A 57671-nucleotide genomic window follows, 5' to 3' on the forward strand; every position below is an offset into this window, starting at 1 on the left:
GGGAGTCGCGTTGCAGTCCGGTGGCAGTGGTGGACATTCGGCCGGTCGGGGAGTCGCGTTGCAGTCCGGTGGCAGTGGTGGACATTCGGCCGGTCGGGGAGTCGCGTTGCAGTCCGGTGGCAGTGGCGGACATTCGGCCGGTCGCGGAGTTGCGCTGCATCCCGGCTCTGGCAGTGGGCAGTCGACCAGTCGCGGGTTGGTCTTGCACGTGTCCGTCGGTGGTGGGCAGCCGCGTGATTGTGGATCGAACTTGCACTTGTCTGGCGCAGGACAATCCGACGGCCGCGGTTTGGTGCTGCAATGCGGCAGTTGAGGTGGTGGAGCAGGCGCCTCGGTGGTGAAGGTATTTCCAGCCATTGCGGGAATTGTCCAGCCCAACATACTCACCGCGCTGGGATCAAAGCTGATCATCTTCTCGTCCCCGCGCAGGCGGTCAATCTGACGGATGTTCAGCAATTTCCATTGATTCGGGTCCTTATGCTGTCCGTTCTCGATCACTTCAAAATGAAGGTGGCATCCGGTAGATGATCCTGTGGTTCCGACTTTGGCAACAACCTCCCCGACCCTGATCTTGCTGCCTTTTTCGGCACCCAACTTCAGCAGGTGGTTATAGGTCGTGATCAGGCCATTGCCGTGGTCAATCTCCAATCTGTTGCCGCCTCCCCAGGGGTGCCAGCCTGCGGCGCGGACGACGCCGGCGTCGGCAGCATAGACCCTCGTTCCGCAGGGTGCAGCGAAATCTTGCCCATAGTGGAACTCGCCCAATAGACCAGTGAGTGGACTCCTACGCGAACCAAACGGAGAAGTCCTGACCAGGACTTCGAGCGGAGCCATGAGGGACCCTTTGGGAGGCCTCTTTAGCAGTGCCGACGCAACACCGAGCGTCGTTGCTCCCTTGATGTCAGAATTTGAAATCACCGGACGAAAAGGAATCTTCACCCGTGGGGTGTCGCTCGGATCAAGGAGCGGTGCGTCTTCGCTCCCGGTCGGAGCCATCGGCAACATGACCTCATCAGCAGAATGTTGACCCAACTTGCTTGGGCCTTGACCGAAGGCGAACACGGCAAAACTAAGGATCAGAGCTGCCGCGAGAGTTCGCAGAGTCAGCCTGCCAACGATATTCCTTTTGGCTAAGCCACGATTCTTGGTTGCAAGTCGCCTACTTTGAGCTGCCACAGAATGCTCCCGAGGTTGACCCGCCGAACTGGGCACACGGCAGGCATGGACCTCATTGTGGCTTCACACCAATGACAGGGAAACCGGCGGTCCCTGCTCCTGTATCCCGGATTTGCCCTTTAGACCCGTGTTGAGTGATGGGATAGGGACAATTTCCCAAGTGAGCGCGGGGATAACGGAAGCAGGGGGTACACGGGGCTCAGATCGGCTGCCCGATTGGGCACTCAATTGTGCCCAGACCGTGCGACTTAGCAGGCTGCTGGTCCGTTGGCGCGGAGGAACGCGGCTACCGGCGCGGCCAGCGAGGCGCCGATGTCCTCGGCGGTGCGCTTGTTTCCAGCCACCGCGAACGAGTGGTCGCCGCCCTCGCACCACTGCAGCGTGGCGGTCCGCCCGATCCGGGAAACCACACCTTCCAGCAGCTCGCGGGTGGCGAACGTGTCGCGCGTTCCCTGGAGGAACAGCATGGGGGTTTCCAGCTCGTAGAGGTGCTCGTCGCGCAGCTTCTCTGGCTTGCCGGGCGGGTGCAGCGGGTAGCCGAGGTAAACCAGGCCGGCGGCAGGCATGCCTTCGGCAACCGCCATGGAGGCCATCCGGCCGCCGAACGACTTCCCGGCCGCCCACAACGGCTCGGCACCACCTTCGGCCTCCGACCGGGACGCCGCTTCGGCCATCGCTGCCCGCCAGGTGGCGATAGCCGCCGGCGGACGGTCGGGGAATTTCCGGCCTGCCTCGCGGTAGGGGAAGTTGAAGCGCAAAGTGGCCACGCCGTCGTCGTTCAATGCGCCCGTGAACCCGCGCATGAACGGATGCTCCATGCCCGCGCCGGCGCCATGGGCCAACACCAGGGTTGCGAAGGGACTGGCGGGCCGCGCGTAGGCGCCGGAGACGTGACCGTCGCCGACGGCGATGGTGATGGGGGTGTCAGCGGTGGGCATGACTCCATCATGCCCGATCCGCAGGCGCTGGTCGGGACGCCCGCCAGGGACTCCAATTTGACGCACAGGCCAGGCACAGATGCACGAAAGTCTCCAGCCAGCTCTGCGCCGGACACTTGACGGCGGCGAAAGTTCTCAGGAAGCCGGGACAACCCTGAGCCAGGCGTAGTCCTGCGGCCGCAGCACCAGTCCCTCGTCGATCCGGACCGGCTCGTCGGAAAACAGGTCCAAGGCTTCTGCCGCGAACCCGGACAGGGTGTCCGCGGAAACCACCTGCGGCCCGTCACTGAAGTTGGCCAGGGCCAGGACCGCCGTTCCCTCGCCGGGCCGCTGATACCCGAGCACTGCGGTGTTGTTCGTCGAGAACGGCACCAAACGGGTGCCGGCCAGCTCGGGAGTCGCCGCGCGGATCTCCGCCAGCCGCCGCAGTCCTGCAAACACTGCCCCCTCAGGAGTAGCCGGGTCCAGCCGCTTCGCATATTTTTCAGCGGGGAACTGTGGCCGGTGCACCCACCGGCTGTCCGCGTCGTGGCCGTCCTCCTGCGCATAGCCGTAGTCATTGAGTTGCCCCACCTCGTCGCCCAGGTAGAGCAGCGGGATGCCGCCGGTGCTGAAGGCTACCGAGTGGGTCAGCAGGACGCGGCGGATGGCCTCCGCTGAACCGCCTTCCAGGCCGCACAGCGACGCCGTCGTGCCGGAGATCCGGCAGTCGCCCGTGCGCGGGTTGTCCTGGAACGGCACGCCGTGGGCGAAGCTGCCCGGGAACCGGTTGACGTAGAACGAGTTCAGGAACCGGCGGTGGTCGAAGCCGTTGATGCCGAAGTCGGCAGCGTCTTCGTCGGCAAACGTCCAGCCAATGTCGTCGTGGCTCCGCACGTAGTTCACCCAGGAGGTTCCTGCCGCAATATTGTGCCGCCGCTCAAGGGCCTGGGCCAGCAGCGACACGTTCCGCGTTGCCAGCGCCTCCCAGGTCAGGGCCATCTGCAGCGGGTTGTAGGAGAGCTGGCACTCTGCGGGATCGATGTACAGGGCCACCTCGTCCGGGTGGACAATCGCCTCGGACTTGAACAGCAGCGACGGCGCCGCCAGCCGGCAGACCGCGTTGAAGGCCTGCAGCAGGGTGTGCGCCTCGGGCAGGCTCTCGCACGGCGTCCCCAGCTGCTTCCAGATGAACGCCACGGCGTCCATCCGCAGGATGTCCACGCCCAAATTGGCCAGGAACAGCATTTCTCCCGCCATTGCCCGGAAGACCTCGGGGTTGGAGTAGTTCAGGTCCCACTGGAACGTGTGGAACGTGGCCCATACCCACCGGCCGTCAGGCAGCTGCACGAAGGAGCCAGGGTGGTCTTCCGGGAAGATCTCGCGCACGGTCTGTTCGAACGCGTCAGGCATGGCACGGTCCGGGAAGATCCAGTAGTAGTCGCTGTACCGCGGGTCGCCCGCGGCGGCCCGCTGCGCCCACTCGTGCTCGTTGGAGGTGTGGTTGAAGATGAAGTCGAGCACCAGACTGATGCCGTTGGCCCGCAGCTCGGCGGCGAGCGCGCGCAGCTGGTCCATGGTGCCGAGCTTCGGGTTGACCTCGCGGTAGCTGGACACGGCGTAGCCGCCGTCGGACAGGGGCTCCGGGGCCAGGAACAGCGGCATCAGGTGCAGGTAGGTAAGGCCGAGTTCCTTGAAATAGGGGATGCGGGCGCGGACACCTTCAAGGTCGGCCGCATACCGGTCCACGTAACAGACACCGCCGAGCATGCGGTTGGACTGGAACCAGTCGCTGTTGCCTTCTCGGCCGGCGTCGAGCCTTTTCAGGTCTGCCGGCCGCTCCTTCCAGGAGCGGGAGATCTCCAGCGCGAGCGCCGCCAGCTGCTCCTCGATGTCAGGCCGTGTGCCATACAGCGAACGGAACAGCCTCGCCAGATCGGGGAAATGCCGGTCGAAACGCTGCTCCAGTGCGTCCCGGTCAGCGCTGCCCGGCTTTAGGCCGGCCTCCCCAGCTGCCGTGCTGAACAGCTGGCGGGTGCCCGCCTGGAATGCCCCGGAAGGCTGTGACCCACCGGACTCCTCGGCAGCGGATGGTCCTTGGCTAGCGTCCAGACTCGGGGATTCAACCATGGAACGGGTCTCCTTCGCGGATGCTCTGCGCCTGGCGGCGGCCGGTGTGTTTCATCCTTACAGATGGCCCCGCCGCTGCCCAGTGAGCGGGCAGATGTTTCTCGGTGTCCGACGGTGGGACTCAGCTTGGCGGGGTCGGTCCGCCATTGGTCGTAGCAGGAATCTCGACGGGCGCACTGCTGACGCGGCCGTCCGCGCGGGGTAGGTTGTCCCCATGGCCAGTGAACAGACCACCATCAGTGTCGACGGGCCCGGCGGCCCCCGGGAAATGCGCGTCTCCAGTCCAAGCCGGGTGTTGTGGCCCGAACTAGGACTGACCAAGCTGGACCTGGCGCGCTACTTCGTGGATGTGGGGGAGGCGTTCATCCGGGCCAACGGTGACCGGCCGGTGGCGCTGCAGCGGTTCTCGGACACCGTGGACGGCGAGCAGTTCTTTTCCAAGAACCCACCGAAGGGAACGCCGGACTTCATTCGCACGGTCAAGGTCACCTTTCCCAGCGCGCGCTCGCATCCTATGCTGGTTCTGGACGAGCCGGCCGCCGCTGTCTGGGCCGCACAGATGAACACGGTGGTCTTTCACCCGTGGCCGTCGCGTGCGGACAACTCGGACAATCCCGACCAGCTGCGGATCGACCTGGACCCGCAGCCGGGCACGGACTACGACGACGCCATCCCTGCCGCCCTGGAACTGCGGAAGGTGCTTGCGGAGGCGGGGCTGGACGCGTTCCTGAAAACCTCCGGCAACCGTGGCCTGCACATTTATGCCCCCATTGAACCGACCCGCGAGTTCCTTGATGTCCGCCATGCCGTGATCGCTGCCGCGAGGGAGCTCGAGCGGCGCATGCCGGACAAGGTCACCACGAACTGGTGGAAGGAGGAACGGGGCGAGCGCATCTTCGTCGACTTCAACCAGGCCAACCGGGACCGCACCATCGCCGGCGCCTACAGCCCGCGTGCCCTCCCGCATGCATCCGTGTCCTGCCCGATCACGTGGGACGAGCTGACGGACGTCAGGCCCAAGGACTTCACCATCCTCACCGTGCCGGACAGGCTGAAAACGGTGGGGGACCCGTGGGCGGACATGCATGCGAAGCCCGGCACCATCGACACGCTGCTGGAATGGTGGGAGCGCGACGTCAAGAACGGGCTGGGTGAACTGCCGTTCCCGCCGGACTACCCCAAGATGCCGGGCGAGCCGCCGCGCGTCCAGCCCAGCCGGGCGAAGAAGACGGAGTAGCCGCGGGCACATTGGTTACGAGGCGATAATGCTGCCTCGATAACTGCCCCATTGGGCACGGATGCCCGGGATAAGCGACGCACGATGGATGCCAACCGGCTGCGGCGTGACGAAAGGACCGTCGCACTAGACGCCGACTGGCTGGCTTCGGTCTGAGCGGAGTGTGCGCGGATGAGTCGTTACGGAAAACGCTGGCGTATCGCGCTGGTTCTGCTCGTGCTGCTTGCGCTTGCTGCCTGCGGTCCGCGCGTGCCCGGCCTGATTTCCAGTGCAGGGCCGGTTGGGACCGGTCAGCCTGTTCCTGAGCCTAAGCCGCCTGATCCTGGTGAGCCTAAGCCGCCGGAGCCTAAGCCTGATCCCGGTGAGCCTAAGCCGCCGGAGCCTAAGCCTGATCCCGGTGAGCCTAAGCCGCCGGAGCCTAAGCCTGATCCCGGTGAGCCTAAGCCGCCGGAGCCTAAGCCTGATCCCGGTGAGCCCAAGCCGCCCAATCCTGGGCCCAAGCCCGATCCAATCGTGTGCCAGCCCTATGCTCCTTCGTCGACCCAACCACAGGAGAGCACCCCACAGCAGACGCAGACGCCGACGGACGCCCCACAGGTAAAGCCGGACCTTACCGTTGCGGTCCCACAATCGTGCACCGTGGCCCGGGCGAATCCGCACGAAACTAGTGCATGCCTTTTCCTCGCTGTGGATTTGCGCAACCAAGGGCAGGGGGTCCAATCGGTTGGAGTGCTCATTGAAAGTACGTCATTGGCGGCAAATGCTGGGCTGAACGAGAAAAAAACTCTGGATGCTCTCCCAGAACCGAAGCCTACGGAGATACGCGTCAATATCCAGCCCGCTGACTTCGGGCAAACTCACGAAGTGAGGTTCACTGCTGACCCGCAGCATGCCATCGAAGAAGTCAACGAAGAGAATAACTCCGTGGCTGTGAAGCTGGCCCTGCCCGCCATCGACACCCTGCCCGCTTCGGCAGTCTGCCCCCCGGAAACAACGGACGGCACAGACGACCCCTCCTCGCCTGCTGTGGAGGGAGGCCAGGTTCCGGAGGGCGGCGGCTCGGATGGTTCCTCCTCGCCGGCGGGGTCGGCCGAAACGTCCCCCGCCGCCGGGGGACAATGAGGCAACCTGGCAGGGACGCCAATCCAACGGACTTACCCCCCGATGATCACCGTCGGACACCCGGGTCCAGGCGCCACGGGAGTGCCGTGAAGGCTCAGGTCACCCACCCGGGCGGCCGGAAAGCCACCTATGAGCACCGTCACGCTGCCCGTTGCGATCCCGTTTGGCGCCGGAGAAACACACACAATCCCGCCGGGAAGGGCGTTCGCCACTGCGGCAGGCATCCCGCCAATCAACACTGTTGGTACCCCGGCGGCGGGCGTGACGGGCCCGCCCGCATGGGGTTTGGGACCGTCAGAAAGTGGACACAACGCCGTATCTCCCACCCGGAGTGCGGGACCTGTCGGCATCACTGAGTCCCGTACGGCAGGACGCTCAGGGCAGTCCCCTGCGGCGCGCCCGGCTTCGAGGGATCGCTCACCCTGACAGATTCGACCGAGAAGTGCCACGCCACCGTCAGCGCCGCCGCCAGCAGCAGGAGAAAAAGCACCGCCTTGATTGTTCTCCACGGCAGTGCAGGGTCCTGAACGTGGCTCCCGTCGAGCCGAAGCGGAGGCCCGTCCTCCGGCGTCGCCGTCACGGAAAAAATGAGTGTGGCGGGCGTGCCGCTCCAAATCTTCTCTGCGGGACGGACACGCACTGCTGTGAACTGAACGGTGCCTGGTTCGATTGTCAGTTCCGGGGGCTGCAGCTCGAATTCCAGCAGGTCGCCGGGGTCGGACCCGGCCAGTTCCACCGTGACGGGGACATTTCCCCAGTTGTCGAGGGCCACATGGTGCCTGGCCCCGCGCTTGCCCCGGGACATTAGTGGCATGAGTTCACCCGTGGTCTCAAGGAACGGGAGTACCTCAACCACGCCTTCGGGCAGCACGGCGTCTTCAGGATGCTCAGTGGGCAGTACCTGGATTCCAAATATGAAGTCACCCGCGGGTACGGAGGCGGACCGGGGTGGGTGGAATGTGATTGCAGCTGTGGTGTCCTGCCCGGGATAGAGCGAAACGCGGTCTGGCAGGATTTCGGCCCAGGACTCTGCCGGGCCCACAACCCGAAGCGCGTACTCCTCGACTACGTCGCTGTCGTTGCGGAGAGTCAGATGAACAGACCCCTCGGTACCGGCCTCCAGGCTGAGGCGGGGCGTACCAAGCGATGCAGTGGTGCTCATAGCCTCTCCTCCGGAGCCGAGCGCATGGGCAAATACGCCCGCAGTTCTCAGAGGCTACGGCGCCGGACATGACGGGCAGCATGACGCCCGGCCGGACTTCTGGGCACGGCGGCTGCCCGTTGAGCCCTTGTTGACTGCACGAAGAGAACTATCCGCTAAATTCAGGGCAGCGGATTGCCAAAATCGGGTACGTGAAGCTGGTGGGGGCTACCGGTCTGGTCCGCGGCCGTTACAGGTAGCAGGGGAGGATTCATGGAACCGATAACTGTGAAAGTCCATGCGCGCGATCCGATTTCCGAAGCCGGAGTCGCCAGCGAGTTGCGGGCACGTCCCGAAGTCCGCGTGGTGCGGGCACCGAACGCCGAGGCGAGGGTCGTCGTCGTGGTGGCAGATTCAGTCGACGAAGACGCACTGACCCTGCTTCGCATTGTGCAGCGGCAGGGCGCCGCCCGGGCAGTCCTTGTGGCGGGCCGCCTGGACGACGGCGACCTAGTAAAGGCGGTGGAAACAGGGGTGGTGGGGATAGTGCGTCGCAGCGAAGCGACGCCGGACCGCCTCATCTCTGTCATCCTGGCCGCCGCTGCAGGGGAGGGCAGTGTGCCGCCCGATCTGCTGGGCCGCCTGCTTGATCAGGTCGGGAAGCTGCAGCGCCACGTCCTTGGTCCCCGCGGGATCATGTTCACCGGTCTAGCTCCGCGAGAGGTGGAGGTTTTGCGTCTGCTGGCGGACGGACTGGATACGTGTGAGATCGCGCGGAAGCTCGCATATTCGGAACGCACAGTGAAAAACGTGGTGCACGACGTGACCACGCGTCTCCAGTTGCGCAACCGGTCCCATGCCGTGGCCTACGCGCTCCGCGAGGGGCTGATCTAAGCCCTTGCCCGAAGGGGTATGAGGTGCTTCCCGGACGCCTGCCCCGCTCCGGGTACCGGCCGTTCGCCGTGTCGATCACCGTGGACATACGGTCCGCCTCGTGGCGGACCGTATGTCCGGCAAACGGGGGAGTCATCAGTTGTCCCGACCAAGACCAGCAGTTGCGATTACGACGGCGGGTCGCGCCTTTGGGGCGCGGCCGCAACTGCCGTGCGCCAGGCCGACGGCGGTGATCGCGTGATTGCCCAAGTGGATGATGCGCTGCGAACACTCATCCGAAATGACGCTCTCAGCGGTTCGGAAGTCGACGTCGTCTTTGACGCGCCGACGAAGGACTGGGCGGCGAGGCGCAATGCGCCGACGGTCAATCTGTACCTATACGACATCCGCGAGGACGTCCGCCGTCGGGAGCGGGGCCTGTCCGAGCAGCGCGGCGACGACGGCCGTGTCCGGACCCGCCGTCCGGCGCCCCGGTATTACAAGCTGTCCTACCTCGTCACCGCCTGGACCCAACGGCCGGAGGACGAACACCGGCTCCTTGACCAGCTGCTTCGCTGCTTCCTCAGATACGAGGCCCTGCCTGACGAGCTCGTGGTTGGCCAGCTGGCGGAACCCGGACTCGTGGTGCCGCTGACCGTGGGGCTGCCCCCGCCGGAGGATCGTGCCTTCGCTGATGTGTGGTCCGCGCTGGGCGGCGAGCTGAAGCCATCGCTCGACATCGTGGTCATCGCACCCGTTGAGACCGGCATCGTCTACCAGGCGGGCCCGCCGGCATCCCAAGGCACACACTTGGACATGTCGGACCTTCAGGACGGTGGAGCCGACGTCAACCGTCACCGGCACACGCCACCGCCCCCGTCCGTCAGTGGCAACGGCAAGCGGCAGGAGCGGTGATTCCTGGATGGCGGAGAATCCGAGCCTTGCCCACCTCCTCGGCCGGGTTGGCGCGGTCGAGGAGCGTATCCGCCTCCTGGTGGCGATGCGGCGCGCCGAGGATCCGCAGCCTGATGACCCTTTCCGGGGGCTCTACCTCAGCGACGAGGCGGTGGACCGGCTGCTCGGGGGAGAGCAGCCGAGCCTTCGCGGCGGCAGTAACGCGGGCGTCTCCGATGACTCAGCACGGCAAAGAGAATGCGAGCAGCTGGCGGACGCGGCCCAGGAAGCGGGCCACCGGCTCCGGCTCCGGGAACTCGCCGGTACTTTCGGGCTGTCGCCCCTGGACGTCGACCTGCTGCTGGTGGCGCTCGCAGCGGACCTAGATCCGCGTTTCGAACAGTTTTTCGGCTACCTGAACGACGACGTCACGCGGCGCCGGCCGTCGGTTGCTGTTGCGCTGGCGCTTTGTGGCGAACCGCTCTCGGCCGCCGACGCCCGAGCCCGGCTGTTGTCCGGCCCGCTCATTTCCGGCGGCCTGCTGGCAGTCGAGGATCCCGAGCGCCCGTTGCCGGGAAGGTCCCTGCGCGTGCCGGACCGCGTTGTCGGGCACCTGCTGGGCGACGACGCTCCCGAACCTGGCATCGCTGCGGTCCTGGCGGCCCCGCCGTCGGTCACGTGGGGAGAACCGGGACCGCTTGCCAAAGCCCTCAAGGCGGGCATCCGCCTGGCCTACCTGCGCGAGCCCGCAACCGGGTCGGGGCGTGTTCTGGCCGCCGAGGCGCTCCGGTCCGGAGGCTATGCGGCGATTTTCCTCGACCTGATGCGTCTTGCCGCCGAGCGTGACCCGCTGCCGCTCGTTGAGGCCGCCGTGCGCGAAGCGAGGCTTCGGCGCGCGGGTCTGGTGGCGGCCCCCCTCGCCGCAATTGCTGGACACCCCGCCGTGATGGAGGCCCTGCACGCGGAACCCCAGCCCGTGCTGCTGGTCGGCCACGCCGCCTGGGACCCTGCCTGGACCACCCGGCCGCCGCTGCTGGTGGACGTTCCTGCCAGCACGTCGGCCGAAAGAACAGAGCTTTGGCGGGCAGCACTCGGCCCGCTCAATGGGCTGGACGTGGAGGCCGCGACCTCGGCGTTCAGGCTGCGGCCGGAGCAGGTTGTCCGCGCCGCCGGCTCCGCACGCGTGCAGGCAACCCTTGCCGCGGACGGAAGGGCCACCGGGGCGCATCTCCGGGCGGGTGCGAGGGCGGAAAACGGTTCTGCCCTGGACCGGCTGGCCCGGCGGGTGGAACCGGTGGTTGGCTGGGCCGACCTGGTCCTGCCTGATGCCGTGCTGCTTGCGCTGCAGGAGGTGGCATTGCGGGCCAAGCACAGGGAGAAAGTCCTTGGCGACTGGTCGATGCGTCCCGGGGCCGGCCGCGGGCACGGGGTGGCGGCGCTCTTCGCCGGCGACTCGGGAACCGGCAAGACGATGTCCGCCGAGGTGGTGGCCCGCGAGCTGGGCCTGGACCTCTACGTCGTGGACCTGGCCACCGTCGTCGACAAGTACGTGGGGGAGACGGAGAAGAACCTGGAGCGCATTTTCACGGCCGCGGCCGGCGTCAACGGCGTGCTGCTCTTCGACGAGGCCGACGCCGTCTTCGGGCGCCGCTCCGAGGTCAAGGACGCCCACGACCGCTACGCCAACATCGAAAGCGCCTACCTGTTGCAGCGGATGGAGACATTCGACGGCCTGGCGATCCTGGCAACGAACCTGCGTGCCAACATCGACGAAGCGTTCACCCGCCGCCTGGACGTGCTGGTGGACTTCCCGCTGCCGGACGCGGCACACCGCAGCGTGCTGTGGGAGCGCTGCCTCAAGACGCTGAAACGCTCGGCCGACATTGATTTCGCCTTCCTGGGGAAAGCCTTCGAACTCGCGGGCGGGGCCATCCGTTCCGCCGCCGTCACCGCCGCGTATCTCGCAGCGGACGACGGCGGAACGGTCACCATGAGGCACCTGGTCACCGCGGTGCAGCGCGAGTACCGCAAGCTGGGGCGACTGACGCTGGAGAGCGAATTCGGCCAGTACTGGGGGATGCTCTCCACCGCGAGGGGCACGGACCGGTAATGCAGGTCCCCGTGCACTTTCGGGCAGGAACGGCTGCCCTTCCCGGCGCCGGGCGGCGCTTGTAGCGCCGCCCGCCAAGGGGCATCGTCTGTGTAGGTCCGAGGAAAGGGATGCATGATGCTCAGCCACGACCATGACCAGACCGACGCCGAAGGCGTGCGGACCAAGCCGGCCCACGGGGATGCCGCCGAATCCGCCGTCCTGTTCCGGGCGGCGGCGGCGGGCCGGACCGACGTCGTCGGTCCCCGGGGAATACTGGCCCTCCAGCGCGCCGTCGGCAACAGCGGTGTCCGCGGCCTCGCCGACGAGGAGCGATCACCAGTGCTCGACGTCGTCTCCTCCGGAGGCGGCCAACCGCTGGAAGAGCCGGTGCGGGCCGACATGGAGGGGCGGCTGGGCCACAGCTTCTCGGATGTCCGCGTTCACACAGACGACGCCGCCCACAATTCCGCGGCATCGGTGAACGCGCACGCGTACACCGTCGGCCCCAACATCGTCTTCCAACGGGACAAGTACGATCCGGGCTCGGATGCGGGCCGGACCATGCTCGCCCACGAACTAACCCACGTGGTCCAGCAGCGCAGCGGACCGGTGGACGGCACCCCCACGGGTACCGGCGTGCGGGTCAGCGACCCCTCCGACCGGTTCGAGCGCGAGGCGGCTGCCACTGCCGAGCGGGCTATGTCCGCACCGGCAGTTCCGGCGACTGCCCAGCGCTCGACGGCGGATGCCGCCGTCGTACAGCGGCAGGCTGAGGACGCGGCAGTCCAGCGGGAGGACGAAGAGGAGGAGAAAGAGACGGCGCAGGGTTCCTTCATGGCCGGTGCGCCGGTCCAGCGTGACGAGGCCGAAGAGGAAGAGCCCGGCTGACCCGGCCGGCGCAGGCCATGTCGACCGCTTTTCAGACTCATGCCGGCAAGGCTCCGGTGCAGCGCGCCGCGCCGGCACCCGCGCGCCCGGTCACCGGTGTGGCGAGAAGCGAGGTGGGCGGCGCTCTCAGCGAAGGACGGCGGCGGGCGGCCGGCCAGTCGAGTGCCGGCCTCGATCCCCGTACCGTACTGGCACTGCAGCGGCAGGCAGGCAACGCCGCTGTCGGTGCGCTAATGGCGGCCAGACAGAAATCGCCGGGCGAGCAGGCAGTCGCTGAAATCGATTCAGCGCTGACGGAGATCCGTAAGAGCGAGCCTGCCATCGCCACGGTTGAGAAGGGCCTCAAAGCCGCCAGTACCGCCGGCGTACCCGTGGACCTGGAGGGGCCCAAGCCGCCTGCGGCCGCGCTTGCGGTTACCAGGACGGGATTCGGTCCCGGGCAGGTCGCCGGGAAGAAACCGGTGGCTCCGCCCAAGCCCGTGCCCGCGGTCAGTCCCCTTGGCAAGGCCGCAGGAGCCAAAGTCGGCGGCCCGGGCAAGGGCGCCACGGGAGGAAAGATCACCGCCCCCGGCCCCGCGCCGGCGCAAGCGGGCGGGGCCGCGGCCCCCGCGATGTTAGAACCTCTTGCACTGCCTGCCGACAAGCTCTTGCAGCCGCCGGTGGCCCCGACCCCGGTACGGCCCGCGGACGACCCTGCCTTCAGCCAGGTCACCGGCAACATCAGGGGTTTCGCGCAGTCACGAAAGGCACATCCTCCCGCTGCATCCAAGGCGAAAGAAGCCCAGGCGGCCGCCCTCCCGCCGTCCGATGACGTGGCCGGCCAGGCCAAGGCGGCCAAGGTCGATGCGATGGACGCGCAGCAGGCGGGTTCCTTCGACAAGAAGGCCTTCATCGCGGCGGTCAAGGCGGCTATCGAGTCGAAGTCGCCGAAGACCCTGCAGGAAGCCGACGAGTACAAGAAGTCCGGCAAGGCAGGGGAAGTGAAGGGGCAGGTCAAGGGTCTGGTCACACAAGGCAAGGAGGGCCAGGCCAAGGACATCGAGGCGGCCACAAAGGCCCCGCCGGACCAGTCGAAGGCGGTCCCTAAGCCGGTCACACCGATGACGCAGGAGCAGCCTGGACAGGCAGTGCCCGTACCGGGCGCCGGCGCTGTGCCCAAGCCGGCGCCGGCTGAGCAGGTTAACCTCACTGCCGGAACCCACCAGGCCAACCAGGAGATGGCTGACGCCGGGGTCAGCGAGCAGCAGCTGGCCCAGTCCAACGAGCCTGAGTTCCAGCAGGGGCTTGCCGACAAGCAGGCCGCTGCCGAGCATGCTCAGACTGCACCCGCGGAGTTCCGCCAGCAGGAGCAGCAGGTGCTTCAGCAGGGCAAGGCGGAGGCTTCCGCGGAGACCGCGGCTGGCGTAACGGGAATGCAGAGCAGCAAGGCGGCGGCACTGGCCAACCTGGTCGTGGACAAGGGCAAGGCCAAGAGCAAGGATGAGGCGAAGCGCGCGGAGGTCACCGCGAAAGTGCAGGGAATCTTCGCCGCCACCGAGGCCGGCGTCAAGAAGATCCTCGATGGGATTGACCCGGCTGTGGACAAGGAGTTCGAGCAGGGCGAGGCTGCCGCCCGGGCCGCCTTCGAGGCCTATGTCGAGGCCAAGATGTCCGCGTACAAGAAGGACCGGTACGGCGGCTGGCTTGGCGGGTACCGCTGGCTCAAGGACAAACTGTTCAACATGCCCGACAAGGTCAACGAGTTCTATGAGGCCGGCCGTGAGCTGTACCTCAAGCAGATGAACGGCGTCATCTCAACGGTGGCGGATATCGTCGGGGGCGAATTGACCAAGGCAAAGCAGCGGATCGCCGCGGGCAAGGCCGAGATCGCCGCTTACGTAAAGGGCCTTTCGCCCGCCCTTCAGAACGTCGGGGCCGAGGCATCTAAGGAGATCGGCGGCAAGTTCTCCCAGCTCGAAAGTGACGTCAACGCCAAGCAGGAGTCCGTGGTGGACGGCCTGGCCACGAAGTACGTCGAGGCGCGCAAGGGGCTGGACGAGCGGATCGAGGCCCTGCAGGCGGAGAACAAGGGCCTGGTGGACAAGGCGGTCGGTGCTATCAAGGGCATCATCAACACCATTCGCGAGCTTGCTGCGATGCTGAAAAATGTCCTCTCCCGGGCGGCGGGCGTCGTCGGGGACATCGTCAAGAATCCGATTGCCTTCCTGGGCAACCTGATCGAGGGCGTAAAGGGCGGCATCCTCAAGTTCAAGGACAACATTCTCGGGCACCTCAAGAGGGGCCTGATGGGCTGGCTGTTCGGTGCTCTCGCGGAGGGCGGCGTCGAACTTCCCGACAGCTTCGACGTCAAGGGCATCATCAAGCTGCTCGCCTCGATCTTTGGGCTCACATGGGCCAACATCCGCAACAGGCTCGTCAAGCAAATCGGCGAGCCGGCGATGGCAGCGGTCGAGAAGGGGGTGGAGATCTTCCAGGTCTTCGCTAGCCAGGGACTGGCCGGCCTGTGGAAGATGCTGCTGGAGAAGCTCGGCAACATCAAGGACATGATCCTGGAGCAGGTCAAGGACTTCGTCATCACCAAGATCATCACCGCCGGCATCACCTGGCTGATCGGACTGCTCAACCCTGCCGCCGCGTTCATCAAGGCCTGCAAGCTGATTTACGACGTGGTGATGTTCTTCGTGAACAACGCTGAGCGGATCATGAAGTTCGTCAACACCATCATCGACTCCGTCGCCGACATCGTACGCGGCAACGTCAGCTCCGTTGTGAACAAGATCGAAGACGTTCTGGGGCAGATGGTGCCGATCATCATTGGCTTCCTGGCCAGCGCGATCGGCCTTGGTGGCATAGGCCAGAAGATCCGCCAGATCATCGAGACGCTGCAGAAACCCGTCAACAAGGCCCTCGACTTCGTGATCAAGACCGGCCTCAAGCTGGCCGGCCCGATCATCCGCGGAATCAAGGGTTTTGCGGGGAAGGTGAAGGGCAAGGTTGCAGCCGGAAAGGCATGGGTGAAGGGGAAGGTTGAGGCCGGGAAGGACGTTTTGGCTCGGCTGTTCAGGAAGGAATTCACTGTCGGGGGGACGAGGCATTCCGTAAAAGCGGCTAAGAACACCCCAGGTGCCAAATATTCACTGAGCCTAGCCAGCGAGGAAAAGTCCGTGGCCGTTCATGAACGTGATGCAGCCGACTTAGCCCGGAAAAAGGGGAAGCCGGCCTTAGCAAAGGAAGCGATCGACGTTATCACCAGAGCAACGACCATCGAAGCTGCCATTAACGCCGGCGACGCGCAGGAAGCCAAGATCCGTGCGGCAATTGCAGAATTCGCTTTGATTGTTCAGGGCGTTTGGGGACGCATCGGCTATACCGGGGAGCCTCCTCGTGATGCTTTCGTCGATGGCGGGACGGCAGGCGTCGTGGGTGAGGTCGGGCGTCATGCGGACCAAGGCACCCGCGGGTACCGTGGAGCCGACACAAGGGCGGAAACAGACCGCCTGGAGAGCGAGCACGTCGTTCCACGGGCCTGGTTGCTAGCCTTCGTGGACGGCTATCTCGGTGCGGTGAAGCGGAAGACTGCTGCGGATCGAAGCCTTTACCGATCCATGACGACCATCATGATTTATAAGGGTGCCGCGGACTACAAGACGGAAAAGGGCAAGACGAGCGATAACGTCGTCGTCAGTAAGCTTAAGGCTTTGACGAGCACCGAACACGGAGTAAATCCGGGTAAGAATCCCCAGACGGTTGCAGATGCAGTTCGACGCAACTTCGATGGCCCGATAGCCAGTCGCATCAAGCTCACCAAGGATGCTGTCAAGCACGAGCACCAGCAAAACCAGAGGCAGGGATCGCCAACACCGTCCGACTCAGCCATCGAGGGCGCCGCGATGAGGCAACTTCTCGACGTTATTGAATTCCTAGTCAGATCCATACACCGGAGTTGAGCTCGGCTGGGCGAGTGTATCTACAGGCCTTCCCTCCAAGATGTTGGTTGCTGCCCCTTCGTGCACCCCATCCTTCCCGTGAGCGCATCCGCATAGCCGTACCGCCGCACCCAGTCTCCGCGTGACCCTTGAACCACGTTTTGGGTTCAACGAGGAGACAAAATGCCGAACTATCTTTCGCCCGGTGTGTACGTAAACGAGGTCGAAGCGGGCACTCGTCCAATCGAGGGAGTCGGCACCGCCGTCGCCGCCTTCGTGGGGCTGGCCTCCAAGGGCCCTGACAACCAGCCGACCCTGGTATCCAACTGGACGCAGTTCTCCGAGACGTTCGGGGACTTCATCCCGGGTTCCTACCTGGCCCACGCAGTGTACGGGTACTTCCTGAACGGGGGCGGGAATTGCTACGTCGTGCGGATCGGGGCGGACGGGGCGCGTGACGAAAAACCGAAACAGGCTCCGAAAGCCGTGACCGCCTCGCCGACGGCGGAACTGGGCGGATACCGGTTGACCGCCAAGTCCAACTCGGCCAACCCGAAGCCTGTCTCCGTGGAGATCGCTGACGCAGGCGGCGACAATACGCCAGAGGACCAGTTCAAGATCGTCGTCACTGTCGAGGGAAAGCCGCCGGAGGTCTGGGACAACGTCACCACCAAGCGCGGCCCCAACAACGCCGCCACGAAGGTCAGTGCGGAATCGAAGATCGTCACCATCGAGGAAGTCGCCACCGGCGGGGCCCTGGTCAAGCCGGACAAGGGCACCATCCAGCTTGTCCAGCCTGAGCCGGAACCCGAGCTGCCCAGCACCGATGAGCTGAATGCACACGATTACGTCGGCGACGCCGCCGACCGCACCGGGTTCAGCGGACTGGAGGCCATCGACGAGGTGACTATGGTTGCCGTGCCGGACCTGATGGCCGCCTATGAACAGGGCTCCATTGATGCCGAAACTCTCAAAGCCGTCCAGCTTGCGGCGATTGCGCACTGTGAGCTGATGGGGGACCGCGTCGCCATCATCGATCCGCCGCCCAATCTCAACGCCCAGCAGATCAAAGACTGGCGGATGGACGGCGGGGGCTTCGACTCGAAATTCGCGGCCCTCTACTGGCCTTGGGTGAAGGTCTTCGACCCCTCCACCGGAACGAACAGGTTCGTCCCGCCGTCGGGCCACATGGCCGGCGTCTGGGCGCGGAACGACGACACACGCGGCGTCCACAAGGCGCCCGCCAACGAGGTGATCCGCGGCGTCACCAGCCTGCAGACCCAGATCACCAAAACCGAGCAGGAACTACTCAATCCCATCGGCGTAAACTGCATCCGCACCTTCCCCGGCCGCGGGATCCGCGTCTGGGGTGCCCGCACCCTGTCCAGCGACGCCGAATGGCGCTACCTGAACGTCCGCCGCCTCTTCAACTACCTCGAAGAGTCCATCCTGCAGGGAACCCAGTGGGCCGTCTTTGAACCGAACGATCCCGCCCTCTGGTCCCGGATCCGGCGCACCATTAGCGCCTTCCTCACCAACGAATGGCGCAAGGGGGCACTCTTCGGGCTCACCCCTGAACAGGCTTTCTACGTCAAGTGCGACTCCGAGACCAACCCGGCCGAAGGTATCGACGCCGGCCAGGTGGTCTGCCAGATCGGTGTTGCTCCGGTGAAGCCGGCCGAGTTCGTCATTTTCCAGCTGTCCCAGTTCTCGGGCGGCACCAGCCTCGTGAGCGAGTAATTCCAGTTCAAAAAGGAGCAAGACCATGACCCTCGGCGATTTTGACAACTCATCAGCAAATGGATTCACAGTCACCATTGACGGCATCGAAGTGCCGAGGGTGATCGAGGTGAGCGGCCTCAAGACCGAGGTCGACAAGATCGAGCTGAAGCAGCAGACCAAGGACGGGAAATATGTCGTCCGCCAGCTGATCGGCCGGCCCAAGGCAGGGGAACTGACCGTCACGCGAGGTTTGACGCAAAGCAAGACCATAACTGACTGGCTCAAGACAGTGATGGAAGGCGACGTGGCCGGTGCCCGCAAGACCGCCGCCGTCGCCCTGCTCGACTACAAAGGTGAAACGCTCAAGACGTACAACTTCGTGAACTGCTGGGTGAAGAGCGTAGAGCTGAATTCGCTCAAGGCGGGCGCCACGGAACAGGCCACCGAGAAGTTCGTCATCTGCTACGACGAATCGACCATCTCATGATGCAACGGACACACGGTGTGGCTGTGCTGCCGGACTTGGAGGCTGACAGTCCCGGGCCCTCAAGGGCACCAGCCGGCCCGACCGACAGACAGCCGCTCCGCACCGAGTTCAACTTTGAGCTTCCCAGGGGCTACGTTGACCAGGACGGCACCGTCCACAAGACAGGCGTGATGCGCCTGGCCACCGCCAGGGACGAACTGTTGCCGCTCTACGATGCCCGGGTCCAGGAGAACGCGGCGTACACAACAGTCGTCCTCCTCGGCAGGGTCATCACCTCTCTCGGCACGCTGGGGGCCGTTACATCTGCCGTCGTGGAGAACATGTTCGCCTCCGATGTGGCCTTCCTCCAGGATTTCTACAGCAGGATCAACGCGGAGGGCCACACACGGATCGCCGTGAGCTGCCCCGAGTGCTCCCACCGCTTCACCGCCGACCTCGCTGGTGGCCGCCTGGGGGAATCATGACGTACGCGGCGGACCGGATCTATGAGGAGGTGTCCTACGTGGCCTATCACTTCCACTGGCCCCTTGACGACATCCTGGATCTGGAACACGGCCAGCGGCTCCGCTATGTCCGGGAAATCGCGGGAATCAACACCCGGCTTTCGCAGGAGCGCTGAACCGTGCGGTGGCCCTGGCAACGCGAGCGCTCCGAAGCCGGTCCCCGCACGTCCGTGTCCGAGCCGGCACCGCCACCGGCAGTACAGCCGCTTCCGGTACCGCCCGCCGGCTGGGCCTTCCTGCCTCCGCTCCAGCACACGATCCGCCCCATGGAATTGGCACACGGTCCCGAACGCTTTGCCGGCTCGCTCGCGGCATGGACTAACCCCTCCTTTACCGGAGCTATGAGTCATCTGGTCACGGCAGACGCACCGCCGGGGGTGATAGACGTCGACGGCGGCGGCACGGCAGGCGGGGAAGCCTATAGTTCGATGCCGCCGGAGATGACTCTGCTCGTTCCCCCCGCGCGTTCACGCCCGGGGGGCGGAATTACGACGGCGGTGCAGCGCACCACGGCGGCTACGGACGCCCCAGCCGGGGCTGATGCGGCTGCCCCCGCGGCCCCGGCACCCGCACCGGTCGACCTTGACGTGTCCAACGCTGAACTGCGTCCCGCCCTGCGGGCGGAGTCCGATGCCGGGCCGGCACCGGAATTGGCCGTCGACGACGGCGGGCAGCTGGCAGGGGAATGGCCCGTCCCAGATCAACCGGCGGCATTGGTGCAGAGGGCTACTGCCCCCACCCAGGTCCCGCCTGCGCACGGCGTCCAAGTTCGGGGCGGCGACACCAAAGACCCCGTGCTTCCGCTGGCGGTTACGGAGGCGGCCATTCCCGGCGCAGAATTGGCAGCCGAACAACGGATTGCCGACTGGGACATACCCGCATCTCTCAGCACCGGCTGGGACATCGCGCCTCCGCTCCGGCCAAACTCCGGGGACAGCGCCTCGGATGGAAGTGCCACATACGTGTCCCTGCCTGTCCCGCCTGCCGTCCAACGCGCCGCCGAGGACAGTCCCACCGAACGGACTTCGCTCCCGGTACCGCTGCCGCCTGTGTATCCGAGCCGGCTAGGACTGGGGCGACCCCTGTCGTTCTCGCCGCCTGAATCCTCTGACATGCCCACGCCCCCGGCTCGATTCGGTCAGGATTCCGTCTTGCCGGTGCAGCGGACGCTCGGTCCGGCAGAGGCAGCACCTGTCCAGCGGAGGCTGGACCCGGGGGAGTCCGCTGCAGGTTCGGGCGGGGGTTCAGCCGCTGAAGCACAGGTGACACAGGACGTCCGTCCGTCTGAAGCAAGGAATTCGCGTGAGAGCCAGTCATCAGAAAGTGGCATCGGTGGCTTTGACGACGGTGCGGACCCCAGCGCCGGCGTCGGCGCAGTGGCCCACGCAGTTGCCGTGACCCCGGCCCAAACTGGCGAGGAAGTCTCCCGCCCTGACGAAAATACTGCGACCGAGGCCCCTGGGATACTGCAACGGTCGCAGCAGGCGCCCGGAGAAGAGTCGTCGGCCCAGCTGATCTCGGACGCCTGGCCTCATTCGTCGGTGTCTCCGTCAGGAGAACCCGGGTTGGAGCGTCTTCCCTTCCAGCGCTCTTCCTCGGATGGCGCTGCTGACCTTCCTGTCGTGTCCCGGCTGACGTCTCATGGACAGGCGCAACACAACAGCCAGGACGGTGGCCCGCAGACGGGCGGCTCAGACACAATCGGCCTGGAGGCAGGCGGATCAGACCACAAGGAAGCGGCTGCCGCACTGCTCCAGCCTGACGACCCGCTCGGTGACGTGCGCGACGGCTCACCACGTCCGCTGGCAAGCCCGGCGGAAACGGGGAGCATCTCCTTGTCCGCTCCTGACGAGGCGCCCGCCCTGAGCCGCAGTCTTCTCGGCGAAGCCGGGTCTTCCGGGCAGCCCACGCCAAGCGGTGAACCATCCGGATTAGGGATTTCTCTTCAAAGATTTGACTACGGGCAGACGGATCCAGCGCCGTTGCAGGCCGGCACAGGCCTGCCGGGGCCGGTCGCTGGTCACGGCACTCCTCAAGCACCAGCCGGAGCTTCACAGCCCCCCGGTGCATGGGTCGCACCGATGCCCGCGGTGGCGTCGGCCGGGACGGTTCAGCGTGCCAAGCAGGCAACTGGCGCTGCGCGCACGATGTCCGCCGCTCGCGTTTCCAGGCCACTGGCCAGTGGTTTGACGGCCGCAGTCTGGCAGCGCATGGCAACAATCCCTGCGGCCGTTCAGAAGCCTGCGGCGCCGACCGTTCCGCTCGCCCCACCGGGGCATACCGCCCCGAGCGCTCTTACGGGTCACCGCGATGATGCGACGGATGGCTCAACCGCCGGCAGTGCCATGGCGGACGGCCGTGTCAGTGAGCCGGAACCGATGCCCGTTGCCTCCCCCCACGACTCGGACACTGGCTACCAGCCCGGGGACAGTGTTCTTGCTGACCTTGGGCGCACCGAAGTGCCGCCGTTGGGGGCCTTGAGGGAAATGCCTGGGCCAGGTGACGCCGTCGGGAGTGTTATCCAGCGAATCCAGGCCCTGCCTGTTCAGTCCCTTCAGCGCACGGTGGACCTCACCGGAGCCGTTCCGGCCCGCGCAGGCCACTCACCTTCGCCGCATTATCTTCGCGGAACCTCCGGCGACGGCGTCGCGGATCCACCAACCCAGGACCCTGTCGTTCTGGCGCTCGCCGCCCCGGTTCCGCGAACAGGCGGGCCGCCGGGTCATGCGGACGGTTCCAGCGACAATGTCCAGCGGCTCAGTGTTCCCGAGACGCCCGAAGCCGAGCCCCCGACTGCAACCGCGCAGGTAGCCACGCCGCCTGGGTTTTTCGCTCCCTCTTCCCCCGCGGAGGCCGGCAACCAAGCGCCTCCGGGAGACACCGCGCTCCCCGAACAGGCAGCCCCTACGGCAACCGAACGGCCGACGGCGGGAGCGCCCGGTCCGCTGGGAGCCGCAACCCCGGACCAGCTCGAGGAGTTGGCAAAACGGCTGGCCGGGCCCCTGATCCGCCGCATCAAAGCCGAGATGCTGTTAGACCGCGAGCGCCGCGGACTGCGCACCGATTCGAATTGAGGAAGACATGCTGGAGGACGTCGCCACTGCTGTCAGCGTCCAATACGTCGTCGCCCTGGACAACGCGGACCTGGGGACCTTTTCCACGTGCGAGGGCCTGGGCTGCGAAGTGGTCATGGAAACCCGGGAAGAGGGCGGTAACAACTCGTTTATCTGGCAGCTCCCCACCCGTCTCAAGTATCCGAACATCACCCTGACCCGGCCTTTGGGGAAGGACACAGAGAAGATCGCCAAGTGGTTCGCAGGCATGGCGACCGGATACACCCGCTGCACCGGCGTCATCCAGGCAATGACCGCCAACGGCACGAAAATTGCCGGGTGGGAACTCTACGACGTCGTTCCCGTCCGGTGGAAGGGTCCCTCCTTCAACCCCGACCAGCCGAAAGTCATTATGGAAACCCTGGAAATCGCCCACCACGGATTCGTCGCGAAGCTTGGCTGACGAAGGAGCATGACGTGACCACAGTTGCAGGCCCGGCGCCAGCCAGGGGACCCGCCGGAGGCACTAGTCCGGCGGCGGCTGCCGCTGCCGGAGGCTCGGCAGGACGTGGCGGAGAAAAGGCGCTTGAACTTTCGCACGCGTACCTGGAGCTCTTCGAGCCGTCCATTGACGGATCACTGGACAAACCGGGCCCGCGATTCGGTCAGATTGATTTCCAGTTCAACCCCAAAGAACTCACCATGGGCAAGTCAGCCTCCTGGGCCAGGCAAACGGCCAAGGGCAACGGAAAAGCGGGCCCGCCGCAGTACAAGGGCCCGATGCCCTCCAAGCTGTCCCTGGAGATGTTCTTTGACGCCTCCGGGAAGCAGGACGACGCGGTGGTCCAGCGTGTCAAGGCGCTGTTCGACTGCTGTACACCCACCGAAGCTTCGCTGAAGCAGCACAAGGGTTCACCACCGTGGGTGATGTTCCGGTGGGGCGAACTCACCGGCTTCCATGCGTATATATCCAGTGTGCAGGTCAAATACACGCTCTTCACCGCCGCCGGGCTGCCGGTCCGGGCCACCTGTACTGTCACCCTGGAGGAAATTGCCGGCCCGCCGCCCAAGCAGAACCCGAGTTCCGGCGGCGTAGTGCCACGGCGCGTCCACGTGCTGGTGGAGGGGGAAAGCTTGGCGGGCATTGCCTACCGCGAATACGGCGATCCATCCCTGTGGCGGGCGGTCGCAGCGGCGAACGGGATCGACAATCCGATGCACCTCCGCCCCGGCAGTTCAGTGCTGCTGCCGGCCGTGGATGAGCTAACGTCCGGGACGCCGGCGAACGGCGGCCGGATGCGGGAGGTGGTCCGTGGCGCATAGCGAGGAGTTCAGCAACATGCTGCTGGTGGAGGTGGCCGGCAGGCCGCTTCCGCCGGAGATTGCCGCACGGCTTGTGGCCGGTTATGTCGATGACAGCAGCAACGTCCCGGACCTCTTCCTGCTCCGGTTCACCGATGAATTTTCGACCGTACTGGAGAAGGGCGGCTTCAGCATTGGTGCACCCGTGAAACTGTCCGTACAGCAGAGCGGCCCTGGTGGTCCTGTGCCGCTGCTGGACGGTGAAGTGACTGCACTGGAGACCGAGATGGACCACGAAGGCCTCCACACGATCGTCCGGGGCCTGGACCACTCCCACCGACTGTTCCGGGGGCGGCGCGTTGAAGCGTACCTGCAGAGCACGGCCGCAGACATCGTCCGGCGGGTGGCCCAGCGCGCGGGAATCAAGGCGGGCACGATCGCCGGGAAGGGCCCTGTCCTGCAACACGTGGCACAGGACGGCATCAGCGACTGGGACTTCTTGCACCGGCTCGCCGTCGAATCCGGAGTGGTCCTTTCCGTGTCCGGCGGTGAACTGCACTTCACGGCGTCGACGGACTCGGGCACGGCGCCGGCCGGTACGGCCGGCGCAAAGGAGGACCCGCTGGTCCTTGAGCGGGGCATGAACCTGGTGGCATTGCGCGGTACAGTCACCTCCGCGGACCAGGTACCGGATGTGGAGGTGCGCGGCTGGGATGTCGCCGCAAAGAAGGCCATCGTGGCCGTTGCACAGGCGCAGACGCGCAGTGCCAAACTGCCGGAGGTGGACCCGGCCGCCCTCGCGAAGAAGTTCGGAAGCCCCCGGTACGTTGCTCCTCCCACGGCCTTTGAGCAGGCTGCACAGTGCGACGCTGCCGCAGCCTCCATCGCCTCACGCCTCGGCGGCGCCTTTGCGGAACTGGAAGGCCTCGCCCGCGGCAACCCCAAGCTGCGGGCAGGCACCGCCGTTGTGCTCAAGGGGGCCGGCAAACCCTTCGACGGGCAATATACGCTCAGCTCATCGCGCCACGAGTTCAGCCCCGATACCGGCTACCTCACAACCTTTACCGTCAGCCACGAATCCGAGCGCTCTCTCTACGGGGTAGCCGCCGGCGGAAACAGCCGCGGGGCCGTGCCGGCGGTGGTCAATGCCGTCGTTACGGCGGCAAAGGACCCGGAGAACCGAGGCAGGGTCAAGGTGAAGTTCCCGGTGCTGTCCGACAACTACGAAAGCTGGTGGGCGCGCACAGTCCAGGCCGGGGCGGGGGCCAGCCGGGGCGCCGTCGTCCTCCCTGAAGTGGGGGACGAGGTTCTGGTGGCCTTCGGCCACGGCAGCTTCCAGCAGCCATTCGTGCTCGGCGGCCTGTACAACGGCCAGGACCAGCCGGACAAACCCTGGGCAGACCACGTGGGCTCGACTGACGGCGCCGTTACACGGCGTGCCTTCGTCTCGCGCACCGGAATGCTCGTCGAGTTCCTCGAAACCCCCGACGGCGAACAGGTCACGGTGAGTACGAGCGGCGGCAAGCAGAAGATCTCACTCGTCCAGAAACCGGACGCGGCAGTCGAGATCCTCTCTGAAGGGCCGGTAAACGTCACAGCCAGGAAGGACGTTGCCGTAACGACGTCGACGGGCCAGGTGACCATCAAAGGCAAGAAAGTGTCGGTGGAAGCCCTCTCGGAACTTGAGCTGAAGGGCGCGACGGTGAAGATCTCCGGCAGTGCGTCGGCCGAACTGAAAGCTCCGGGCGTCAAGGTGGCGGGGGACGCTACGGCGGAACTCTCCGGCGGGGCAACAACCACCGTCAAGGGCGGCTTGGTCCGCATCAACTGAGTCCGGCCCAAGGTTCGGACAACGAGAGGAGGCAGCGCGGTGGGGCAGGAGTTCATAGGCGCCGGGTGGGCTTTTCCCCTGCGGACGGACCGGACCGGCAGCATTGCTTTGGTCCGGGATCAGCGGGAAATCGAGGAGAGCATCCATCTCATCCTGGCAACGTCGCCGGGAGAGCGGCCGATGCGGCCGGAGTTCGGCTGCTCTGTCCATGACTACGTCTTCGCGCCCGCCAATGCGGCAACGGCGGGGGACATCGCCTACGCGGTGCGCGTGGCCCTGGACCGTTGGGAGCCCCGGATCACGCTGGAAAATGTGGCAGTCAACTTCGACGGCGTGGATGCCGGCCTGCTCCTCATCGATGTGCAGTACACGATCAGGGGCACCAACGACCCCCGGAACCTGGTCTTTCCGTTCTATGTCATTCCGCGTAACGGCGAGGAGGCCGCTTACTAATGCTCCCTTCACCCAACCTCGATGACCGCCGTTTCCAGGACCTCGTGGACGATGCGAAACGCCTGGTGGCGCACTACTGCCCCGAATGGACAGATCACAACGTCTCCGACCCCGGCGTAACCCTCATCGAGACCTTCGCCTTCATGGTGGACGAGCTGTTTTACCGGCTGAACCGGGTGCCCGACCGCCTGTACGTCGCCTTCCTCGAATTGCTCGGCGTCACGCTCCATCCGCCCACGGCCGCCTCGGTCGAGCTCTTCATGAGGCTGTCTGCGCCGCAGCCCGACGTTGTCGTTATTCCGAAGGGGACAGAGGCCTCTACCCGGCGCACCGAGGAAGAGGAAGCAGTCGTTTTTGCTACGACCCGCGAGCTGACCGTGCCACCGCGCCGCCTGGCGCATGTGCTCACGCAAGCGGACGGCGCAGCGGCGGTGCCCCGGACTGAAGCGCTGCACGGAGACGGCAGCTTTGCCTGCTTCGGCGCCCCGCCAGTGCCCGGAGACGCGTTGTTGCTGGGTTTGAACGATGCCGCACCCTCATGTGCGGTTGTGGTGCGGTTTGAGTGCGAGGTGAGGGGCGTAGGCGTCAACCCGAACAACCCGCCACTGGTCTGGGAGGCCTGGGACGGCGACTCGTGGGTGCCAAGTGATCTGGACAGCGACGGGACGGGCGGCCTGAACCGTCCCGGGGACGTGGTGATTCATCTGCCGCACCGCCATGCGGCGTCCGTGCAGGGAGGAACCCGGGCGGGATGGCTGAGATGCCGTGTGGTGGAGCCGCTTCCGGGCTATCCGTCCTACAGCGCTTCCCCTATCGTGCATTCCGCCGGCGCGTTTACGATTGGCGGCTCCGTTCCCGCCGTCCACGCCGAGGCAATCTACGACGAGGTGGTCGGGATGTCTGAAGGCGTTCCGGGGCAGTCCTTCGAACTGGGCCGGCACCCTGTGCTGCCCGGCGGCGACGACTTTATTGTTGAGGTCGCTGCCGGCTCCGGCTGGGGGACCTGGACCGAGGTGGACTCCTTTGCCGGATCGGATCCCGACGACTGCGTGGTGGTCCTCGACCGGGCCTCAGGCGTGGTGCATTTTCCGCCGGCGGTGCGGGAGCCGGACGGGTCCCTCCGCAGCTACGGCGCCGTGCCACCCGCAGGAAGTCCTATTCGCATTCCGCGCTACCGCACCGGTGGCGGTCCGAAGGGAAACGTTGCTGCCCGGGCGCTCTCCGTGCTGCGCTCCTCCATCCCCTTTGTCAACAGCGTGGAAAACCGCCGCGGCGCCCATGGCGGCGTCGCGGGGGAGACCATCGAGCAGGCCAAGGAACGCGGACCCCTCGCGCTGCGGACCCGGGACCGGGCCATCACCGCCGAGGACTACGAACAGCTCGCGAAGCGTGCCGCCCCGGACATCGCCCGGGTCCGGTGCATTCCGGCCGACGCTGCAGAGGAGGCAGGTGGCGTAAGAATCCTGGTGGTGCCGGCAGCCGTTCCGGACATGGACAATCGTCTGACGTTCCGGGATTTGGTGCCCGACGCCGAAATACTGGCCAAGGTTGCAGACTACTTGGACGAACGCCGTCCCGTTGGTGCACGTCTGATGGTCGAACCGCCGTTTTACCGTGGTGTGACCGTGGTGGCGCAGTTGACCGCCCGTCCCCGGGTTTCCCCTGAACGCTTGCGTGCGGACGCCCTGCGGGCCCTCTACAGCTACTTCGACCCGATCCGGGGAGGGCCCGACGGCGAGGGCTGGCCGTTCGGGCGGCCTGTCCACGCTGGTGAGGTTCATGCTGTCCTCCAGAGCCTTGCCGGTACCGAGATCGTTGATGAGGTGTACGTGTTTGCCGCCGATCCCCTGACAGGGAAGCGTGGAGAGCCGCAGCAGCGAATCGAAGTAAACCGGAATGCCCTGGTCTTTTCGTTTGACCACAGGGTCCGCGTTTCGGAAGGAGCCTGAGATGCGGGGCATGGTGCCCGGGCTGGGCAGCGCGGTGCCGCTGGCCTCCCGTCTTCCGGCGGTACTGCAGGAAGACGCCTTCCTGCAGCGCTTTCTGCTGGCTTTCGACGATGCACTCGCTCCGGTATTCACCACGCTGGACGGGCTGGCATGTTATCTGGATCCACGGCTGGCGCCCGAGGACTTCCTCGACTGGCTGGCCGACTGGGTGGGGGTCAGGGTTCATGATTCCTGGTCCACGGGCCAGCGGCGGGACGTTGTCGCCCATGCAGCAGAAATCCATCGGCGCCGCGGAACGGTCCAGGGTTTGGCGGATGCCGTCCGGCTGGCCGTCGGCGGAGTCCGGGACGTCGTCATTGAGGACAGCGGCGGTGCAGGCTGGTCGCAGACGCCCGGGGCAGACCTGCCGGGCCAGGCCGCAGCGAAGCTGCACGTAAAGGTTTACGCCGACGCCGCCAAGGACGTCAGCGTGCCCCGGCTGGAGCGCATCATCAGTTCTGTGAAGCCGGCCCACGTTCCCCACACCGTTGACGTGCTTTCATCGGCCAGTTCCTTCGAGGACGACTAGGAGGGGCAGTGTTGATCTGTGGCGAATGCAGTGCGCACAACGCTGACGGGGAGAGCTTCTGCGGTTCTTGCGGAGCTTTTCTCGGCTGGCAGGCACAGGGGAAAGACAGCGGCGAGAAACTGTCCACCGCTGTCCCGCCGCGGGGGCCCCAGACTTCTCCGCAAACGGTGACGCTGCCTCAGATTCCTGTCCCTTCGGGTGGTGTAAAAAAGGATCATCCACAGGAACCGGCAAGCGGAAGAAGGCGAACCGCGGGCAGCGGCCCACCTGAGGTGGGCCGCACCGACCCGACCGCCCATGGACACGTCGCCAGCGGGCAGCGCACTGCCCCTGCTGGAGCTGCAACAACCGAGCCCGTGCCGACGATCGACGAGGAGCCGGCGCCCGTGCGGCCAGGCGAGCTGATCAGCAGTGCCCCGCCTAAGCGTCGCAGGTACGAAGCGACTTCCCCTGACGCTGGCCCGCTGGTCTGCGCCACCTGCGGTACAGGAAACAAGGCCGGCGGAAATTTCTGCCGGCGGTGCGCTGCCAGCTTGCGGGCGCCGGAACCTGAGGCCGAGCCCGAACCGAGGCTATCGTGGTGGACACGGCTGTTTGGGCGCACGGGCCAAAAGGCGCTGCCGGCGGGCACGCGGCCACTATCGAAGTCCCGGCATTTCCCGGTCCGGTTCGTAGCTTTCCTTGCGGTACTCGGGCTCGCCGGCGGCGTGGCGAGCGCCAACGGGGATTCGATCAGCGGTGCCCCGCAGAGAATCCTTGATGAGATTCTCTATAAGTCCAAGGAGGTTGCGGTCGTGGCGTCCGACCATATCGAGGGGCGAAACCCGGAGCTCGCGACGGACGAATTTGTGAATACCTCCTGGGCAAGCGCTCTTAAGAAGGGTGCAGACGCCAACTTCCTCGAGGCGACATTCCAAGGGTCCCCTCGCCTCGTCTACGTGTTCATCACGGCACCGTCCTCGGAACCGGCGCCCCTGGAACAGCGCCTTAGGGTCCTCATATCCGTGCACCACAAGGGCGCTAAGGAAGGTCTCTATCAAAACTTCCCCGTCGTTGATGTGCCGACTGACAAGCAACGACACGGCTACTACGTGGGAACCGACAGCGTGGAGAAGGTTCGGCTGACCATCGTGGAGCCAACAAGCACCACTGCTAAAAGGGTGTCCATTGCAGGTGTTCAGTTCGCCGGCCGGTAGTGCTCTCATTTGCCAGACCGGTGTTGAGGGTCTGAAGGCACTCCCAATGCTTTCAGCATGCCCTGGTACCGGCGCTCGGCCCTTTCGGCAGCAGCCAGGTCACCAGAGGAACGATAGATGCCAATCAGCGTTCGCCAGGATTCGTCCCGCCAGGGGTCGATCTCGACGCTTCGCGCTGCGGCGGCAGCGGCTTCGGCGGCGTTGCCGAGTGCGAGCTCGAGACCCGCAAGTGTGGCGGCGCCCTCCGCAGCCCGCAGCCTGTACCGTTCGCGCGTGTCGGACAGCCACTCGGCCGAGCCATCTTCCGGCAGGACTTCGCCGGCGTAGAGGTCGAGGGCGCGGTGCAGAATCGCGGCGGCCGCCTCCGAATCACGCGCAGACCGCGCCAATGCGGCGTCGCGTACTGCCCGGTCAAACTCCAGCAGGTCGACTCTGGATCGTTCATCGAGAACCAGCGCATACGCCTCGCCGCGGCGCACCAGGAGCCGGCAGTCTCCTGCCAGCCCTGCAGGCTGCAGCGCGCGGCGGAGACTCGATACGCTGACCTGCAGGTTATGCAGAGCTGACGCACCATCCAGGTCCGCCCACAGCGTTGCGGCGAGGCGGTCGCGATGCACGGACCGTCCGGCATGTAGCGAGAGAATCCTGAGGACAGTGCGTGCCTGCGGCCGCACGCGCGACAGGTCAATGTCCACGCCGTTGGCGCGGAGTGAGAATTCTCCGAAACAGCGGACATCAAGAGACGGCGGCGGGGCAGGGCCGGAACCAGGTGTGGCCGGGTCCCCAGTCAGCGGAGCCGGTTGCTGCGGGCGTGCTGTCGGAGCAATTCCCTTACCCGGATTCATGGCTATCCAGGTCCAGGGCCGGCAAACTAAGCCCGCGGTTTTGGCCGTTTCGGCAGCGGCCTCCATGAGATCTGAGGATTGTTCCGGCCTGAGCTGCGCCAGGGCCGCGTAGGCAACGGCACGTGCGCCTGGCACCTCTGCGGTGCGCGCAAAGGCCTCCGCGGCCAATGCCTCCTCGACGGCCTCGGGCAGATCCTGTGCCGCAGCAACAAGGGCGCGCGCCGAGAGTGCCCACGCCTCAAGTGCGCTCGCCTCTAGCTTGCGGAACTTGTCCGCGAGGGCGTCAAGGGCCGAATAGTCGGGCCGCCCAGTGCGCAGACGTCCCAAGGCAGCAGAAGTAGCAATGAGCGCGGCGCCCCAGCCATCCCCGTCCTGCTCGCAGTTTTCGATCGCTGACTGAACTGCCAGCTGACCGCCAGCGTTCCCCAACTGGGCGCAAAGGACTCCCCGCGCAACGCGTGACAGCCAGCTAAACCCAAGCCGCTCAGCCCGGCGCTGAACCGCATCTATCTCTTCTGACCGCGCGTCGCCCCCCGAGATCTGGGGCTCCTCCGCAAAAACGGCCAGGGCCAGTTGGGCCCAAAGGGCCGCAGGCGTTTCGTCGTCCGGCTGCTCGGCACAACGCCGCAGGAACGGCAGCGCCCCGCGTTGGTCGCCGGCGATGAGCAGGGCTACTCCGCGGGCCAGTGTGTCCTCGGCGCCGTTGTGTTTGGTCAAAGACCGTGCTGCCGACCCCGGGCTTCCATGAAGAGCCGCACGAAGGATGCCGACCGGTCCGCATGATGAGCCGCGCGGCTCGCCCGTCCACTCAGCGGCAGCCTGCTGAAGGAGCGCCGCCGCCTCATGCCACGGTTGGACAGCGGAGGTTTGCGGGAGTGCCGTCGCGGCCATGCGAGCTTCCTCGGGGTATCCGTCGTCCAGGAGCTGCCGCGCCTTAGCCAAAGCAAAGAGGGCGTCGTCCCGGATGAGCGGCTCAGGGGCACGCGTCACCCACCCGCATCTGCCTGCCCGGAACGCGCGGCGGCCAGCCCGTTCCATCGTTGCCCGCACGTGGTCCCAGTCCCCGCATTCAGCAAGTATCTGCAGCGCTGCGCCGTGGGCACCTTCCTGCTCAAGGAGCGTGGCCGTCCGGTGCCGGATATCCTCCGGCGCGGCGGATTCACCATTGCCAAGGGTCGAGACCAGATATCGCCTTACTACTTCCGGCAGCCTGAACGCCGTTCCGCCGTCGTCGCTCGCGACGATCCCAAGCTGTTCCGCCTCGTGGAGAAGGAGGCCGCTGTCGGGCACGCCGAGTAGGGCGTTGCACCGCGACTGCGTCAGGCGTTCCAGCAGGCACGTGTGCCTGAGCAGCCGTTCCACCTCTGGTGGGACGTCCGCAAAGTAGTGGCGCCGCAGATAGTCATGCGCGTACCGCGGTACGGGATCGAGTGACTCCGCTGCGCGTCGACGTTCAACAGTGGAGCGGCTCTTGGTGGCCACATGGAAAAGGTGGAGTGCGGCTGCCCAGCCGTCGGTTCGCTGCGTCAGGCTGTAAACACCGGCACTGCTCAAGGGCTGCTTATATGTGGTCCGGAAAAGCTGTTCGACTTCCGGGGCCCTGAAGCGCAAATCGTCCGATTCCACTTTTACGAACGAGGGGAGTTCGGACCGGGCAAGATTGAATGACGGCGGGCGCCTGCTGCCCAGGAGGAAGTGAATCTGGGGGCAACCTAACGACAGCAGCTGCTCCAGTTCCGCCTCGGCACAGGTGCCAGCAACCAGATGCCAGTCGTCCACGACGAAGCACAGCGAAATCGTCAGCGCGTGGGCCATGGCCGCGAGTTCCGGAAAGGACCGGGCACGTTCTTTGTTTGCGGCAGCAGCCACGGCTGCGGCAAACCTGCCCAGCATGCGCCCGGGTTGCGCGTCCGGCGGGCCCGACCGGTGCCAAGCCACAGATTCGAAACTGTGGGTCGCGGCCCAGTGCGCGAGAAGTGTGGTTTTTCCCGTACCCGGCGGAGCGACGACCAGCCCAAGGCGCGCCTCTGCGGTCCCCTCGAGCGCATGAATCAGCCTTGGACGCACCAGCCCAGTCACGGGTGGTGCAGGGGTGAAGAGTCCCCGCGGCGTCATTGCCATGCTGTCCTGCTTCCACAGAAGGTCACGCCCCCGGCGTGGACATCAGTGTAGGGCGCGGCCGACAGGGGGAACCAGTATTACGCCCTTAACGAATTCGTGACCCGCCCCTAATTGAGCCGTCCTATTCAAACTTGGACGGGTCACCGGTGCCGCGGCGCACAACCTCGGCGGTGCCGCCGGAGAAGTCGACGACGGTGGTGGGCTCGGCTCCGGTGTCGCCGGACTCAATGACGGCGTCCACCACGTGGTCCAGCCGCTCCTTGATTTCCCAGCCCTGGGTCAGCGGGTCCTCCTCGTCCGGCAGCAGCAGCGTGCTGGACAGCAGCGGCTCGCCAAGTTCTGCCAGCAGCGCCTGCACGAAGTTGTGCCGCGGGATACGCACACCCACGGTCTTCTTCTTCGGGTGCAGAAGCCGGCGCGGGACCTCCTTGGTGGCCGGCAGGATGAACGTGTAGCTGCCCGGGGTGACGGACTTGATGCTGCGGAACACGTCGTTGCCGATGTTCACGAACTGGCCCAGCTGTGCGAAGTCCCGGCAGACCAGCGTGAAATGGTGCTTGTCGTCCAGATGGCGGATGGAACGGATCCGGTCAAGCGCCTCCTTGTTCCCGAGCTGGGCGCCGAGGGCGTAACAGGAGTCGGTGGGGTAGGCGATCAGCCCGCCCGATCGCAGGAGCTGCACGATCTGCGAGATCGCGCGGGGCTGGGGGTCCTCGGGGTGGACATCAAAGAATTTCGCCATGCGCTGAGCCTACGGCCCAGCGTCCCTCCGCGCACGCAACACGCAACGCGCAATACGCATTGCATCGCGCACGTTCACCCACCCGGGGCCCGGGAAGTGTTCATCCCACATGCACCCACGGACGCCTGGTGACATCCGGTTCGGCTTCGCGCAGCACCTCACGGGTGACCGGGGCGATCTCGCCCTCGCCGAGGAACAGGAAACGCAGCAGGTTCACCACCGGGTTCCCCTCGGTCCAGCGGAAATAGATGTGCGGCATGAGCCCGGTGACGTCCCGGATGTGCAGGAGCACGGAGGCGATGGTGTTCGGCACCACGGGCCCGTGCACCTCCAGCACCCGGTAGCCGTGCCGCACCACGCCGCGCACCTGCAGTTCGGTCTCGAAGTCGGACGAGTCGTCCACGATCACCTCCAGGAACAGCGCCTGGTAATGCACCGGCAGGTGGCTGACCTCGATGGCGGACGTCAGCTTCTGCCGGTACGCCTCCGCTGTCAGCCTCCGCGGTTCGTGCGCGATGATGCCGATGGGGCCGCTCTCATCCGCGGCGACGAATTCCAGGGCCGTCCGGTCGAGGCGGACGTGGGTGGCATGCAGCTGGAAGGACCGCCCGATCCTGGACAGCAGCGAAATGACGATGATGCCGGCGATGAAGAACGCGGCAATGCGGATGCCCTCGGGCCGCTCAACAACGTTTGCCGCCGTCGTGTAGATGAACACCATGGCGATCAGCCCGAAGCCCGCGGTGCGTTTGTGCTGCCGGCGGCGCCGGGCGGACAGCGCCACAGCCACGGCCGCGGAAGTCATCAGCACCAGCACGCCGGTAGCGTAGGCACCGCCCTGGGCGTCGACGTCGGCCTCGAAAAGAACGGTGACCAGGAAGGCAATGAAGCCGAAAACCAGGACCAGGGGCCGGACGGCCTTGGCCCACTCCGGCGCCATTCCGTAGCGCGGCAGGTACCGCGGCACGAGGTTCAGTAGCCCGGCCATCGCCGACGCCCCGGCGAACCACAGGATGGCGATGGTGCTGAGGTCGTAGGCCGTGCCGAACCCGTTCCCCAGGTATTCATGGGCCAAGAAGGCGAGGGCACGCCCGTTGGCCTGCCCGCCCGGCTCAAATTCGGCCGCCGGGATGAGAATCACCGTGGTGAAGCTGCTGGCGATGAGGAACGCGCTCATGATCAGCGCGGCCGTGGTCAGCATGCGCCGGGTCCCTTCGACGCGGCCCGCCGGGTTCTCTTCCGTGTCCGTGTCCCGGCCGCGGACCTGCGGCATGACAGCCACGCCGGTTTCGAAGCCGGACAGGCCAAGCGCCAGTTTCGGGAACACCAGCAGGGCTATGGCGACGGCGAGCGCCGGGTTGCCGTGCGAGGTCCCCAGGGCCTGCCACCAGTCGCCGACGGCGGTCGGGTGGCCCAGCGCTTCGACGGCGGCCCTCGCCACCACCACAACGTTCAGTCCCAGATAGACCGCCACCAGGACGACGGCGATGCCGATCGCCTCCTTGAACCCGCGCAGGAACACGGCAGAGAGCAGGGCCAGGAGAACGAGGGTCACCGTCACCTCCTGCCCCTGCAGCCATACCGGTGCGTACGGGTTCTGGATGAGGTGCGCCGTGGCGTCGGCGGCGGAGAGGGTCATGGTGATCATGAAGTCCGTCGCTGCGAAGCCGAGCAACACCAGGACGAACAGCTTGCCGCCCCAGCGGGGGAGCAGCCGCTCCAGCATGGCGATGGACCCCTCGCCGTGGGAGCTTTCGCCCGCCACGCGGCGGTATACCGGCAGTGCCCCGAGCAGAGTGACGGCAACCAGGACCAGCGTGGCCAGCGGGGAAATGACGCCGGCCGCGAGCGCGGCGATGGCAGGCTGGTAGCCGAGGGTAGAGAAGTAGTCCACGCCGGTCAGGCACATGACCTGCCACCACGGATGCCTCCGCTCGTGGGCGGCCATCAGCCCGCCGGGTCCCTGGTGTGAACCCTTGCTGTCCTGGCGGCCCAGCAGCAGCCAGCTGTGCAGCCGCTGCCTTCGGGTGCGGCGCAGCTCCGAGGGGTCCGCCGGCGGGCGGCTCATGGTTGTCATGGGTGCCTTCCATCTGTGCTGGTGCCCCGCGACGGCGGCATGTCACTGCTACAGCGGCATGTCACCGTGGCCGTGACATTTCCGTGCGGGCACAGCCGAACGTAGCACCGCGCCGGAGCGCCGGAACCGCCGGCAGGGGAATCTTGACGGATCCTTAACGCCGGTGTGAGGCACCCCACCGCGCGTGCCGCCCTGCCGGCGGACTGGTGGAAGAATGGCGTCATGGCAGGGGAACGGATCGTCATTGGCTTGTCGGGAGGCCTCGAGGGGGAGATCCTGATCCGCCGTGCCGCCAAGGTCCTGGACGGTGCCGGCGGCGGTGACCTGCTGGCCGTGCACATCCGTTCCGCGGAGGGTGCGTCGGGCGAATCCACCAGCGCCCTCGAGTCCCAGCGCCGCCTGGTGGTGGAGCTGGGCGGCAGCTACCACACCGTCGCCGCCGACGAACCCGTCGACGCACTCCTGGGGTTCGCGTCCCATGTGGGCGCAACCCGGCTGGTCATCGGCCAGTCGCGCGCGCATCCGCTGTCCAGGCTCCTTTCGGGCGGCACGGAGACGCGGATCATCCGCCGTGCGGGCGACCTCGACGTGCAGGTGGTGCCGCATCCGCTGGCCGGGCGCGGCACGGGCCGCCGGCGGCAGCGGGACCTTGGCCGCGTGCGCGTCGCCGTCGGCTTCGTGCTGGCGGCCGCCGTCCCCATCCTGATGCAGCTGGCGCTCGCCGTCATCGAGCACAGCGTGGCCACCGCCGTCCTGGTCCAGCTCGCCGGGGCCGTGGCCGTGGCGCTCGTGGGCGGGCTCTGGCCTGCCGTCGCCGGAGCGCTCTGGAGCAGCCTGCTGGTCAACTACTTTTCCACGCCGCCGGTCGGTGAGCTGGCCATCGGCGACCCGCAGGACCTCCTTTCCCTCGGCGTGTTTGTGGGCGTCTCGGTGGCCGTGGCCGGCGTGGTGGACAGGTCCGCACGCCGTTCCAAGGAGGCCGGCCGGGCGCGCGCCGAGGCGGCCACGCTCGGCGAGCTCGCCCGCGGAGCCACCCGCGCCGAGGATACGGTGGGCAGTCTTCTGGAACAGGCGCTGGACGTCTTCGGGGTCCGCGGCGCGGCTCTCTTCAGCGGCGCCGCGTTCGACCCCGCATCCGGCGCCGGTCCCGGCGCGCGGCTGCTCGCGAGTGCGGGCGAGCTCACGGAGCATGAACGGGAGGGCGCGGATTTCGCCGGGCACGCCGTGGAAGCCGGGCACACCGTGGAACCGGTCGACGACGGCACCTGGCTGGTGCTGTTCGGCAGGACCGTGCCGGCTGCCGACAGCAGCCTGCTGGGCGCTTTCGCAGCGCACGTACTGGCCCAGCTCGAGCGCCAGCAGCTGGCCGCCAGCCGCCTCGAGGTGCTGCGGCTGGCCGAGGGAAACACCATGCGCACCGCCATCCTGCGGGCCGTCTCGCACGACCTCCGCACCCCGCTCGCCGGGATCAAACTCGCCGTCGGCGGTCTCCTGCAGACCGCCGTCACGTATCCCCCCGAGGAGAAACGGGAGCTGTTGGAAACCATCGACGAATGCTCGGACCGGCTGGACGCCCTGGTGGGCAACCTCCTCGACATGTCCAGGATCACTGCCGACTCGGTCCGTCCCCTGCTGAAGCCCGTTCGGTGGCTCGATGTTGTGCCTCCCGCGCTGCGTGGCCTTCCGGCGGGGAGCGTGCGGGTGGAACTGCCGCCGAACCTTCCCGCCGTCGACGCCGACGCAGTCCTGCTGGAGCGCGTCATCGCCAATATCGCAGAGAACGCGGTCAAGTACGCCCCGGCCTCCGACGTAAAAGTGACGGCGGCGGCGGGCGGGCTTAGCGGCGCCGTCCTCAACGGCCACCCGGCGGGTGAACTGAGGATCATCGACCACGGACGCGGTGTCCCGGGCCGGAATGTGCCCGCCATGTTCCGGCCGTTCCAGCGCCTGGACGATGTGTCCCAGTCCACCGGCGTGGGCCTCGGACTGGCGGTCGCGAGGGGGTTCGTCTCGGCCATGGGCGGCAGCCTGGCGGCAGAGGAGACGCCCGGCGGGGGACTGACCATGGTCATCCGGCTTCCCCTGTCAACGGGGCATGACTCAACCGGGGCCGACGGCGGCACCTCCGCCGCTGTGCCCGGCGTTTCAGTGCCCGGCGTTTCAGTGCCTGGCGTGGTTTCAGTTCCTGGGGTTTCACCTGCCGTATCTCCACAGGAGACTGCCCAGTGACGGGCGTCCTCGTTGTGGATGATGACCAGCATCTGCTGAAGGCGCTGCGGATCACGCTGCAGGCGCACGGCTACACCGTGGAGACGGCCGCGGACGGGGAGGCCGCGCTGATTGCTGCGTCCCGCAATCCGCCCGGGCTTGTTGTCCTGGATCTTGGATTGCCGGACATGGACGGCGCGGCGGTCCTCCGGGAACTCCGCCGGTGGAGCTCCGCCCCGGTCCTGGTGCTCTCGGCCCGGCACGGTTCATCGGACAAGGTGGACGCCCTCGACGCCGGCGCTGACGATTACATCACCAAGCCCTTCGGGCTGGAGGAACTCCTGGCCCGGCTTCGCGCGCTCCTGCGGCGCGCGCCGGAAACCGCCGAACCGTCCACCGTGGACACCGCGGAGTTCAGCGTGGACCTGGGGCGGCGGATGGTCACCCGGAATGGTGAGCCTGTCCGGCTGACACCCACGGAGTGGAGCATCCTGGAACTCCTGGTGCGGAACCCGGGCAAGCTCATCACCCAGCAGCAGATCCTGGCCACCGTTTGGGGACCAGCCTACGAGAAGGAAGCCAACTACCTGCGGGTGTACATGGCCCAGCTCCGGCGCAAGCTGGAGGCGGACACAGGCAACCCGCGCCATCTGCTGACCGAGGCCGGCGTCGGATACCGCTTCCGGCCCTGACCTGTCCGTATGCACATCCCGTGAACTTCCGTGAACCCCTATGAAGGGAAGCCGGATTCGGGCAACATGTGTAGGGCCGGGCGCCGCACGCCGGGCGCCACACGTACAGCCGAAGGAGAACAGATCGTGTCCACCCTGCTCAACCCGTACCTCAGCTTCCGTGACACCGCCCGCGACGCCATGACCTTCTACCAGTCGGTGTTCGGCGGCGACCTGGCACTCAGCACCTTCGGGGAGTTCCACGCCAGTGAAGATCCTGCCGAGTCGGACAAGATCATGCACGGGATGCTGACCTCGGAGAAGGGGCTCGTGCTCATGGGGGCCGACACCCCCAACTCCATGGACTATTCGCCGGGGAATAACATCTCGGTATCGCTCAGCGGGGACGACGAGGCGGAACTTCGCGGCTACTACGACAAACTCTCCGGCGACGGCGGCACCGTCACCGTCCCGATGGAGAAGGCTCCGTGGGGCGACATCTTCGGCATGTGCACCGACAAGTTCGGCATCGCGTGGCTGGTGAACGTCAGCGGAGCCTCGGCAGCTCCGGCTCCCTAGCGGGTAACGCCAAGAACGGGGCCCACGCCCGCAGGGTTCCCTGGCCGAGCTTGCGAGGTTAGGGCGCGGGTGGGGAGGAACCGGGCGGCGACCATACCCACTCGCGGATTTCGGGCAGATCCTCGAAGTGCTCCCGGATGTATTCGGCATGGGCGTCCAGCTGCTGGTTGCAGTGATCGGCCAGGGCCTCCGCGCCGTCGAACTGCCGCGGCATCCGGCGCAGGGCCTCCAACGCCAGGTGGTACCGGCTCATCCGGTTGACCACCACCATGTCGAACGGGGTGGTGGTAGTGCCCTGCTGGCTGTAGCCGCGGACGTGGAACCGGTCAGGGTTTGGCCGCCCGTGCAGGAGCTGGTGGAACGAGCGGGCGTAGCCGTGCCATGCCACGACCACCTCGCAGGTGTCTGTGAACAGCGAAGTGAACGTCCCGTCGTCGAGCCCGTGCGGGTGCACGTCGCGCGGCGGAAGAACCATGGCGTCCATGACGTTCACCACGCGAACGGTGGCATCGGGAACGTGGCGCTGCAGCAGCCAGGCCGCCGCGAGTGCCTCCTCGGTGGGGATGTCGCCGGCGCAGGCGAGGACGACGTCCGGTTCCGTGCTGCTGCCGTCCTCGTTGCCGGCCCACTGCCAGCGGGAGGCTCCGGCCTCGGCATGCGCGCGGGCTTCCGCAAGGGTCAGGTACTGGGGGTGCGACTGCTTGTCGACGACGACCAGGTTCACATAGTCCTTGCTGAGCAGGGTGTGCTCGGCCGCCGCCAGCAGAGTGTTGGTGTCCGGCGGCAGGTAGATTCTCGTCACCTCGCCGGACAGGGACAGAACGGTGTCGATCAGGCCTGGACCCTGGTGGCTGAAGCCGTTGTGGTCGTTGCGCCAGCAGGTGGAGGTCAGCAGGATGTTCAGGCTCGGCACCGGCGAGCGCCATTCCAGCTCCCGGGCGTGCTGCAGCCACTTGGCGTGCTGGACGGTCATGGAGGCGCTGACCATGGCGAAGGCCTCGTAGCTGGCGAAGAACCCGTGCCGTCCGGTCAGCAGGTAGCCTTCCAGCCAGCCCTGGCACAGGTGCTCGGAGAGCACCTCCATGACGCGGCCGTCCGGCGAGACGTGGCTGTCCCCGCCGTCGCTATCCGTGCCGTTCCCCGGCAGCATCAGGCAACGGTCGGTGGCCTCAAACACGGCGCCCAGCCTGTTGCTGTTGGTTTCGTCCGGGCAGAACAGCCGGAACCGCGGGTTGTCCTCCGTGCCGGTGTAGAGGTCGCGGAACAGTTCGCCCAGCGGCTTGGTGGTTTCGATGCTGGTTGAACCGGGCTGGCCGGGGTTGACGGCGTACCGGGCGAGGTCGGGTATCTCCAGCGGGACGGACGGCTGGCCGTTGGCCCACGGCGCCGCCCCCATCCGGAGCCTGCCTTCCGGCGCCAAAGCGGCCAGTTCGGGGAGGAGCCGGCCTTCGTCGTCGAACAGGGATTCGGGCTGGTAGGAACTCATCCATTGCTCCAGCAGCGCCAGGTGCTCCGGGTTGTCCCTGACACCGGACAGGGGAACCTGGTGCGCGCGGAACGTGCCTTCCACCGGGGTGCCGTCCACGGACTCCGGTCCGGTCCAGCCCTTGGGGGTCCGCAGTATGATCGCGGGCCAGCGTGGCGCCGTCGTTCGCTTGCTGCCAGAGCCGTTACTGCCGGAGCCGGAAGCGCCGGAACCGGCGCCCCGGGCGGCCTGCTGGATGCCCCGGATGGTGGCATACGCGTTGTCCAGGGCGGCGGCCAGGGCCCGGTGGACCTTCTCGGGCTGGTCGCCGGACACTGTCACGGGTTCCCAGCCGTTGGCGCTTAGCAATGCCTCGACGTCCGCGTCGGGGCGGCGTCCCAGGACTGTAGGCCCGGAAATTTTGGCCCCGTTGAGGTGCAGGATGGGCAGGACCGCGCCGTCCCGCGAGGGGTTGAGGAAGAACGGCGCCGTCCACGAGGCGGCCAGCGGGCCGGTCTCGGCCTCGCCGTCGCCGACCACGCAGGCGGCGATGAGACCCGGGTTGTCCAGCACCGCGCCGGTGGCGTGCATCAGCGAGTAGCCCAGCTCGCCGCCCTCGTGGATGGACCCCGGGGTGGCCGGACCCACGTGGCTGCCCACACCGCCCGGCGTCGAAAACTGCCGTGCCAGCCGGCGCAGCCCGGCGGCGTCGCGGCTGACTTGAGGGTAGATCTCGGAGTACGTGCCCTCGAGGTAGACGTTCGCCACCACCGACGGTCCGCCGTGGCCCGGGCCTGCGATGAACAGGACCTCGGCCGACGTTTTCCTGATCAGCCGGTTCAGGTGGGCGTAGATCAGCGACAGCCCTGGGCCGGTGCCCCAGTGCCCCAGCAGCCTCGGCTTAATGTGTTCCGGCCGCAGCGGCTCCCGAAGCAGTGCATTGTCCTGGAGGTAGATCTGGGCCACTGTCAGGTAGTTCGCCGCGTTCCAGTAGCGGTGGAGGAGGTCCAGTTCGTCGTCCGAAATTTCCCCGTTTGCCCCGGCCATGCCCATGGATTGCCTTCCGTCGGATCCCGCTCCAGCGCTGACGGGCACAGTCTACCCCGGCATTTTAGCCGCCCTCAGATCCACTCCGGGGCCGCCGGTCCGGCAGTTGGGGCCTCATGTTTTCCGGAGGCCTTGCCCGGCCTGGCGCGGGTTCCGTAGCGTTGCAGGCGTGGAAGGAATGCCGTGGGAATCGTCGCGTCGAATGGGGACGCCGCGCTAACGGGGGACACCGCGCTAAAGGGAGACACCGGGAACAGGGTGACGACCCTCTACCTCGATGTCGACGGCGTGGTGTGCCCGTTCGGCCCGACGGGCACCACGCCCTGGGGCTCCGCCTGGCGTTACACCTTGGCCGGGATGCTGGAAGTTGCCTATGCGGAGGAGCTGGTGGCGGCCCTGAACCGGCTGTCTCTGCAGCGCGGACTCCGCTGCGTCTGGCTCACCAGCTGGGAGGAACTGGCGCCCGCCGTACTCTGCCCGGTCACCGGCCTGGAGGGAAGCTCGTGGCCTGTTCTTACCGCGGACGGGGCGGGAAGCGGCGCGGAATGGTGGAAGCTGGAAGCCATTCAGGCGGACGTGGGCAGGAACACGCCCGAGCGGATCATCTGGGTGGACGACCAGCTCGCATTTGAAGGCCGCGCGCAGGCGTGGGCACGTATCCTTGGCCGCCGTGCCTTGCTGGTTTCACCAGACCCCCGGTCCGGGCTGTCGCCGCGTCAGCTGGATGCCATCCGCGCCTTCTCCCGGCCCCCGGACCGGCAGGTGTGACTGAGGATGGACCGTGCAGGTTTGACCTCGTCTGCAGGACGCGTACCATCGATAAGGTTTCAAGCCCGCTCTGCAGCTCCGCTACCCCCACCCCCAGACGTTTTCTTAAACAGAGGGTGAACTATGCTGTGCAGTGCAGGCAGGGGAAGTGGAACTGCTGTACGTAGACTCTGCAGATTGGGCAACAGGTGGACATCACCTTCATGGTGGCGCTGGTCATTGCGCTGGCGTTATTTTTCGACTTTACGAACGGTTTCCATGACACCGCGAACGCGATGGCCACGCCCATCGCCACCGGTGCCATCAAGCCGAAGACTGCGGTTGCCCTCGCGGCGGCCCTCAACCTCGTCGGGGCCTTCCTGTCCACGGAGGTCGCGAAAACGGTCTCGGGCGGCATCATCCGCGAGGGATCCGGCGGGGTCCAAATCACCCCGGATATTATTTTCGCCGGCCTCATGGGCGCCGTTCTGTGGAACATGATCACCTGGCTCAAGGGACTGCCGTCCAGTTCATCCCATGCACTCTTCGGGGGCCTCATCGGTGCCGCGATCATCGGCATCGGATTCCACGCCGTCAACCTTGAGACGCTGCTGCAGAAGGTCATTCTGCCCGCCATCTTCGCCCCGGTGATCGCCGGGCTTGTGGCCTACATCTGCACCCGCATCGCCTATGCGCTCACGGCCCGCCATGATCCGGAGACGGGCAGCAAGCTCACCCAGAAGCGCGGCGGTTTCCGGACCGGCCAGATCTTCACCTCCAGCCTGGTGGCCCTGGCGCACGGCACCAACGACGCCCAGAAGACCATGGGCATCATCACCCTGGTGCTCATCTCGGCAGGAACGCAGCAGCCTGGCTCCGGCCCGCAGCTGTGGGTGATCACGGCGTGCGCACTCGCCATCGCTATCGGAACCTACGCCGGCGGCTGGCGCATCATCAGGACGATGGGCGCCGGACTCACCGAGGTAAAGCCGGCCCAGGGCTTCGCGGCCGAGTCGAGCACAGCTTCCGCCATCCTGGCCTCCTCGCACCTGGGGTTTGCACTGTCCACCACCCAGGTGGCCTCCGGTTCAGTGATCGGTTCCGGCATGGGCCGCAGGGGCACCACGGTGCGCTGGCGCATGGTGGGGCGCATCGCCCTCGGCTGGCTCTTCACGCTGCCCGCCGCGGGCATTGTCGGTGCTTTGACCGCGCTGCTGGTCAAGACCGGGGTTGTCGGCGTGGTGATTGCGGCAGTGGCCGGCATCGGCGCCGTGCTGTACATGTTCCTGGTGTCCCGCAAATCCCAGGTGGGCCACCACAACGCCGTCGAGGTCGAAGAGGCCGGGCAGGCAATCCGCTTCGCGAAGAAGAAGGCCCTTGCCAGGGCACGCGCCGCCGAGCGCGCCAAGAACAAAAACCTGAAGGGCCCGCAGCTATGAAGTGGTTGGAACTCCTCACCGTAGCCGGCGCCACACTGGTCGCTGCCGTGACTGTGGTGGTCCTCTATTCCCTCGGCGTCCGGCTGACCGCCATCGCCGGTGACCGCCAGGTGGCCGCGCCGGCGTGGGTCAAATACCTCTCCTACGCCTGCTTTGGACTCTGCGGCCTCGCCGTGATGTTCGGGCTGTACCTGATCATTCCGTACTTCAGCGGCTAAGCGGGGGGGTCCGCCGCTCTGGGAACGCGGAACCGGAGTGGCTAGGCTGGGTCCATGCCCAGTGTCCAGTACTACGTTGCTTCCTCCCTCGACGGCTTCATCGCCACGGCAGACGACGACCTTGCCTGGCTGCTGCAGTTCGACGGCTTCGAAGGCGGCAAGGAAAGCTACGACGCCTTCATGTCCGGCGTCGGATGCATCGTCATGGGCGGGACCACCTACGAGTGGCTGATGGAGCACGAACCCGGCAACTGGCCCTACCCCGGCACACCCTGCTGGATCTTCACCCATCACGAGTTCACCGCCCCGCCGGGTGCTGACATCACCTTCGTCCGCGGCGAGGTGAACGAATTCATTGACGACCTCCGGCGTGACGCTGCCGGCCAAAACATCTGGGTGGTGGGCGGCGGCGAGCTCGCCGCCCAGTTTGCCGGCGCCGGCCTCCTGGACGAACTGATCGTTTCGGTCATTCCCGTGGTCCTCGGCGCGGGAAAACGGCTGCTTCCCCTCGTCCAGGGCCCGACGGCGCCACTCGAGTTTCAGGAGGCGCGTCCCCAGGGGCGGGGGATCGTGGAGCTCCGGTACCGCTGGCCTGAGCGCCAGGGTTCTCCTGAGCGCTAGGGTTTTCGGCTTTACCGGATGAGGTTGGTGATGCGCGCCGTCGACAGCCGGCGCCCCTGTTCGTCGGTCATCACGATTTCGTGAGTGGTCAGCGTCCGGCCCAGGTGGATGGCCGTGCACGTTCCGGTTACCGTGCCCGCGGAGACCGCGCGGTGGTGCGTGGCTCCAACCTCGATGCCCAGCGCCTGGCGGCCGGGACCGGCGTGCATCCCGGCGGCAAACGATCCCAGGGTCTCGGCCAGCACCACGTGCGCACCGCCGTGCAGGATCCCGGCCACCTGTGTGTTCCCCTCCACCGGCATTGTGGCAACGCACCGTTCAGGGCTCATCTCCAGGAACCGGATCCCCATTTTCACCACGAGGGCGCCGATGCCGTACTCGGCGAGCCAGTCGTGCAGGTGCTCGGGGACACCGGCCTCTAACAGCTCTTCCCTAAAGTCCGCTTCGGCTGCGGCTTCCACCTCGGCGGGCGCCCCAACCGCCGCAGGCGTTTCGACGGCGGAGCGCGCATCTCCGGCTGCGCTGGCCTCTGCGGGACTGGCCTCACCGGCAGGGCCCGGCGTGAAATTGTCCATCATGGCAACTAGGCTGGCACCTGTGAGTGAAACAACCAAACCGGCCCCAATTCCGTCCACAACCCAGACCCTTCAGGACATCGCGGTGTCCTCGCCTGGCGCCCCGTCGGTGTCGGCCACCGAGGCACCCGTCGTTCCCCTGACGGAGCAGCCCCGGCTTCTGGTGCTGGACGGGCACTCCATGGCCTTCCGGGCCTTCTTTGCCCTCCCGGCGGACAAGTTCTCCACCGCCCGGGGCCAGCACACCAACGCGATCCACGGCTTCACGTCCATGCTCATCAACCTGATCAAGGAACAGAAGCCCACCCACGTCGCGGTCGCTTTCGACGTCTCGGACGACACCACTCACCGCAAGGCCGAGTACAGCGAGTACAAGGGCGGCCGCAACGAGACGCCCCGCGAAATGAGCGGCCAGATCGACCTTATCGACCAGGTCATGGGCGCCTGGGGCATCAAGACCATCAAGATGCCCGGCTACGAAGCGGACGACATCCTGGCCACGCTCGCAGCCATGGGTGAAAAGGCCGGCTTCGAAGTCCTGCTCGTGTCCGGCGACCGCGACGCCTTCCAGCTCATCACGGACAACGTGTTCGTGCTGTACCCGAGGAAGGGCGTCAGCGACATCCCGCGCATGGACGCCGCCGCTATCGAGGCGAAGTACTTCGTCAGCCCCTCCCGGTATTCGGACCTCGCCGCCCTGGTGGGGGAGACCGCTGACAACCTGCCGGGCGTCCCCGGCGTCGGACCCAAAACGGCAGCCAAGTGGATCAACCTCTACGGCGGCCTCGAAGGCGTGCTGGAACACCTCGACGCCATCGGCGGAAAGGTGGGGGACGCGCTGCGTGAGAACGTGGACGCGGTCAAGCGCAACCGCAAGCTGAACCGGCTGCACACCGACCTTGACCTCCCGGTGACGCTGGACGAGCTGGCTGACCCGCGGCCGGACCAGAAGGCTATGGAGGAGCTCTTCGACGAGCTCGAATTCAAGACGATCCGCACCCGCCTCTTTGATCTGTACGCGAGCGAGGCGCCTGAGCCGGAGCGCGAGCCCCTGGAGACCAGGGACTTCGCCGCACTGACGGAGGCGGACGCGCTCCGGACATTCCTCGGGGCAGGGGCCGGACACCGGTCCGCCCTCGCAGTGGACGTGCTGCCCGGCCGGATCGGCGAGGACGCGGACGCCGTCGCCATCGTGCGGGATGATGCCGCCGCCTACGTGGACCTCACCGCGCTGGACGCCGACGCCGAAAATGTGCTGGCCGAGTGGCTCCGGGACTCGGGGTCCCCGAAGGTTATGCATGGTTACAAGGCGGCCCTGAAGGCGCTGGCCAACCGCGGGTTCGGACTGGAGGGCGTGGTGGATGACACCTCCATTTCCGGCTACCTCATCCAGCCCGACCGCCGCACCTACGAACTGGCCGAACTGGCCCAGTTCCACCTGAACATCCACATCACGCCCGAGGCCGCCAAGGCCGGCCAGCTGGAGCTGGCGTTCGACGACGACGCCGCGGCGTCCGGTGCGCTGGTCCAGGTGGCCGCCGTCGTCCATAAGCTGAGCCGGTTCTTCGAGTCGGAACTGAGGGACCGCAAGGCCGAGGACCTGCTGGCCACGCTGGAGCTGCCGGTGGCCCGTGTCCTCGCGGACATGGAGAAGACCGGCATCGCGGTCTCCATGGAGCTGATGGACGAACAGCTGGCGGACCTGGCCAGGGTGATCGACGACGCCCAGGAACGGGCGTTCGCCGCGATCGGCCACGAGGTGAACCTCGGTTCGCCGAAGCAGCTGCAGACGGTCCTCTTCGAGGAGCTGCAACTGCCCAAGACCAAGAAGATCAAGTCCGGTTACACCACGGACGCCGCTTCGCTGAAGAACCTCCTGGAGAAGACCGGGCATGAGTTCCTGGTCCAGCTCATGGCCCACCGCGAATCGGCGAAGTTGCGGCAGATGGTGGAAACGCTGAAGAAGTCCGTGGCCGAGGACGGGCGCATCCACACCACCTACGCCCAGAACGTGGCCGCCACCGGGCGTATCTCGTCCAACAACCCCAACCTGCAGAACATCCCGATCCGCAGCGAGGAGGGGCGCCGCGTGCGCGGCATCTTCGTGGTCAGCGACGGCTACGAGTGCCTGCTGTCCGCGGACTACTCGCAGATCGAGATGCGTATCATGGCGCACCTGTCCGGGGACGCCGGCCTGATCGAGGCATACCGCGAGGGGGAGGACCTGCACCGCTTCGTCGGCTCGTCCATCTTCCACGTGCCGCCGGCCGAGGTGACCAGCGCGATGCGCTCCAAGGTCAAGGCCATGTCCTACGGCCTGGCCTACGGGCTGACGTCCTTCGGGCTGTCCAAGCAGCTAGAAATCTCGGTGGACGAGGCCAGGAACCTCATGAAGGACTACTTCGACCGGTTCGGTGCCGTGCGGGACTACCTCCGCGGCGTGGTGGACCAGGCCAGGGTGGACGGCTACACGGCCACGATCGAGGGGCGGCGCCGCTACCTGCCGGACCTCACCAGCACGGACCGGCAGCTGCGGGAGAACGCCGAACGCATCGCCCTGAATTCGCCCATCCAGGGCTCCGCGGCGGACATCATCAAGCGCGCCATGCTGGGCGTGCACTCGGAACTGGCCGCGCAGGGGCTCAAGTCACGCATGCTGCTGCAGGTCCACGACGAACTGGTGCTGGAAGTGGCCAGCGGCGAACGGGAGGCCGTCGAAAAGCTCGTCACGGAGCAGATGGCCGCCGCCGCGGAACTCAGCGTGCCGCTGGAAGTCCAGATCGGCGTCGGCACCAGCTGGTACGACGCCGGCCACTAGCCTAGGCTCGGGGTTGTGTCTAATCTGAGCGCTGACTATGAAATCCGTCGGTTCCAAGCGGCGGCCAAAGACGATCCCGCGTACGCGGAGTCGGTTGCCTGGATGCGGGCGGTAGCCTTCGGCTTCCACGATGCCCGGCGCAGCGATGAACGCGTGGACAAGAGCATCGAGCTGCAGCGCACGGACGGCCGCGTCATGACCGGGGTGTACCAGGCCGGAACGGTGCCCTGCCACTCGCTCGGAGCCGACGTGCCCGTTGCCACCTTCGGGACCATGACCAAGACACTGAACATCGGCTTTGGCCGGTTGCTGGACACCCGGCTGGTGACCGCCGTGACGGTCCGCACCTCGCACCGGCGCCGCGGACTGCTGCGCCGCATGATGGGGGAGGACCTGGCCCTGGCCCGGGAGGAAGGCCTTGCGATGGCGGCCCTCACGGCGTCCGAGGCCTCGATTTATGGCCGCTTCGGATTTGGCGTGGCCACGTCCGAGCAGTCCATGAAGGTGGACACCTCGGCGCGTTTCCGGCTCAACCACACCCCGGTGGGCAGCGTCGAGGTAGCCGAGCCTAAGGTGCTGCTGGACCTGGCTCCGGAGGTCTTCGACCGTCTGCACCGCAGCACGCCCGGATCCATCGGCCGGCACGAGTTCTACCGGCAGTTCGCCTCCGGGTCCGTCAGCCGCGACGGGGGCGAAGACCCGAAGGTCAAGGTGGCGCTGCACTACGGGCCCCGCGGCGACGTGGACGGCTACGTCTCGTACAGGTTTGCCGGCTGGTCCAGCACCCCGTACACCATGGAAGTCGTGGACCTCGTCGCGGCGACCGGAGCGGCGTACCTCGAGCTGTGGCAGTATCTGGCCGCCATCGACCTGGTGGACCGGATCACCTGGGAGGAAGCGCCGGTGGACGATACGCTGCGGTGGGCCCTCGAAGACGCGCGCTGCGTGGAGGCCTCGGAAGCACGTGACATGCTCTGGCTGCGTATCCTCGACGTGAAGCAGGCCCTGGAAGCCCGCCACTACCCGGCCGACGGGCGGCTGGTGCTGAAAGTCGCCGACTCCCTCGGCCTGACTGGCGGTACCTTCGCTCTGGACGCTGGCGGCGGCGGTGCAGTGGTCACGGCCGGAGGCGGCGGCGCACCGGAGCCCAGTGCACCGGACCTCGAGCTGGATGTCGCGGCGCTGTCCGCCATTTACCTCGGCGGGGTCAGCCCCGTGACCCTGGCGGCGTCGGGACGCATTCTGGAGCACACGCCGGGCGCGGCGTTCCGCGCCGCCCGGATGTTCGCCGTCGAACGTCCGCCGCACTGCCTGACGCATTTCTAGCGCTTTGACCCCGGTTGGCGCTTGCCACTAGAATAAACGGGCGTGTACTACGTGCACGTTTTTTCTTCAATCCACAAAATCAGGATGACCAGGCACCTCCCTGTGAAGTGCCCGCACCTGCGCCTGCGTTCCATAACGCAGGCGCGGCGGTTTGCCTGACCGACTTACTATCCACAACGGAGCCCCTACTACATGACCATCACCTCCACCGAGAAGCCCGGTACCCCCGTAGTCGCAATCAACGACATCGGTACCGCTGAGGACTTCCTCGCAGCTGTCGACGCGACCATCAAGTACTTCAACGACGGAGACCTCGTCGAAGGTACCGTCGTCAAGGTCGACCGCGACGAAGTTCTGCTCGACATCGGTTACAAGACCGAAGGTGTCATTCCCTCCCGCGAGCTTTCCATCAAGCACGACGTTGACCCCGGAGACGTCGTCTCCGTTGGCGATCAGGTCGAAGCCCTGGTGCTCACCAAGGAAGACAAAGAAGGCCGCCTGATCCTCTCCAAGAAGCGTGCTCAGTACGAGCGTGCCTGGGGCGACATCGAGAAGGTCAAGGAAGAAGACGGTGTCGTCACCGGTACCGTCATCGAGGTTGTCAAGGGTGGTCTTATCCTCGACATCGGCCTGCGCGGCTTCCTGCCCGCATCCCTCGTCGAGATGCGCCGTGTGCGCGACCTGGCTCCGTACATCGGTCAGCAGATCGAAGCCAAGATCATCGAGCTGGACAAGAACCGCAACAACGTTGTGCTGTCCCGCCGTGCATGGCTCGAGCAGACCCAGTCCGAGGTCCGCTCCACGTTCCTCAACAAGCTGGAAAAGGGCCAGGTCCGTCCCGGCGTCGTTTCCTCCATCGTCAACTTCGGTGCCTTCGTGGACCTGGGCGGCGTAGACGGCCTGGTTCACGTTTCCGAGCTGTCCTGGAAGCACATCGACCACCCGTCCGAGGTTGTCGAAGTTGGCCAGGAAGTCACCGTCGAGGTCCTCGAGGTCGACCTGGACCGCGAGCGCGTTTCCCTGTCGCTCAAGGCTACGCAGGAAGACCCGTGGCAGACCTTCGCCCGCACCCACGCCCTTGGCCAGGTTGTTCCGGGTAAGGTCACCAAGCTCGTTCCGTTCGGTGCGTTCGTTCGCGTCGAAGACGGCATCGAAGGCCTCGTTCACATCTCCGAACTGGCTGTCCGCCACGTTGAGCTGGCTGAGCAGGTTGTCTCCGTTGGCGACGAACTGTTCGTCAAGGTCATCGACATCGACCTCGAGCGCCGCCGCATCTCCCTCTCCCTCAAGCAGGCGAACGAGGGCGTTGACGCCGACAGCACCGAGTTCGATCCCGCTCTGTACGGCATGGCCGCAGAGTACGACGAAGAGGGCAACTACAAGTACCCGGAGGGCTTCGACCCGGAGTCCAACGAGTGGCTTGAAGGCTACGAGAACCAGCGCGCCACCTGGGAGCAGCAGTACGCTGACGCCCAGACCCGCTGGGAAGCCCACAAGAAGCAGGTTACCCAGCACGCTGCCGACGACGCTGCTGCAGCAACGTCCGGTGAGAGCGACTCCGGCACCACCAGCTACTCCTCCGAGCCGGCTGCCACCGATTCCGGTGCAGGCACGCTTGCTTCGGACGAGGCGCTTGCCGCTCTGCGCGAGAAGCTGACCGGCAACTAATAATTGCCCGGCATTAGCTAACTGCCACTGACAAGGTGGCCGTCCCCGAGAGGGGGCGGCCACCTTTCTGTTTACCGGCGAGTTGTGGAGCTGGCCGGATGCCTAAATAGGCACTGTCAGGCAGTTTGGCCGGCGTGCTCGCCCTCGGCGATCTCCTCCAGCACCTTGTTGTTGAATGCGGGAAGGTCGTCAGGCTTCCTGCTGGTCACGAAGCCCTGGTCCACCACGACTTCCTGGTCGCTCCAGTTGGCGCCCGCGTTCCGCAGGTCCGTGGCCAGCGTGTGGTAGGAAGTGAGGTTCCTGCCCTTGACGACGCCCGCATCGATGAGCAGCCAGGGGCCATGGCAGATGGCCGCCACCGGTTTGTGCTGTTCGAAGAAGCTGCGGGCAAACGCCTGCGCGTCCTTGTCCACCCTGAGGTGGTCGGCGTTCACCACGCCGCCCGGGATGACCAGTGCGTGGAAGTCCGCGGCGTTGGCGTCCTTCAGGGTCAGGTCGACGTCGAAGGTATCGCCCTTTTCGACGCCCTCAAAGCCCTGGAGCTTTCCGCTCTTGGGAGCGACCAGGACAGGTTCGCCGCCGGCGTTCTTGACGGCGTCCCACGGGCTGGTCAGTTCAACCTGCTCCACGCCGTCCGTCAGCAGGAAGGCGACCCTCTTGCCGGTGATGTCGTGCTCTGACATGCGTCCTCCTTTTCCGTGTGGTGCCTTACAGGACCACCCTAGAAATACGCAAAGTCATAAGCAAGCTGCTGATTCTTTATGCCAGCCGCCCGTCTTGCCCATCCGTCAATGCGGAACGTCAATCCACTCCGTGTCTTCGTGCTGGAGGGCCGCATTTCCGGCTGTCAGGGCGGCCAGCCGGTCCGCCGCCGCGGCCAGGTCATCGGGCGCGTCCGGCAGCGCGAGGCGCAACACCGTGGACTGGGCTTCGTAGCCGGTCTCCGCCATCGCATAGCCAGCGCTGCGCAGGTCGTTCTCGAGGCGACCTGCCGCAGCGTGCGGTACCCGCACGCCACAGATGCGCAGCCGCCGGCGCTGCACCAGCGGAGCCAGGTCCAGCGCCGTCGAGACTGATTCGGAGTAGGCGCGCACCAGCCCGCCGGCACCCAGCAGGATCCCGCCGAAGTAGCGCACGACGACGGCACTCACGTCGCTGAGGTCCGTCACCCCGGGTGCGGTTTCCCGCCGGAGCAGGGCCTCCAGCATGGGAATGCCGGCGGTTCCGGAGGGTTCGCCGTCGTCGCTGGAACGCTGGATATCCCGGTCCGGCCCCAGCACGAAGGCGGAGCAGTGGTGCCGGGCGTCATGGAACTCGCGGCGGAGTTCAGACACCAGCGCCCGGGCATCCTCTTCGGTCCCTGCGCGGCGCAGGATGGTGATGAACCGGGAGCGCTTGATTTCGATCTCATGGCGGAAGCCGTCCCCGGCGGCCAGCGTGGTGTACGCGGAGGCCCTGCTCTCTTGCTCTTGCACCGCCCAAGTGTAGGACATGGCCCACGCCGCGAGGGTTGGGGAGGCGGTGGGTGGGCCCACGCCGCCAGAGTTCCCTGGCCGAGCGGAGCGAGGCTAGGGAGGCGGTGGGTGGGCCCACGCCGCCAGAGTTCCCTGGCCGAGCGGAGCGAGGCTAGGGAGGCGGTGGGGATTAGTCTTGGGGAGTGCTGAAGATTGGGTTGACGGGCGGCATCGCCTCGGGGAAGTCGTTGGTGGCGACGCGCTTGGAAGAACTGGGGGCGGTGCTCGTCGATGCGGACGCGATCGCCCGTGAAGTGGTGGAACCGGGAACTCCGGGGTTGGCCGCCGTCGTGGAAGCGTTCGGCCCGGACATCCTCGACGGCGAGGGGAGGCTCGACCGGCCGCGCCTCGGGACCATCGTGTTCCAGGAGCCGGAACGGCGTGCCGAGCTCAATGGCATCGTCCACCCGCTGGTGCGTGAACGCGCCGCGGCGGTGATTGCGGCCGCGCCGGGGGACGCGGTGGTGGTGCAGGACATCCCGCTCCTGGTGGAAACCGGACAGCAGAAGAACTTCCACCTCGTGCTGGTGGTGGATGCGCCCGAGGATGTCCGCCTGCAGCGAATGACCGGGCACCGCGGGATGACTGAAGCGGACGCCCGTTCACGAATGGCCGCCCAGGCGTCCCGCCAGGACCGGCTCGCCGCTGCGGACGTGGTCCTTCCCAACGCCGGCACGCGCGAGGAACTGCTTGCCGCGGTGGACCGGCTGTGGGAGGGGCGGCTCGTGCCCTTCGCGAGGAACGTCAGCCAAGCCGCGGTGGCCGGCCGCAGCGGCGCGCCCCTCCTCGTGGCCCCGGACCCGGACTGGCCGCGCCAGGCTGCCGTCCTGGCCGAGCGGCTCCAGGCCGCCGCCCCGGAGGGTGTCCTCGCCGTGGACCACATCGGGTCGACGTCGGTTCCCGGCCTCCAAGCGAAGGACGTCATCGACCTGCAGCTCGCGGTCGCTGACCTCGCGACGGCAGACCGGATTGCGCCCCTGCTGGGTGCCGCGGGGTTCCCGCTCTGGCCGGGCGTCCTGATGGACAGCCCCCACGGGCGCTTTGACCCCGCTGCCTGGTCCAAGCGCCTACACGGCAACGCCGACCCGGCCCGTCCGGTCAATCTCCATGTCCGGGTGGCCGGTTCGCCGGGCTGGCGGTTTGCCCTCTGCTTCCGCGACTGGCTGCGCGCCGATCCGGCGGCACGGGAGGAGTACGCCGCGGAGAAGCGCAGGCTGGCCGCCCTGCATGCTTCCGACGCGAACACGGCGGGCTACGCCGACCACAAAGAGGCCTGGTTCCGGGACGTCGGGGCTCCCGGAATGGAACGGTGGGCCGAAAGCAGCGGCTGGCAGCCGCCGTCGTACGCCTCCAGCTCCGCCAACGCGGGTCAACGCTGAATCCAGTACAGCCCAAAGCAGAATCAGGAGTTCCTGTCAGTGGCCGGCTGTAGATTAGATGCATGAGTCTTGCGCAGGAGGTCAACCGAGTCGTTGCGCCCTTCGAGGTCATCAGCGAGTTCCAGCCCGCCGGTGACCAGCCGGCGGCCATCGCCGAGCTGACGGAGCGCATCAAAAACGGCGAAAAGGACGTGGTGCTGCTCGGCGCCACCGGTACCGGCAAGAGCGCCACCACTGCGTGGCTGATCGAGCAGGTCCAGCGGCCCACTCTGGTGATGGTCCAGAACAAGACCCTCGCGGCGCAGCTGGCCAACGAGTTCCGCGAACTCCTGCCGAACAATGCGGTGGAGTACTTCGTGTCCTACTACGACTACTACCAGCCCGAGGCGTACGTCGCGCAGACGGACACGTTCATAGAAAAGGACTCCTCCATTAACGAGGAAGTGGAACGGCTCCGGCACTCCGCCACCAACGCGCTCCTCACCCGCCGCGACGTGATTGTGGTGGCAACCGTGTCCTGCATCTACGGCCTTGGCACGCCGGAAGAGTACATCGCCGGCATGGTGACGCTGCGCAAGGGCGCCGAAATGAACCGTGATGACCTGCTGCGCAAGTTCGTCTCCATGCAGTACGCCCGCAATGACATGGACTTCCACCGCGGCACCTTCCGGGTCCGCGGCGACACCGTCGAAATCATTCCCATGTATGAGGAACTGGCCATCCGGATCGAGTTCTTCGGGGATGAGATTGAGAACATCCATACCCTGCACCCGCTGACCGGCGAGGTGATCCGGGACGAAGAGGAAATGTACGTGTTCCCGGCCTCGCACTATGTGGCCGGCCCCGAGCGGATGGCGCGTGCCATAAAGCGGATTGAGGACGAACTCGCCGACCGGCTCCAGGTCCTGGAGAGCCAGAACAAGCTCGTGGAATCCCAGCGGCTGCGGATGCGCACCACTTACGACCTCGAGATGATGCAGCAGATGGGTTTCTGCAACGGCATCGAGAACTACTCATCGCACATTGACGGCCGCGCCCGCGGAACCGCCCCGCATTGCCTCCTGGACTACTTCCCGGACGATTTCCTGCTGGTGGTGGACGAATCCCACGTGACCATCCCGCAGATCGGGGCCATGTACGAAGGCGATATGTCCCGCAAGCGGAACCTGGTGGACTTCGGCTTCCGGCTGCCGTCCGCCATGGACAACCGGCCGTTGAAATGGGACGAGTTCCTGGAGCGCGTAGGCCAGACGGTCTATTTGTCCGCCACGCCCGGCAAGTACGAACTTGGCAAGGCGGACGGCTTCGTCCAGCAGATCATCCGTCCCACCGGCCTGATCGACCCCGAGGTGGTGGTCAAGCCCACTAAAGGCCAGATCGACGACCTGCTGGGTGAGATCAAGACCCGTACCGAGAAGAACGAACGCGTCCTGGTCACCACGCTCACCAAGCGGATGGCGGAGGACCTCACCGACTACCTCCTCGGCCACGGCATCAAGGTGGAGTACCTGCACTCCGACGTCGACACGCTGCGGCGTGTTGAGCTGCTCCGCGAACTCCGGATGGGTGTGTTCGACGTCCTGGTTGGCATCAACCTGCTCCGGGAAGGCCTTGACCTGCCGGAGGTCTCCTTGGTAAGCATCCTGGACGCGGACAAGGAAGGCTTCCTGCGGTCGTCCACGTCCCTGATCCAGACCATCGGCCGGGCCGCGCGCAACGTCTCGGGCCAGGTCCACATGTACGCGGACCGGATTACTGACTCCATGGCCCATGCCATCGATGAAACAAACCGGCGCCGCGCCATCCAGGTGGCCTACAACACGGAAAACGGAATCGACCCGCAACCGCTGCGGAAGAAGATCGCCGACATCACCGACCAGCTGGCCAAGGAAGACGCGGACACCCAGGAGCTGCTCAACAGCAACCGTTTGGCCAAGGGCGCCAAGCGCGGCAAATCCGCCGCCAAGGGGGCCGCAACCGTCCGCGCCGACGGGCTGGCGGCCGCGCCTGCCGAGGACCTCGTGGGCCTGATCGAGCAGCTGACCGAGCAGATGCACGGAGCGGCCGCCGAGCTGCAGTTCGAAGTGGCTGCCCGCATCCGCGACGAAGTTTCCGAGCTCAAGAAGGAACTGCGGCAGATGCAGTCAGCCGGGCACGCCTAGCGGCTGCTGGATCAGGTGGCGCGGGCGCCGTCACGTGGCGCGGGGGACCGCGCCTCTAGGGTAAAGTTGAGGTCACGTAGGGGAGTATCCCAAGCGCTACGAACGTCAACACGCAGGGCACAGATGCCCTGCCGGGCGTAGCGGGCAGCCACATCAGCACCAAGTGCACAGGTTCGCCGGAGAGACTTACACCGGTTTTCTGTACCCTGCGAAAGGCATTTTTGTGGAACTTCCCGTCTGGTTCGAGGTCGGCTCGTTCGTCGTCCTCGGCCTCATCCTCCTTATGGACCTGCTTCTGGTAGTGCGCCGTCCGCATGAGCCCTCCATGAAGGAAGCCGGCCTCTGGGTGGCCTTCTACGTCGCACTGGCCCTCGTGTTTGCCGGTGCCATGTTCGCGTTCACGGGGCCCGAGTACGGCGGCCAGTTCGTTGCCGGCTGGGTGACTGAGTACAGCCTCAGCATCGACAACCTGTTTGTCTTCATCATCATCATGGCCCGCTTCTCCGTGCCCCGTAAGTACCAGCAGGAAGTGCTGATGGTGGGCATCATCATCGCACTGGTCCTGCGCGGCATCTTCATCATGCTCGGCGCCATCGTGATCGAGCAGTTCAGCTGGGTCTTCTACATCTTCGGCGCCTTCCTCCTCTGGACCGCCTGGAAGCAGGCGCAGGACGAGGGTGAAGACGAAGAGGACAAGGAGAACGCCCTCATCGGCAAGCTCCGCAAGGTCATCCCCATGTCCGAGAAGTTCGACGGCGGCAAGCTGCGCACCACCGTGGACGGCAAGAAGGTCTTCACCCCCATGCTGATCGTCTTCGTCACCATCGGCATGACCGACCTGCTCTTCGCGGTTGACTCCATCCCCGCGATCTTCGGCCTGACGCAGAGTGCCTTCATCGTCTTCACGGCGAACATTTTTGCCCTGATGGGCCTGCGGCAGCTGTACTTCCTGCTCGGCGGCCTGATGAACCGCCTCATCTACCTGAAGCACGCACTGTCCATCATCCTGGCGTTCATCGGCGTGAAGCTGATCCTGCACGCCATGCACGTCAACGAGCTGCCGTTTATCAACGGCGGGCACCACATCGAGTGGGCCCCGGAAATCCCGACGTACGTGTCCCTCGCGGTCATCATCGGCACCATCATCATCGCTGTGATCGCCAGCCTGGTGAGCTCCGGCGCACAGAAGGCCAAGCTGGATGCCCGCCTCGAGGAGGACTCCCGGAAGAGCCTGAGCGACGTCGACTAGGCTTCCCAGCCAGTCCCAGCACAAAGCAACCCCGGCCACAGGTGGCCGGGGTTGCTTTTTGCATGTCGGGGGGCAAATCCGAAGCGCGAACTGGCAGGTAATGCCCTTAACTCCCCGTTTTGAGGGCGTTATCTGCCAGTTCGCGTGACCTGTGGGTCCATTAGCGCCGGATTTGTTTTCTGAATGGCTCAGCGGGCGGAGCGCACCATGCCGAGCAGGCGGCCGAAGATGGCCTCACCGTCGTCCGCGATGCCGTCGTGGTGGAACTCACCGGTTTCCCATGTCTTCAGCTTGCGGACGGCGGCAGCCGTCTCCATGGAGAGCCCGTGGTCCACATAGATGTCATCGCGGTAGACGGCGGCCGCCGCGGGCACGATGTTGGCAGCCAGCTGCGCGGTGTCGTACAGGGGCTTCCAGTCAGCCTTGGCCGCCAGCAGTTCCGCCACTTCCTGCAGCGGGCGAAGGGCAGGGTCCTGTTCGAAGTACCACGGGTAGACCATCTCGCCGGTCAGGAGTGGCTCGGCAGCGTCCGGGCTGAACTCCGGGAACTCCTCGAGAACCCGCCAGGCCGCCCAGCCCGTGGCCGCGTTCTGGCCATAGATGGACTCATGCATCAGCGCGTACAGCGGATTGGCTGCCCGCGAGACCAGGGGGCGGACCTGCTCCAGGAACGGATCGGAAAGGCGCGGACCGCCGGGCGCCTGCACAAAGGCGTCCTCCAGCAGGTTGTGCAGGGTGTC

Annotated in this window: 45 protein-coding genes (1 of these 45 running past the window's edge); 32 read left to right on the plus strand and 13 right to left on the minus strand. The window is 66.3% G+C overall.

Annotated elements, in window-relative coordinates; translation table 11 throughout:
* The 3 genes from DBZ45_RS23110 to DBZ45_RS03450 form a co-directional block, all read right to left on the minus strand.
* The coding region (locus DBZ45_RS23110; protein WP_440130495.1) for a peptidoglycan DD-metalloendopeptidase family protein at nucleotides 1-1005 on the minus strand (1005 nt) is incomplete at its 3' end.
* Nucleotides 1006-1424: 419 nt separating this feature from the next.
* Nucleotides 1425-2114, minus strand: a complete 690-nt coding sequence (locus DBZ45_RS03445) for an alpha/beta hydrolase family protein (protein ID WP_111902570.1) — start codon at nucleotides 2112-2114, stop codon at nucleotides 1425-1427.
* A 135-nt stretch (nucleotides 2115-2249) separates the two neighbouring features.
* Nucleotides 2250-4223 carry an alpha-amylase family protein gene (locus DBZ45_RS03450; protein WP_111902571.1) on the minus strand — a complete coding sequence of 658 codons (1974 nt, stop codon included), beginning with the start codon at nucleotides 4221-4223 and terminating at the stop codon, nucleotides 2250-2252.
* A 214-nt stretch (nucleotides 4224-4437) separates the two neighbouring features.
* On the opposite strand from DBZ45_RS03450, the gene ligD reads away from it, so the two are divergent.
* Together ligD and DBZ45_RS23115 are read left to right on the plus strand one after the other, a co-directional pair.
* Nucleotides 4438-5460 (plus strand): non-homologous end-joining DNA ligase, encoded by a 1023-nt coding sequence (gene ligD / locus DBZ45_RS03455; protein WP_111902572.1) that lies wholly within the window; start codon nucleotides 4438-4440, stop codon nucleotides 5458-5460.
* A 171-nt stretch (nucleotides 5461-5631) separates the two neighbouring features.
* The gene (locus DBZ45_RS23115; RefSeq protein WP_111902573.1) at nucleotides 5632-6582 is read left to right on the plus strand and encodes a CARDB domain-containing protein; all 951 of its coding nucleotides are present in this window, start codon (nucleotides 5632-5634) and stop codon (nucleotides 6580-6582) included.
* Between the two features lie 32 nt (nucleotides 6583-6614).
* Here the strand turns inward: DBZ45_RS23115 and DBZ45_RS03465 are convergent, their stop codons facing one another.
* Nucleotides 6615-6932 carry a PAAR domain-containing protein gene (locus tag DBZ45_RS03465; protein WP_111902574.1) on the minus strand — a complete coding sequence of 106 codons (318 nt, stop codon included), beginning with the start codon at nucleotides 6930-6932 and terminating at the stop codon, nucleotides 6615-6617.
* Nucleotides 6932-7744, minus strand: coding sequence for a COG1470 family protein (locus DBZ45_RS03470; protein WP_111902575.1), 813 nt, complete (start codon nucleotides 7742-7744; stop codon nucleotides 6932-6934). Before DBZ45_RS03470 ends, DBZ45_RS03465 begins: the two co-directional genes overlap by 1 nt.
* A gap of 252 nt (nucleotides 7745-7996) precedes the next feature.
* Here DBZ45_RS03470 and DBZ45_RS03475 point away from each other — a divergent pair, with 252 nt between their 5' ends.
* The 17 genes from DBZ45_RS03475 to DBZ45_RS22590 all read left to right on the plus strand — a co-directional run bounded on the left by DBZ45_RS03475 (nucleotide 7997) and on the right by DBZ45_RS22590 (nucleotide 29460).
* Nucleotides 7997-8617: a response regulator transcription factor gene (locus DBZ45_RS03475; RefSeq protein WP_111902576.1), complete on the plus strand. Its 621-nt coding sequence runs from the start codon at nucleotides 7997-7999 to the stop codon at nucleotides 8615-8617.
* A gap of 237 nt (nucleotides 8618-8854) precedes the next feature.
* Nucleotides 8855-9511, plus strand: coding sequence for a DUF4255 domain-containing protein (locus DBZ45_RS03480; RefSeq protein WP_111902624.1), 657 nt, complete (start codon nucleotides 8855-8857; stop codon nucleotides 9509-9511).
* Nucleotides 9512-9518: 7 nt separating this feature from the next.
* A complete protein-coding gene (locus tag DBZ45_RS03485) occupies nucleotides 9519-11600 on the plus strand; it encodes an ATP-binding protein (RefSeq protein WP_111902577.1) in 2082 nt (693 codons plus the stop codon).
* 114 nt (nucleotides 11601-11714) lie between these two features.
* Nucleotides 11715-12470 (plus strand): eCIS core domain-containing protein, encoded by a 756-nt coding sequence (locus tag DBZ45_RS03490; protein WP_111902578.1) that lies wholly within the window; start codon nucleotides 11715-11717, stop codon nucleotides 12468-12470.
* Nucleotides 12471-12487: 17 nt separating this feature from the next.
* Nucleotides 12488-16417 (plus strand): hypothetical protein, encoded by a 3930-nt coding sequence (locus DBZ45_RS03495; RefSeq protein WP_190242989.1) that lies wholly within the window; start codon nucleotides 12488-12490, stop codon nucleotides 16415-16417.
* Between the two features lie 162 nt (nucleotides 16418-16579).
* Nucleotides 16580-18136 carry a phage tail sheath family protein gene (locus DBZ45_RS03500; RefSeq protein ID WP_111902579.1) on the plus strand — a complete coding sequence of 519 codons (1557 nt, stop codon included), beginning with the start codon at nucleotides 16580-16582 and terminating at the stop codon, nucleotides 18134-18136.
* Between the two features lie 25 nt (nucleotides 18137-18161).
* Nucleotides 18162-18605, plus strand: coding sequence for a phage tail protein (locus DBZ45_RS03505; protein ID WP_111902580.1), 444 nt, complete (start codon nucleotides 18162-18164; stop codon nucleotides 18603-18605).
* The gene (locus tag DBZ45_RS03510; RefSeq protein WP_223256901.1) at nucleotides 18602-19069 is read left to right on the plus strand and encodes a hypothetical protein; all 468 of its coding nucleotides are present in this window, start codon (nucleotides 18602-18604) and stop codon (nucleotides 19067-19069) included. The genes DBZ45_RS03505 and DBZ45_RS03510 overlap by 4 nt, the downstream gene beginning before the upstream one ends.
* Nucleotides 19066-19224, plus strand: coding sequence for a DUF6760 family protein (locus tag DBZ45_RS03515; protein ID WP_111902581.1), 159 nt, complete (start codon nucleotides 19066-19068; stop codon nucleotides 19222-19224). The genes DBZ45_RS03510 and DBZ45_RS03515 overlap by 4 nt, the downstream gene beginning before the upstream one ends.
* A gap of 2094 nt (nucleotides 19225-21318) precedes the next feature.
* Nucleotides 21319-22182 (plus strand): hypothetical protein, encoded by an 864-nt coding sequence (locus tag DBZ45_RS03520; protein ID WP_146617437.1) that lies wholly within the window; start codon nucleotides 21319-21321, stop codon nucleotides 22180-22182.
* A gap of 7 nt (nucleotides 22183-22189) precedes the next feature.
* Entirely contained in the window at nucleotides 22190-22624 is a 435-nt protein-coding gene (locus DBZ45_RS03525) for a phage tail protein (RefSeq protein ID WP_111902583.1), read from the plus strand.
* Between the two features lie 14 nt (nucleotides 22625-22638).
* Nucleotides 22639-23484: a CIS tube protein gene (locus DBZ45_RS03530; protein WP_111902584.1), complete on the plus strand. Its 846-nt coding sequence runs from the start codon at nucleotides 22639-22641 to the stop codon at nucleotides 23482-23484.
* The gene (locus tag DBZ45_RS03535) at nucleotides 23474-25294 is read left to right on the plus strand and encodes a VgrG-related protein (protein WP_111902585.1); all 1821 of its coding nucleotides are present in this window, start codon (nucleotides 23474-23476) and stop codon (nucleotides 25292-25294) included. Before DBZ45_RS03530 ends, DBZ45_RS03535 begins: the two co-directional genes overlap by 11 nt.
* A 39-nt stretch (nucleotides 25295-25333) precedes the next feature.
* Nucleotides 25334-25747, plus strand: coding sequence for a GPW/gp25 family protein (locus DBZ45_RS03540; protein WP_111902586.1), 414 nt, complete (start codon nucleotides 25334-25336; stop codon nucleotides 25745-25747).
* Complete coding sequence (locus DBZ45_RS03545; protein WP_111902587.1) at nucleotides 25747-27696, plus strand: putative baseplate assembly protein; 1950 nt, start codon at nucleotides 25747-25749, stop codon at nucleotides 27694-27696. Before DBZ45_RS03540 ends, DBZ45_RS03545 begins: the two co-directional genes overlap by 1 nt.
* Before the next feature lies 1 nt (nucleotide 27697).
* On the plus strand, nucleotides 27698-28264 hold the full coding sequence (locus DBZ45_RS03550) for a phage tail protein I (protein ID WP_111902588.1): 567 nt from the start codon (nucleotides 27698-27700) through the stop codon (nucleotides 28262-28264).
* A 794-nt stretch (nucleotides 28265-29058) separates the two neighbouring features.
* On the plus strand, nucleotides 29059-29460 hold the full coding sequence (locus DBZ45_RS22590; protein WP_146617438.1) for a hypothetical protein: 402 nt from the start codon (nucleotides 29059-29061) through the stop codon (nucleotides 29458-29460).
* Between the two features lie 5 nt (nucleotides 29461-29465).
* Here DBZ45_RS22590 and DBZ45_RS03560 read toward each other — a convergent pair whose 3' ends face one another.
* From DBZ45_RS03560 to DBZ45_RS03570, 3 genes are all read right to left on the minus strand, one after another.
* Nucleotides 29466-32174, minus strand: a complete 2709-nt coding sequence (locus DBZ45_RS03560) for a BTAD domain-containing putative transcriptional regulator (RefSeq protein WP_190242990.1) — start codon at nucleotides 32172-32174, stop codon at nucleotides 29466-29468.
* A gap of 373 nt (nucleotides 32175-32547) precedes the next feature.
* Nucleotides 32548-33168 (minus strand): L-threonylcarbamoyladenylate synthase, encoded by a 621-nt coding sequence (locus tag DBZ45_RS03565; protein ID WP_111902591.1) that lies wholly within the window; start codon nucleotides 33166-33168, stop codon nucleotides 32548-32550.
* Between the two features lie 100 nt (nucleotides 33169-33268).
* Nucleotides 33269-35245 (minus strand): APC family permease, encoded by a 1977-nt coding sequence (locus DBZ45_RS03570; protein WP_111902592.1) that lies wholly within the window; start codon nucleotides 35243-35245, stop codon nucleotides 33269-33271.
* A gap of 222 nt (nucleotides 35246-35467) precedes the next feature.
* Between DBZ45_RS03570 and DBZ45_RS03575 the strand changes: the two genes are divergently transcribed.
* The 3 genes from DBZ45_RS03575 (at nucleotide 35468) to DBZ45_RS03585 (ending at nucleotide 38703) form a co-directional block, all read left to right on the plus strand.
* Nucleotides 35468-37474 carry an ATP-binding protein gene (locus tag DBZ45_RS03575; protein WP_111902593.1) on the plus strand — a complete coding sequence of 669 codons (2007 nt, stop codon included), beginning with the start codon at nucleotides 35468-35470 and terminating at the stop codon, nucleotides 37472-37474.
* Nucleotides 37471-38145, plus strand: a complete 675-nt coding sequence (locus DBZ45_RS03580; RefSeq protein WP_111902594.1) for a response regulator — start codon at nucleotides 37471-37473, stop codon at nucleotides 38143-38145. The genes DBZ45_RS03575 and DBZ45_RS03580 overlap by 4 nt, the downstream gene beginning before the upstream one ends.
* 126 nt (nucleotides 38146-38271) lie before the next feature.
* Nucleotides 38272-38703 carry a VOC family protein gene (locus DBZ45_RS03585; protein WP_111902595.1) on the plus strand — a complete coding sequence of 144 codons (432 nt, stop codon included), beginning with the start codon at nucleotides 38272-38274 and terminating at the stop codon, nucleotides 38701-38703.
* A gap of 58 nt (nucleotides 38704-38761) precedes the next feature.
* On the opposite strand, the gene DBZ45_RS03590 is transcribed toward DBZ45_RS03585, so the two are convergent.
* On the minus strand, nucleotides 38762-41221 hold the full coding sequence (locus DBZ45_RS03590; protein ID WP_111902596.1) for a phosphoketolase family protein: 2460 nt from the start codon (nucleotides 41219-41221) through the stop codon (nucleotides 38762-38764).
* A 177-nt stretch (nucleotides 41222-41398) separates the two neighbouring features.
* On the opposite strand from DBZ45_RS03590, the gene DBZ45_RS03595 reads away from it, so the two are divergent.
* The 4 genes from DBZ45_RS03595 (at nucleotide 41399) to DBZ45_RS03610 (ending at nucleotide 44240) form a co-directional block, all read left to right on the plus strand.
* Nucleotides 41399-41983, plus strand: a complete 585-nt coding sequence (locus DBZ45_RS03595) for an HAD domain-containing protein (RefSeq protein WP_111902597.1) — start codon at nucleotides 41399-41401, stop codon at nucleotides 41981-41983.
* A 188-nt stretch (nucleotides 41984-42171) separates the two neighbouring features.
* A complete protein-coding gene (locus DBZ45_RS03600) occupies nucleotides 42172-43401 on the plus strand; it encodes an inorganic phosphate transporter (RefSeq protein ID WP_111902598.1) in 1230 nt (409 codons plus the stop codon).
* Nucleotides 43398-43619: a hypothetical protein gene (locus DBZ45_RS03605; RefSeq protein WP_111902599.1), complete on the plus strand. Its 222-nt coding sequence runs from the start codon at nucleotides 43398-43400 to the stop codon at nucleotides 43617-43619. The genes DBZ45_RS03600 and DBZ45_RS03605 overlap by 4 nt, the downstream gene beginning before the upstream one ends.
* A 54-nt stretch (nucleotides 43620-43673) precedes the next feature.
* Complete coding sequence (locus DBZ45_RS03610) at nucleotides 43674-44240, plus strand: dihydrofolate reductase family protein (RefSeq protein WP_111902600.1); 567 nt, start codon at nucleotides 43674-43676, stop codon at nucleotides 44238-44240.
* A gap of 11 nt (nucleotides 44241-44251) precedes the next feature.
* On the opposite strand, the gene DBZ45_RS03615 is transcribed toward DBZ45_RS03610, so the two are convergent.
* A complete protein-coding gene (locus tag DBZ45_RS03615) occupies nucleotides 44252-44818 on the minus strand; it encodes a hotdog fold thioesterase (RefSeq protein ID WP_440130493.1) in 567 nt (188 codons plus the stop codon).
* Nucleotides 44819-44996: 178 nt separating this feature from the next.
* Between DBZ45_RS03615 and polA the strand changes: the two genes are divergently transcribed.
* The 3 genes from polA to rpsA all read left to right on the plus strand — a co-directional run bounded on the left by polA (nucleotide 44997) and on the right by rpsA (nucleotide 50627).
* A complete protein-coding gene (polA, locus tag DBZ45_RS03620; RefSeq protein ID WP_440130496.1) occupies nucleotides 44997-47633 on the plus strand; it encodes a DNA polymerase I in 2637 nt (878 codons plus the stop codon).
* Between the two features lie 24 nt (nucleotides 47634-47657).
* Nucleotides 47658-48959: a GNAT family N-acetyltransferase gene (locus DBZ45_RS03625; RefSeq protein WP_111902626.1), complete on the plus strand. Its 1302-nt coding sequence runs from the start codon at nucleotides 47658-47660 to the stop codon at nucleotides 48957-48959.
* Nucleotides 48960-49151: 192 nt separating this feature from the next.
* Nucleotides 49152-50627, plus strand: coding sequence for a 30S ribosomal protein S1 (gene rpsA, locus DBZ45_RS03630; protein WP_111902602.1), 1476 nt, complete (start codon nucleotides 49152-49154; stop codon nucleotides 50625-50627).
* A 116-nt stretch (nucleotides 50628-50743) separates the two neighbouring features.
* Here the strand turns inward: rpsA and DBZ45_RS03635 are convergent, their stop codons facing one another.
* Nucleotides 50744-51310: a type 1 glutamine amidotransferase domain-containing protein gene (locus DBZ45_RS03635; RefSeq protein WP_111902603.1), complete on the minus strand. Its 567-nt coding sequence runs from the start codon at nucleotides 51308-51310 to the stop codon at nucleotides 50744-50746.
* 105 nt (nucleotides 51311-51415) lie between these two features.
* Nucleotides 51416-52120 (minus strand): IMPACT family protein, encoded by a 705-nt coding sequence (locus DBZ45_RS03640; protein WP_111902604.1) that lies wholly within the window; start codon nucleotides 52118-52120, stop codon nucleotides 51416-51418.
* Between the two features lie 164 nt (nucleotides 52121-52284).
* On the opposite strand from DBZ45_RS03640, the gene coaE reads away from it, so the two are divergent.
* The 3 genes from coaE (at nucleotide 52285) to DBZ45_RS03655 (ending at nucleotide 56931) form a co-directional block, all read left to right on the plus strand.
* Nucleotides 52285-53520: a dephospho-CoA kinase gene (coaE, locus tag DBZ45_RS03645; protein WP_111902605.1), complete on the plus strand. Its 1236-nt coding sequence runs from the start codon at nucleotides 52285-52287 to the stop codon at nucleotides 53518-53520.
* Nucleotides 53521-53582: 62 nt separating this feature from the next.
* Complete coding sequence (gene uvrB, locus DBZ45_RS03650) at nucleotides 53583-55682, plus strand: excinuclease ABC subunit UvrB (RefSeq protein WP_111902606.1); 2100 nt, start codon at nucleotides 53583-53585, stop codon at nucleotides 55680-55682.
* Between the two features lie 223 nt (nucleotides 55683-55905).
* On the plus strand, nucleotides 55906-56931 hold the full coding sequence (locus DBZ45_RS03655; protein WP_111902607.1) for a TerC family protein: 1026 nt from the start codon (nucleotides 55906-55908) through the stop codon (nucleotides 56929-56931).
* 188 nt (nucleotides 56932-57119) lie between these two features.
* On the opposite strand, the gene DBZ45_RS03660 is transcribed toward DBZ45_RS03655, so the two are convergent.
* Nucleotides 57120-57671: the 3' end of an alpha/beta fold hydrolase gene (locus tag DBZ45_RS03660; protein WP_111902608.1), read on the minus strand. It continues 804 nt past the right edge of the window; 552 of the gene's 1356 nt are visible here — the last part of the coding sequence; its start codon lies off the right edge, out of view — the gene reads right to left on this strand; the stop codon is at nucleotides 57120-57122.

The organism is Arthrobacter globiformis, from assembly GCF_003261175.1.
Lineage (GTDB): Bacteria > Actinomycetota > Actinomycetes > Actinomycetales > Micrococcaceae > Arthrobacter > Arthrobacter globiformis_A.

Coding starts and splice junctions, on each gene's coding strand:
- DBZ45_RS03565 (WP_111902591.1), bottom strand. CDS start 33,168: ATGGCGAAATTCTTTGATGTCCACCCCGAGGACCCCCAGCCCCGCGCG.
- DBZ45_RS03520 (WP_146617437.1), top strand. CDS start 21,319: ATGGCAACAATCCCTGCGGCCGTTCAGAAGCCTGCGGCGCCGACCGTT.
- DBZ45_RS03515 (WP_111902581.1), top strand. CDS start 19,066: ATGACGTACGCGGCGGACCGGATCTATGAGGAGGTGTCCTACGTGGCC.
- DBZ45_RS03475 (WP_111902576.1), top strand. CDS start 7,997: ATGGAACCGATAACTGTGAAAGTCCATGCGCGCGATCCGATTTCCGAA.
- DBZ45_RS03470 (WP_111902575.1), bottom strand. CDS start 7,744: ATGAGCACCACTGCATCGCTTGGTACGCCCCGCCTCAGCCTGGAGGCC.
- DBZ45_RS03545 (WP_111902587.1), top strand. CDS start 25,747: ATGCTCCCTTCACCCAACCTCGATGACCGCCGTTTCCAGGACCTCGTG.
- DBZ45_RS03570 (WP_111902592.1), bottom strand. CDS start 35,245: ATGACAACCATGAGCCGCCCGCCGGCGGACCCCTCGGAGCTGCGCCGC.
- DBZ45_RS03550 (WP_111902588.1), top strand. CDS start 27,698: ATGCGGGGCATGGTGCCCGGGCTGGGCAGCGCGGTGCCGCTGGCCTCC.
- DBZ45_RS03590 (WP_111902596.1), bottom strand. CDS start 41,221: ATGGGCATGGCCGGGGCAAACGGGGAAATTTCGGACGACGAACTGGAC.
- DBZ45_RS03610 (WP_111902600.1), top strand. CDS start 43,674: ATGCCCAGTGTCCAGTACTACGTTGCTTCCTCCCTCGACGGCTTCATC.
- DBZ45_RS03485 (WP_111902577.1), top strand. CDS start 9,519: ATGGCGGAGAATCCGAGCCTTGCCCACCTCCTCGGCCGGGTTGGCGCG.
- DBZ45_RS03615 (WP_440130493.1), bottom strand. CDS start 44,818: ATGATGGACAATTTCACGCCGGGCCCTGCCGGTGAGGCCAGTCCCGCA.
- DBZ45_RS03605 (WP_111902599.1), top strand. CDS start 43,398: ATGAAGTGGTTGGAACTCCTCACCGTAGCCGGCGCCACACTGGTCGCT.
- DBZ45_RS03500 (WP_111902579.1), top strand. CDS start 16,580: ATGCCGAACTATCTTTCGCCCGGTGTGTACGTAAACGAGGTCGAAGCG.
- polA (WP_440130496.1), top strand. CDS start 44,997: ATGGCCTTCCGGGCCTTCTTTGCCCTCCCGGCGGACAAGTTCTCCACC.
- DBZ45_RS23115 (WP_111902573.1), top strand. CDS start 5,632: ATGAGTCGTTACGGAAAACGCTGGCGTATCGCGCTGGTTCTGCTCGTG.
- uvrB (WP_111902606.1), top strand. CDS start 53,583: ATGAGTCTTGCGCAGGAGGTCAACCGAGTCGTTGCGCCCTTCGAGGTC.
- DBZ45_RS03450 (WP_111902571.1), bottom strand. CDS start 4,223: ATGGTTGAATCCCCGAGTCTGGACGCTAGCCAAGGACCATCCGCTGCC.
- DBZ45_RS03505 (WP_111902580.1), top strand. CDS start 18,162: ATGACCCTCGGCGATTTTGACAACTCATCAGCAAATGGATTCACAGTC.
- DBZ45_RS03510 (WP_223256901.1), top strand. CDS start 18,602: ATGATGCAACGGACACACGGTGTGGCTGTGCTGCCGGACTTGGAGGCT.
- DBZ45_RS03640 (WP_111902604.1), bottom strand. CDS start 52,120: ATGTCCTACACTTGGGCGGTGCAAGAGCAAGAGAGCAGGGCCTCCGCG.
- DBZ45_RS03495 (WP_190242989.1), top strand. CDS start 12,488: ATGTCGACCGCTTTTCAGACTCATGCCGGCAAGGCTCCGGTGCAGCGC.
- DBZ45_RS03445 (WP_111902570.1), bottom strand. CDS start 2,114: ATGCCCACCGCTGACACCCCCATCACCATCGCCGTCGGCGACGGTCAC.
- DBZ45_RS03575 (WP_111902593.1), top strand. CDS start 35,468: ATGGCAGGGGAACGGATCGTCATTGGCTTGTCGGGAGGCCTCGAGGGG.
- DBZ45_RS03465 (WP_111902574.1), bottom strand. CDS start 6,932: ATGCCGACAGGTCCCGCACTCCGGGTGGGAGATACGGCGTTGTGTCCA.
- DBZ45_RS03490 (WP_111902578.1), top strand. CDS start 11,715: ATGATGCTCAGCCACGACCATGACCAGACCGACGCCGAAGGCGTGCGG.
- rpsA (WP_111902602.1), top strand. CDS start 49,152: ATGACCATCACCTCCACCGAGAAGCCCGGTACCCCCGTAGTCGCAATC.
- DBZ45_RS03635 (WP_111902603.1), bottom strand. CDS start 51,310: ATGTCAGAGCACGACATCACCGGCAAGAGGGTCGCCTTCCTGCTGACG.
- DBZ45_RS03525 (WP_111902583.1), top strand. CDS start 22,190: ATGCTGGAGGACGTCGCCACTGCTGTCAGCGTCCAATACGTCGTCGCC.
- ligD (WP_111902572.1), top strand. CDS start 4,438: ATGGCCAGTGAACAGACCACCATCAGTGTCGACGGGCCCGGCGGCCCC.